General features: G+C 73.5%; 51 protein-coding genes, 2 tRNA genes and 2 pseudogenes (2 of these 55 running past the window's edge). 39 read left to right on the forward strand and 16 right to left on the reverse strand.

From position 1 onward, the window contains the following. On the forward strand, positions 1-418 hold the 3' portion of the coding sequence (gene tesB, locus M1O15_RS03855) for an acyl-CoA thioesterase II (protein WP_248631745.1). Its footprint begins 473 nt before the window's first position; only the last 418 of its 891 coding nucleotides appear in the window; the start codon falls outside the window, past its left edge; the stop codon is at positions 416-418. Between the two features lie 136 nt (positions 419-554). After that, on the forward strand, positions 555-1,247 hold the full coding sequence (locus tag M1O15_RS03860; protein ID WP_248631746.1) for a hypothetical protein: 693 nt from the start codon (positions 555-557) through the stop codon (positions 1,245-1,247). A gap of 3 nt (positions 1,248-1,250) precedes the next feature. On the opposite strand, the gene M1O15_RS03865 is transcribed toward M1O15_RS03860, so the two are convergent. After that, positions 1,251-2,021 (reverse strand): phosphatase, encoded by a 771-nt coding sequence (locus M1O15_RS03865; protein WP_248631747.1) that lies wholly within the window; start codon positions 2,019-2,021, stop codon positions 1,251-1,253. Positions 2,022-2,150: 129 nt separating this feature from the next. Beyond that, positions 2,151-2,729 carry an SACE_7040 family transcriptional regulator gene (locus M1O15_RS03870; protein WP_248631748.1) on the reverse strand — a complete coding sequence of 193 codons (579 nt, stop codon included), beginning with the start codon at positions 2,727-2,729 and terminating at the stop codon, positions 2,151-2,153. Positions 2,730-2,849: 120 nt separating this feature from the next. Between M1O15_RS03870 and M1O15_RS03875 the strand changes: the two genes are divergently transcribed. The 12 genes from M1O15_RS03875 (at position 2,850) to glmS (ending at position 18,493) form a co-directional block, all read left to right on the forward strand. After that, positions 2,850-4,502 (forward strand): carboxyl transferase domain-containing protein, encoded by a 1,653-nt coding sequence (locus tag M1O15_RS03875; protein ID WP_248631749.1) that lies wholly within the window; start codon positions 2,850-2,852, stop codon positions 4,500-4,502. Between the two features lie 54 nt (positions 4,503-4,556). Next, positions 4,557-6,605 carry an acetyl-CoA carboxylase biotin carboxylase subunit gene (locus M1O15_RS03880; protein WP_248631985.1) on the forward strand — a complete coding sequence of 683 codons (2,049 nt, stop codon included), beginning with the start codon at positions 4,557-4,559 and terminating at the stop codon, positions 6,603-6,605. Beyond that, positions 6,602-7,570, forward strand: coding sequence for a hydroxymethylglutaryl-CoA lyase (locus M1O15_RS03885; protein WP_248631750.1), 969 nt, complete (start codon positions 6,602-6,604; stop codon positions 7,568-7,570). Before M1O15_RS03880 ends, M1O15_RS03885 begins: the two co-directional genes overlap by 4 nt. A gap of 5 nt (positions 7,571-7,575) precedes the next feature. Next, positions 7,576-8,739 carry an acyl-CoA dehydrogenase family protein gene (locus M1O15_RS03890; RefSeq protein ID WP_248631751.1) on the forward strand — a complete coding sequence of 388 codons (1,164 nt, stop codon included), beginning with the start codon at positions 7,576-7,578 and terminating at the stop codon, positions 8,737-8,739. 184 nt (positions 8,740-8,923) lie between these two features. Further along, positions 8,924-9,964 (forward strand): ABC transporter substrate-binding protein, encoded by a 1,041-nt coding sequence (locus M1O15_RS03895; RefSeq protein WP_248631752.1) that lies wholly within the window; start codon positions 8,924-8,926, stop codon positions 9,962-9,964. A gap of 5 nt (positions 9,965-9,969) precedes the next feature. Continuing rightward, positions 9,970-10,827 (forward strand): siderophore-interacting protein, encoded by an 858-nt coding sequence (locus tag M1O15_RS03900; RefSeq protein ID WP_248631753.1) that lies wholly within the window; start codon positions 9,970-9,972, stop codon positions 10,825-10,827. A gap of 278 nt (positions 10,828-11,105) precedes the next feature. After that, positions 11,106-12,548, forward strand: coding sequence for a pyridoxal phosphate-dependent decarboxylase family protein (locus M1O15_RS03905; RefSeq protein ID WP_248631754.1), 1,443 nt, complete (start codon positions 11,106-11,108; stop codon positions 12,546-12,548). Then, a complete protein-coding gene (locus M1O15_RS03910; protein ID WP_248631755.1) occupies positions 12,538-13,812 on the forward strand; it encodes a lysine N(6)-hydroxylase/L-ornithine N(5)-oxygenase family protein in 1,275 nt (424 codons plus the stop codon). The genes M1O15_RS03905 and M1O15_RS03910 overlap by 11 nt, the downstream gene beginning before the upstream one ends. Continuing rightward, positions 13,809-14,390, forward strand: a complete 582-nt coding sequence (locus tag M1O15_RS03915; RefSeq protein WP_248631756.1) for a GNAT family N-acetyltransferase — start codon at positions 13,809-13,811, stop codon at positions 14,388-14,390. Before M1O15_RS03910 ends, M1O15_RS03915 begins: the two co-directional genes overlap by 4 nt. Then, on the forward strand, positions 14,387-16,213 hold the full coding sequence (locus tag M1O15_RS03920; protein ID WP_248631757.1) for an IucA/IucC family protein: 1,827 nt from the start codon (positions 14,387-14,389) through the stop codon (positions 16,211-16,213). The genes M1O15_RS03915 and M1O15_RS03920 overlap by 4 nt, the downstream gene beginning before the upstream one ends. A 110-nt stretch (positions 16,214-16,323) precedes the next feature. Beyond that, on the forward strand, positions 16,324-16,599 hold the full coding sequence (locus M1O15_RS03925) for a hypothetical protein (RefSeq protein WP_248631758.1): 276 nt from the start codon (positions 16,324-16,326) through the stop codon (positions 16,597-16,599). A gap of 76 nt (positions 16,600-16,675) precedes the next feature. Beyond that, positions 16,676-18,493: a glutamine--fructose-6-phosphate transaminase (isomerizing) gene (gene glmS, locus M1O15_RS03930; protein ID WP_248631759.1), complete on the forward strand. Its 1,818-nt coding sequence runs from the start codon at positions 16,676-16,678 to the stop codon at positions 18,491-18,493. A gap of 88 nt (positions 18,494-18,581) precedes the next feature. Here the strand turns inward: glmS and M1O15_RS03935 are convergent, their stop codons facing one another. Continuing rightward, the gene (locus M1O15_RS03935) at positions 18,582-19,103 is read right to left on the reverse strand and encodes a universal stress protein (RefSeq protein WP_248631760.1); all 522 of its coding nucleotides are present in this window, start codon (positions 19,101-19,103) and stop codon (positions 18,582-18,584) included. Between the two features lie 577 nt (positions 19,104-19,680). Here M1O15_RS03935 and M1O15_RS03940 point away from each other — a divergent pair. From M1O15_RS03940 to M1O15_RS03980, 10 genes are all read left to right on the forward strand, one after another. Beyond that, positions 19,681-19,935: a hypothetical protein gene (locus tag M1O15_RS03940; protein WP_248631761.1), complete on the forward strand. Its 255-nt coding sequence runs from the start codon at positions 19,681-19,683 to the stop codon at positions 19,933-19,935. A 433-nt stretch (positions 19,936-20,368) separates the two neighbouring features. Then, positions 20,369-21,568, forward strand: a complete 1,200-nt coding sequence (locus tag M1O15_RS03945) for a helix-turn-helix domain-containing protein (RefSeq protein ID WP_248631762.1) — start codon at positions 20,369-20,371, stop codon at positions 21,566-21,568. 104 nt (positions 21,569-21,672) lie between these two features. Then, positions 21,673-22,275, forward strand: a complete 603-nt coding sequence (gene orn, locus M1O15_RS03950; protein ID WP_248631763.1) for an oligoribonuclease — start codon at positions 21,673-21,675, stop codon at positions 22,273-22,275. Between the two features lie 200 nt (positions 22,276-22,475). Further along, positions 22,476-22,548 (forward strand) — tRNA-His (locus M1O15_RS03955). Between the two features lie 199 nt (positions 22,549-22,747). After that, a complete protein-coding gene (locus M1O15_RS03960; RefSeq protein WP_248631764.1) occupies positions 22,748-22,957 on the forward strand; it encodes a hypothetical protein in 210 nt (69 codons plus the stop codon). After that, positions 22,954-23,475, forward strand: a complete 522-nt coding sequence (locus M1O15_RS03965) for a DUF6879 family protein (protein ID WP_248631765.1) — start codon at positions 22,954-22,956, stop codon at positions 23,473-23,475. Before M1O15_RS03960 ends, M1O15_RS03965 begins: the two co-directional genes overlap by 4 nt. Before the next feature lie 9 nt (positions 23,476-23,484). Further along, positions 23,485-24,327: a helix-turn-helix domain-containing protein gene (locus M1O15_RS03970; protein ID WP_248631766.1), complete on the forward strand. Its 843-nt coding sequence runs from the start codon at positions 23,485-23,487 to the stop codon at positions 24,325-24,327. Between the two features lie 133 nt (positions 24,328-24,460). Then, on the forward strand, positions 24,461-24,643 hold the full coding sequence (locus M1O15_RS03975) for a hypothetical protein (protein WP_248631767.1): 183 nt from the start codon (positions 24,461-24,463) through the stop codon (positions 24,641-24,643). Beyond that, positions 24,640-24,771, forward strand: coding sequence for a hypothetical protein (locus M1O15_RS31325; protein WP_282576264.1), 132 nt, complete (start codon positions 24,640-24,642; stop codon positions 24,769-24,771). Before M1O15_RS03975 ends, M1O15_RS31325 begins: the two co-directional genes overlap by 4 nt. A gap of 94 nt (positions 24,772-24,865) precedes the next feature. Then, the gene (locus M1O15_RS03980) at positions 24,866-25,192 is read left to right on the forward strand and encodes a hypothetical protein (protein ID WP_248631986.1); all 327 of its coding nucleotides are present in this window, start codon (positions 24,866-24,868) and stop codon (positions 25,190-25,192) included. A gap of 658 nt (positions 25,193-25,850) precedes the next feature. On the opposite strand, the pseudogene M1O15_RS31785 reads toward M1O15_RS03980, so the two are convergent. Further along, positions 25,851-27,124, reverse strand: a pseudogene (locus tag M1O15_RS31785) (sensor histidine kinase); the annotation flags it as partial. Between M1O15_RS31785 and M1O15_RS03990 the strand changes: the two are divergent. Both M1O15_RS03990 and leuE read left to right on the forward strand, forming a co-directional pair. Continuing rightward, a pseudogene (locus M1O15_RS03990) lies at positions 27,124-27,315 on the forward strand (hypothetical protein); the annotation flags it as partial. The pseudogenes M1O15_RS31785 and M1O15_RS03990 overlap by 1 nt on opposite strands. A 74-nt stretch (positions 27,316-27,389) precedes the next feature. Next, positions 27,390-28,043: a leucine efflux protein LeuE gene (gene leuE, locus M1O15_RS03995; protein ID WP_248631768.1), complete on the forward strand. Its 654-nt coding sequence runs from the start codon at positions 27,390-27,392 to the stop codon at positions 28,041-28,043. A gap of 41 nt (positions 28,044-28,084) precedes the next feature. Here leuE and M1O15_RS04000 read toward each other — a convergent pair whose 3' ends face one another. The 4 genes from M1O15_RS04000 to M1O15_RS04015 all read right to left on the reverse strand — a co-directional run bounded on the left by M1O15_RS04000 (position 28,085) and on the right by M1O15_RS04015 (position 33,122). Beyond that, complete coding sequence (locus tag M1O15_RS04000; protein WP_248631769.1) at positions 28,085-29,113, reverse strand: LacI family DNA-binding transcriptional regulator; 1,029 nt, start codon at positions 29,111-29,113, stop codon at positions 28,085-28,087. Positions 29,114-29,274: 161 nt separating this feature from the next. Beyond that, a complete protein-coding gene (locus M1O15_RS04005) occupies positions 29,275-30,726 on the reverse strand; it encodes a glycoside hydrolase family 18 protein (protein ID WP_248631770.1) in 1,452 nt (483 codons plus the stop codon). A 291-nt stretch (positions 30,727-31,017) separates the two neighbouring features. Next, complete coding sequence (locus M1O15_RS04010; RefSeq protein WP_248631771.1) at positions 31,018-32,436, reverse strand: sensor histidine kinase; 1,419 nt, start codon at positions 32,434-32,436, stop codon at positions 31,018-31,020. After that, on the reverse strand, positions 32,433-33,122 hold the full coding sequence (locus tag M1O15_RS04015) for a response regulator transcription factor (protein WP_248631772.1): 690 nt from the start codon (positions 33,120-33,122) through the stop codon (positions 32,433-32,435). Before M1O15_RS04015 ends, M1O15_RS04010 begins: the two co-directional genes overlap by 4 nt. A gap of 77 nt (positions 33,123-33,199) precedes the next feature. Here M1O15_RS04015 and M1O15_RS04020 point away from each other — a divergent pair, with 77 nt between their 5' ends. Next, positions 33,200-33,787, forward strand: coding sequence for a hypothetical protein (locus tag M1O15_RS04020; RefSeq protein ID WP_248631773.1), 588 nt, complete (start codon positions 33,200-33,202; stop codon positions 33,785-33,787). Between the two features lie 13 nt (positions 33,788-33,800). Here M1O15_RS04020 and M1O15_RS04025 read toward each other — a convergent pair whose 3' ends face one another. The 3 genes from M1O15_RS04025 to M1O15_RS04035 form a co-directional block, all read right to left on the reverse strand. Further along, a complete protein-coding gene (locus M1O15_RS04025) occupies positions 33,801-34,676 on the reverse strand; it encodes a spermidine synthase (RefSeq protein WP_248631774.1) in 876 nt (291 codons plus the stop codon). Positions 34,677-34,736: 60 nt separating this feature from the next. Next, a complete protein-coding gene (locus M1O15_RS04030; RefSeq protein ID WP_248631775.1) occupies positions 34,737-35,693 on the reverse strand; it encodes an NAD-dependent epimerase/dehydratase family protein in 957 nt (318 codons plus the stop codon). 198 nt (positions 35,694-35,891) lie between these two features. Then, positions 35,892-36,407 (reverse strand): hypothetical protein, encoded by a 516-nt coding sequence (locus M1O15_RS04035; RefSeq protein ID WP_248631776.1) that lies wholly within the window; start codon positions 36,405-36,407, stop codon positions 35,892-35,894. A gap of 320 nt (positions 36,408-36,727) precedes the next feature. On the opposite strand from M1O15_RS04035, the gene M1O15_RS04040 reads away from it, so the two are divergent. Next, the gene (locus M1O15_RS04040; RefSeq protein WP_248631777.1) at positions 36,728-38,110 is read left to right on the forward strand and encodes an NsdA family TPR-like regulatory protein; all 1,383 of its coding nucleotides are present in this window, start codon (positions 36,728-36,730) and stop codon (positions 38,108-38,110) included. Between the two features lie 23 nt (positions 38,111-38,133). On the opposite strand, the gene M1O15_RS04045 is transcribed toward M1O15_RS04040, so the two are convergent. Then, positions 38,134-38,730, reverse strand: a complete 597-nt coding sequence (locus M1O15_RS04045) for a histidine phosphatase family protein (RefSeq protein WP_248631778.1) — start codon at positions 38,728-38,730, stop codon at positions 38,134-38,136. Positions 38,731-38,988: 258 nt separating this feature from the next. On the opposite strand from M1O15_RS04045, the gene M1O15_RS04050 reads away from it, so the two are divergent. The 6 genes from M1O15_RS04050 to M1O15_RS04075 all read left to right on the forward strand — a co-directional run bounded on the left by M1O15_RS04050 (position 38,989) and on the right by M1O15_RS04075 (position 45,227). Next, a complete protein-coding gene (locus M1O15_RS04050) occupies positions 38,989-40,197 on the forward strand; it encodes a hypothetical protein (protein WP_372499347.1) in 1,209 nt (402 codons plus the stop codon). Further along, positions 40,188-41,780, forward strand: coding sequence for a hypothetical protein (locus M1O15_RS04055; RefSeq protein ID WP_248631780.1), 1,593 nt, complete (start codon positions 40,188-40,190; stop codon positions 41,778-41,780). Before M1O15_RS04050 ends, M1O15_RS04055 begins: the two co-directional genes overlap by 10 nt. Further along, entirely contained in the window at positions 41,777-43,132 is a 1,356-nt protein-coding gene (locus M1O15_RS04060; protein WP_248631781.1) for an AAA domain-containing protein, read from the forward strand. Before M1O15_RS04055 ends, M1O15_RS04060 begins: the two co-directional genes overlap by 4 nt. Before the next feature lie 82 nt (positions 43,133-43,214). After that, positions 43,215-43,565 carry a DUF8844 domain-containing protein gene (locus M1O15_RS04065; RefSeq protein ID WP_248631782.1) on the forward strand — a complete coding sequence of 117 codons (351 nt, stop codon included), beginning with the start codon at positions 43,215-43,217 and terminating at the stop codon, positions 43,563-43,565. An 830-nt stretch (positions 43,566-44,395) separates the two neighbouring features. Further along, a complete protein-coding gene (locus M1O15_RS04070; RefSeq protein ID WP_248631783.1) occupies positions 44,396-45,163 on the forward strand; it encodes a bifunctional DNA primase/polymerase in 768 nt (255 codons plus the stop codon). Beyond that, positions 45,154-45,227 (forward strand) — tRNA-Lys (locus tag M1O15_RS04075). Before M1O15_RS04070 ends, M1O15_RS04075 begins: the two co-directional genes overlap by 10 nt. A 60-nt stretch (positions 45,228-45,287) precedes the next feature. Here M1O15_RS04075 and M1O15_RS04080 read toward each other — a convergent pair. Further along, positions 45,288-46,526: a M6 family metalloprotease domain-containing protein gene (locus tag M1O15_RS04080; protein ID WP_372499348.1), complete on the reverse strand. Its 1,239-nt coding sequence runs from the start codon at positions 46,524-46,526 to the stop codon at positions 45,288-45,290. Positions 46,527-47,548: 1,022 nt separating this feature from the next. Between M1O15_RS04080 and M1O15_RS04085 the strand changes: the two genes are divergently transcribed. Continuing rightward, a complete protein-coding gene (locus M1O15_RS04085) occupies positions 47,549-49,222 on the forward strand; it encodes a putative bifunctional diguanylate cyclase/phosphodiesterase (RefSeq protein ID WP_248631988.1) in 1,674 nt (557 codons plus the stop codon). A gap of 124 nt (positions 49,223-49,346) precedes the next feature. On the opposite strand, the gene M1O15_RS04090 is transcribed toward M1O15_RS04085, so the two are convergent. The 3 genes from M1O15_RS04090 to M1O15_RS04100 all read right to left on the reverse strand — a co-directional run bounded on the left by M1O15_RS04090 (position 49,347) and on the right by M1O15_RS04100 (position 53,574). After that, positions 49,347-51,059 (reverse strand): glycosyl hydrolase family 18 protein, encoded by a 1,713-nt coding sequence (locus M1O15_RS04090; RefSeq protein ID WP_248631784.1) that lies wholly within the window; start codon positions 51,057-51,059, stop codon positions 49,347-49,349. Positions 51,060-51,335: 276 nt separating this feature from the next. Further along, complete coding sequence (locus M1O15_RS04095) at positions 51,336-52,457, reverse strand: LLM class flavin-dependent oxidoreductase (RefSeq protein ID WP_372499342.1); 1,122 nt, start codon at positions 52,455-52,457, stop codon at positions 51,336-51,338. A 382-nt stretch (positions 52,458-52,839) separates the two neighbouring features. After that, positions 52,840-53,574, reverse strand: coding sequence for a maleate cis-trans isomerase family protein (locus M1O15_RS04100; RefSeq protein WP_248631785.1), 735 nt, complete (start codon positions 53,572-53,574; stop codon positions 52,840-52,842). A gap of 273 nt (positions 53,575-53,847) precedes the next feature. Here M1O15_RS04100 and ehuB point away from each other — a divergent pair, with 273 nt between their 5' ends. The 4 genes in view from ehuB to ehuA are tightly spaced (at most 7 nt apart) and all read left to right on the forward strand, a layout consistent with a single transcriptional unit that may run on beyond the window. Beyond that, entirely contained in the window at positions 53,848-54,735 is an 888-nt protein-coding gene (ehuB, locus tag M1O15_RS04105; RefSeq protein WP_248631786.1) for an ectoine/hydroxyectoine ABC transporter substrate-binding protein EhuB, read from the forward strand. Next, positions 54,732-55,391 (forward strand): ectoine/hydroxyectoine ABC transporter permease subunit EhuC, encoded by a 660-nt coding sequence (ehuC, locus tag M1O15_RS04110; RefSeq protein WP_248631787.1) that lies wholly within the window; start codon positions 54,732-54,734, stop codon positions 55,389-55,391. The genes ehuB and ehuC overlap by 4 nt, the downstream gene beginning before the upstream one ends. Continuing rightward, positions 55,388-56,038: an ectoine/hydroxyectoine ABC transporter permease subunit EhuD gene (gene ehuD, locus M1O15_RS04115; RefSeq protein ID WP_248631788.1), complete on the forward strand. Its 651-nt coding sequence runs from the start codon at positions 55,388-55,390 to the stop codon at positions 56,036-56,038. Before ehuC ends, ehuD begins: the two co-directional genes overlap by 4 nt. Before the next feature lie 7 nt (positions 56,039-56,045). Continuing rightward, positions 56,046-56,361 carry the 5' portion of an ectoine/hydroxyectoine ABC transporter ATP-binding protein EhuA gene (ehuA, locus tag M1O15_RS04120; protein WP_248631990.1) on the forward strand. It continues 464 nt past the right edge of the window, so 316 of the gene's 780 nt are visible here — the first part of the coding sequence; its start codon is at positions 56,046-56,048; its stop codon lies beyond the right edge, outside the window.

The raw sequence follows: 56,361 nt of genomic DNA on the forward strand, positions 1-56,361 counted from the left end.
GCTGCTGGAGGCGCGGGCCGCGGTGGACCTGCGGTATGTGCACGAGCCGCCGTTCGCCACCGCGGGCACCCCGCGCGAGCCGCGCTCCCAGGTGTGGTTCAGGGCGGCGGGGAAGCTCACCGACGATCCGCTGCTGCATGTCTGCCTGGCCACGTACGTCTCCGACATGACGCTGCTGGACTCGGTGCTGCTGGCGCACGGGCGCGGCGGCTGGACCGTCGGCGACGTGGTGGGGGCGTCGCTGGACCACGCGATGTGGTTCCACCGCCCGTTCCGGGCCGACGAGTGGCTGCTGTACGACCAGGAGTCGCCGTCCTCCTCCGGCGGGCGCGGCCTCGGCCAGGCCCGGATCTGGACGCAGGACGGCCGCCTGGCGATCTCCGTCATCCAGGAGGGTGTCGTCCGCGTACCGAGGTGAGGCCTCGGTACGCCGTGTGCACTGACGCCCGCCGATGCCTTTTGCGCCGACGACCCGGCGACGCCGTTTGCGCCGGGGTGACGCGGACACTCGTGGCCGGGTGAGCCGAGACGCGAGCCCGGGAGGTAGCGGCGACATGGGTGACGACGGGTACGGGAGCGGGGGCGGGAACGCCGGAGTGCGGCGGGCCGCGCTGGTCGGGGCGGCGAGCGGGTTGCGCAGCCAGGCGGGACTGGCCGGGGTGGCGCTGACCGCCCGTCCGGACGATCCGGCCGGATCGCTGCTCGCCCACCGGTGGGGCCGGATCGGCGCGGTGGTGGCCGCGGTCGGCGAGGCGGTGGGCGACAAGCTGCCGCGGACACCGAGCAGGCTGAGCCCCCAGGGGCTCCTCCCCCGGCTGCTGCTGGGCGGGGTGACCGGCTGGGCGCTGGCGGCGCGGGAGCAGACCCGGGCCGAGGACGGCGGGACGCACGAGGAGGCGTACCAGTACGCGGCCGACGGCGAGGAGCTCACCCGCTCGGCCCCGGACGCCGGCCCGGCGCTGATCGGCGCGGCGGTGGGCGTGGCGGCAGCGGCGGCGGCCTCGTTCGCCGGGGCGCGCTGGCGGCGGATCGCCGCCGGTCGGAACTGGCCGGACTGGCCGTTCGCGCTGGTGGAGGACGCGGTGACGGCGGCGGTGGTGTACGCGGCGGTGGGTCGGCCGGACGGCCGGCGGGAGGCCGGGGCGGGTGACCCCTGGCGCGAGGAGACGCTGTACGAGGGCTCGTACGCCGCCCGCGAGGTGGACGCGGACGTCCGCCCGGACGCGTACCACCAGCCGGGCGGCTGACCCTCAGCCCGTGAGTCCGGCCGCGTCCAGCAGGTAGGCGGCGAGCGGCTCGTAGTGGCGCGGGTCGGGGACGTTGTCGTCCAGCGGGATGGCGACCTGGAGCGTGCCCTCGGCCTCGCCCAGGAAGAGGGCGGGGTCGTTGCAGTCGGCGTAGCCGAGGGAGTCGACGCCCCGCTGGGCGGCGCGTCCGGCCCAGCCGTGGTCGGCGACCACCAGGTCCGGCGGGGTCTCCAGGTGGTCCAGGATGGCGTTCATCGGCTCGGGCGAGTGGGTGTGCCAGAGGCTGGCCCCGCGCCCGAAGACGGCCACATCGGCGAACTGCACCACGTACCCCTCGTCGGCGGTGAGCCCGCCGGGGATGCGGACGATGTCGCAGCCCGCGGCCCGCAGCGCGGCGGCGGTGGAGCTGTGCAGGTCCAGCAGGGCGCCGGGGTGCCCGGTGGCGAACAGCACCCGCTGCCGGTCCTCGGCGGCCTTGGCGAGCCGGGCGGCCATCCGGTCGAGCCCGGCCACGGTCAGCTCCGGGTCGATGGTGTCCTGGCCCACCCGGTGGGTCGGGTCGTCGTTCACCCCGCACCGCTCGGCCATCACCGCGAGCACGTCCTGCTCGTCGGTCCAGCGGTCGCCCAGTTCCAGCCCCAGCCAGTAGTGGCGGTCGCCGTTGGCCAGCTTGCGGTAGTGGGAGAGGTTGTTGTCGCGCGGCGTGGCGACGTTCCCGGCGATCCGGCTGCGGACGAGGTGGTCGAGGAGGGCGGCGCGGCTGGGTATGGACATGGCCCCATTGTGCCGCCCGCCACGCGCCGTGGCCGAACCGTTCCGCCCGGTGGACGGGCCGGTGCCCGCCGGATCCGGTCCGGTCCGCGCGCCACCCGACACCTGCCCCTGACCCGGAGCACTCCCGCCCTACTCCCCCAGCGCCCCCAGCGTCCCGTGCGCCAGGCGCCGCAGCAGGGCCTCCATCTCGCCGCGGCCGAGCGGGCCGATGTGCGGGGTGGAGTTGAGCAGGCCGAAGACGGCGTGCACGGCGGCCCGGATCTCCGGTTCGGGCGGGGCGGGGTAGAGCTCGCGGACCACGGCGACCCACACCTCCACGTACTGCCGCTGGAGCTGGCGGACCCTGCGCCGGTCGGCGTCCCGGAGGCGGTCCAGCTCGCGGTCGTGCAGGGTGATCAGGGGGCGGTCGTCGAGGGCGAAGTCGACATGGCCGTCGATGAGCGCGCCGAGCAGCGCCTCGGGGTCTCCGGCCGCCTCCGCGACCCGCTGCCGTCCGCCGTCGAGGAGGCGTTCGCTGATGCCGACCAGCAGCTCGGCGAGCATGGCGTCCTTGCCGGGGAAGTGCCGGTACAGCCCGGGGCCGCTGATGCCGACCGCCGCCCCTATCTCGTCCACGCCGACGCCGTGGAAGCCGCGCTCGGCGAAGAGGCGGGCGGCCTCGCGCAGGATCTGCTCGCGGCGGGTGGGGGCGTCGGTCCTGGTGGTCATGGGGAGATTCTAGACAGCGGCGTTAGCGCTCGTTAACCTGAGCGCGGAGTTAACGTTAACTAACACCGGTCGGTAACCGGCAGGGCCGGGGCAGGCGCACGGGCAAGGGGGCTCGACACGATGCGACAGGCAGCGGCGGCGACCGGACGGGCGCCGGGCACGGGCTCGTCCCAGGCGCCCGTCCTCGGCAGCGCGGCGGACCCGGGCTCGGCCGCCTGGGCGGCGAACGAGGCGGCCCACCGGGAGCTCGCGGACGAGCTGCGGGGCAGGCTGGCGGCGGCCCGGCTGGGCGGCGGCGAGCGGGCCCGGGCCCGGCACACCGCGCGCGGCAAACTGCTGCCGCGCGACCGGGTGGACACCCTGCTGGACCCCGGCTCGCCGTTCCTGGAGCTGGCGCCGCTGGCGGCCAACGGGCTGTACGACGACCAGGCCCCGGCCGCCGGGGTGATCGCGGGCATCGGCCGGGTCTCCGGCCGCGAGGTGGTGGTGGTCGCCAACGACGCCACCGTCAAGGGCGGCACCTACTACCCGATGACCGTCAAGAAGCATCTGCGCGCCCAGGAGGTGGCGCTGGAGAACCGCCTCCCGTGTGTGTACCTGGTCGACTCGGGCGGGGCGTTCCTGCCCAAGCAGGACGAGGTCTTCCCGGACCGGGAGCACTTCGGGCGGATCTTCTACAACCAGGCCCGGATGTCCGGCGCGGGCATCCCGCAGATCGCGGCCGTGCTCGGCTCCTGCACCGCCGGTGGGGCGTATGTCCCGGCGATGAGCGACGAGGCGGTCATCGTCCGGAACCAGGGCACCATCTTCCTGGGCGGCCCGCCGCTGGTGAAGGCGGCCACCGGTGAGGTGGTCACCGCCGAGCAGCTGGGCGGCGGCGAGGTGCACTCGCGGATCTCCGGGGTGACCGACCACCTCGCCGAGGACGACGCCCACGCGCTGCGGATCGTCCGGAACATCGTGGCCACCCTGCCGGGCCGCGGTCCGCTGCCCTGGGCGGTGGAGCCGGTGGAGCCGCCGGCGGTGGATCCGGCCGGGCTGTACGGGGCGGTGCCGGTGGACTCCCGCACCCCCTATGACGCCCGCGAGATCATCGCCCGGGTCGTGGACGGCTCGCGCTTCCAGGAGTTCAAGGCCGAGTTCGGGCAGACCCTGGTCACCGGCTTCGCCCGGATCCACGGCCACCCGGTCGGGATCATCGCCAACAACGGCATCCTCTTCGCCGAGTCCGCGCAGAAGGGCGCGCACTTCATCGAGCTGTGCGACCAGCGCGGCATCCCGCTCCTCTTCCTCCAGAACATCTCCGGCTTCATGGTCGGCAAGGACTACGAGCACGGCGGGATCGCCAAGCACGGCGCCAAGATGGTCACCGCCGTCGCCTGCGCCCGGGTGCCGAAGCTGACCGTGGTGGTCGGCGGCTCCTATGGCGCGGGCAACTACTCGATGTGCGGCCGGACATACTCCCCCCGCTTCCTGTGGATGTGGCCGAACGCCAAGATCTCCGTGATGGGCGGCGAGCAGGCCGCCTCCGTCCTCGCCACCGTCAAGCGCGACCAGCTCGGCGACGAGTGGAGCGCGGAGGACGAGGAGGGCTTCAAGGCTCCCATCCGCGCCCAGTACGAGGAGCAGGGCAGCGCCTACTACGCCACCGCCCGGCTCTGGGACGACGGGGTGATCGACCCGCTGGAGACCCGGCAGGTGCTGGGCCTGGCCCTGACCGCCTGCGCCAACGCCCCGCTCGGGGACGCCGGCTTCGGCGTCTTCCGGATGTGAGGCGGCCATGACCAATCACAAGAAGCCATGACCAATTCAACTGCGAGGACGGGCATGTTCGACACGGTCCTGGTCGCCAACCGCGGCGAGATCGCCGTCCGGGTGATCCGCACCCTGCGGGCGCTCGGCATCCGCTCGGTGGCGGTGTTCAGCGACGCCGACGCGGACGCCCGGCACGTACGGGAGGCCGACACCGCGGTACGGATCGGGCCGCCGCCCGCCGGGGAGAGCTATCTGCGGGCCGACCGGCTGCTGGCGGCCGCCGCCGCGACCGGTGCCCAGGCCGTCCACCCGGGGTACGGCTTCCTGGCCGAGAACGCCGCCTTCGCGCGGGCCTGCGAGGAGGCCGGGCTGGTCTTCATCGGGCCGCCCGCCGACGCCATCGCGCTGATGGGCGACAAGATCCGCGCCAAGGAGACCGTGGAGGCCGCCGGGGTCCCGGTGGTGCCCGGCTCCTCCGGCAGCGGGCTGAGCGACGCCGAACTGGCCGCCGCCGCCCGGGAGATCGGTATGCCCGTGCTGCTGAAGCCCTCGGCGGGCGGCGGCGGCAAGGGCATGCGGCTGGTACGCGAGGAGGCCGCGCTCGCGGACGAGATCGCCGCCGCCCGGCGCGAGGCCCGGGCCTCCTTCGGCGATGACACCCTGCTGGTGGAGCGGTGGATCGACCGCCCCCGGCACATCGAGATCCAGGTGCTGGCCGACGGCCACGGCAACGTCATCCACCTCGGTGAGCGCGAGTGCTCGCTCCAGCGCCGCCACCAGAAGATCATCGAGGAGGCGCCCTCGGTCCTGCTGGACGAGGAGACCCGGGCGGCGATGGGCGAGGCGGCCGTGCAGGCGGCCCGCTCCTGTGGCTACCGGGGCGCGGGCACAGTGGAGTTCATCGTCCCGGGCACCGACCCTTCCGCGTACTACTTCATGGAGATGAACACCCGGCTCCAGGTGGAGCACCCGGTGACCGAGCTGGTCACCGGCGTGGACCTGGTCGAGTGGCAGCTGCGGGTGGCCGCCGGGGAGAAGCTCGGCCTGGGCCAGCAGGACGTCCGGCTCACCGGCCACTCCATCGAGGCCCGGCTCTGCGCCGAGGACCCGTCCCGCGGCTTCCTACCCTCCGGCGGCACGGTCCTGGCCCTCGCCGAGCCCTCCGGCGACGGCGTCCGCACCGACTCCGGGCTGAGCGAGGGCACCGAGGTCTCCAGCCTCTACGACCCGATGCTCGCCAAGGTCATCGTGCACGCCGCCGACCGGCCCTCCGCGCTGCGCAGACTGCGGGCCGCGCTGGCGGACACGGTCACCCTCGGCGTACCGACCAACGCCGGTTTCCTGCGGCGGCTGCTGGCCCACCCGGACGTGGTCTCCGGCGACCTGGACACCGGTCTGGTGGAGCGGGAGGCCGACGGGCTGGTGCCGGACGGGGTGCCGGACGCGGTGTACGAGGCGGCCGCGGCGGTACGCGAGGAGGCACTGCGCCCCGAGCCGGACGCGGGCGGCTGGACGGACCCGTTCTCGGTCCCGAGCGGCTGGCGCCTCGGCGGCGAGGCCGCGCCGGTCACCCACTGGCTGCGGGTGCCCGGTCTCGACCCGGTGGCCCACCGCTCCCGCGCCCGCACCGCCCGGGTCACCCCGGACGCGGTGACGGTCGAGGTCGACGGGGTCACCCACACCTTCCACCGGGCGGGCGGCTGGCTCGGCCGGGACGGCGACAGCTGGCATGTCACGGACCACGACCCGGTGGCCGCCTCGCTGGGCGCGAGCGCGCACGCGGGCGCCGACTCGCTGACCGCGCCCATGCCGGGCACGGTCACCGTGGTGAAGGTCGCCGTGGGCGACGAGGTCACCGCCGGGCAGGGGCTGCTGGTGGTGGAGGCGATGAAGATGGAGCACGTCATCTCCGCCCCGCACGACGGCACGGTCGCCGAGCTGGACGTCACCCCGGGCACGGCGGTCGCCATGGACCAGGTGCTGGCGGTGGTGATGCCCCACACGGCGGCCGACGACGGCGCCGCCGGGACCGGCGAGGGAGCCGGGGGCGCCCAGGAGGCCGCCGGGGACCCCGTAGCCCCGAGGCCCGCCGTACCGACCGGCCAGGAGGCGACCCGATGAGCACTCCCCCGACGGCCGCCCTCCCCATGGTGGTCCGCGACCCCGCCCTCCCCGCCCGGGTGCGGATCCACGAGGTGGGCGCCCGGGACGGCCTCCAGAACGAGCAGGCCCAGGTCCCCACCGAGGTCAAGGCCGAGTTCGTCACCCGGCTGGCCGCCGCCGGGCTGACCACCATCGAGGCGACCAGCTTCGTCCACCCCAAGTGGGTGCCCCAACTGGCCGACGCCGAGGAGCTGTTCCCCCGGGTGCGGGACGCGCTGCCCGGGATACGGCTGCCGGTGCTGGTGCCCAACGAGCGCGGCCTGGACCGGGCGCTGGCGCTGGGCGCCCGGGAGGTGGCGGTGTTCGCCAGCGCCACCGAGTCCTTCGCCAAGGCCAACCTCAACCGCACCGTGGACGAGGCGCTCGCCATGTTCGCCCCGGTGGTCACCCGGGCCGTGGAGCACGGCCTGACCGTGCGCGGCTATCTCTCGATGTGCTTCGGCGACCCCTGGGAGGGCGCCGTCCCGGTCGAGCAGGTGGTGGCCGTCTGCCGGCGGCTGGCCGAGATGGGCTGCGACGAGCTGAGCCTCGGCGACACCATCGGCACGGCCACCCCGGGCCATGTCTCCGCCCTGCTCACCGCGCTGGACGAGGCGGGGATAGGCAGCCGCCGGCTCGCCGTGCACTTCCATGACACCTACGGGCAGGCGCTCGCCAACACGCTGACCGCGCTGCGGCACGGGGTGACCACGGTGGATGCCTCGGCCGGCGGGCTCGGCGGCTGCCCGTACGCGAAGTCCGCCACCGGCAACCTCGCCACCGAAGACCTCGTGTGGATGCTGAACGGCCTCGGCATCGAGACCGGGGTCGACCTCGGCCTGCTCACCGCCACCAGCGCGTGGATGGCCGGACACCTGGGGCGGCCCAGCCCCTCCCGCACCGTCCGCGCCCTCACCGGCGCGGCCTCCCACAAGGAGTCCTGATCACCATGTCCCTGGACCACCGGCTCTCCGCCGAGCACGAGGAACTGCGGCGCACCGTCGAGGAGTTCGCCCACGAGGTGGTGGCGCCCAAGATCGGCGACTTCTACGAGCGGCACGAGTTCCCGTACGAGATCGTCCGGGAGATGGGGCGGATGGGCCTGTTCGGGCTGCCCTTCCCGGAGGAGTACGGCGGCATGGGCGGTGACTACCTGGCGCTCGGCATCGCCCTGGAGGAGCTGGCCCGGGTGGACTCCTCGGTGGCCATCACCCTGGAGGCGGGGGTCTCGCTGGGTGCGATGCCGGTCTACCGGTTCGGCACCGAGGAGCAGAAGCGCGAGTGGCTGCCCCGGCTCTGCTCGGGCGAGCTGCTGGGCGCGTTCGGGCTGACCGAGCCGGAGTGCGGCTCGGACGCGGGCGGCACCCGCACCACCGCCGTACGGGACGGCGACGAGTGGGTGATCAACGGCTCCAAGTGCTTCATCACCAACTCGGGCACCGACATCACCGGCCTGGTCACGGTCACCGCCGTCACCGGCCGCAAGGAGGACGGCCGCCCGCTGATCTCCTCGATCATCGTGCCCTCCGGCACCCCCGGCTTCACGGTGGCCGCCCCGTACTCCAAGGTCGGCTGGAACGCCTCGGACACCCGGGAGCTGTCCTTCGCCGACGTCCGGGTGCCCGTGGCCAACCTGCTGGGCGAGGAGGGCCGGGGCTACGCCCAGTTCCTGCGCATCCTGGACGAGGGCCGGATCGCCATCTCGGCGCTGGCCACCGGCCTCGCCCAGGGCTGTGTGGACGAGTCGGTGAAGTACGCCCGGGAGCGCCGGGCCTTCGGCCGCCCGATCGGTGACAACCAGGCCATCCAGTTCAAGATCGCCGACATGGAGATGCGGGCGCACATGGCCCGGGTGGGCTGGCGGGACGCGGCCTCCCGGCTGGTCAGCGGGGAGCCGTTCAAGAAGGAGGCGGCGGTGGCCAAGCTGTACTCCTCCACGGTCGCGGTGGACAACGCCCGGGAGGCCACCCAGATCCACGGCGGCTACGGCTTCATGAACGAGTACCCGGTGGCCCGGATGTGGCGGGACTCCAAGATCTTGGAGATCGGCGAGGGCACCAGCGAGGTGCAGCGGATGCTGATCGCCCGCGAACTCGGCCTGAGCGCCGCCTGACCCGGCCCCTCCCGCGAGCCCGCCGCCCGATCCCGGGGCGGCGGGCTCACGGCGTGTACGGAGCCGGGAGCCCGGGTGGCGGCGGTCCCGGCCGCCCCGGCATGGAAGGTGTCGTGAGGTTAGGCTAACCTGACCGCCGACCTGCCCGCCGGCCGGATTCCGGCCGTACGAAAGCGACTCCACCATGACGACCGGCAACGACCGCGCCTCTCACCTCACCCGTCGCGGACTGCTCGCCGCGGGCGGCGCCCTCGGGCTCGGCGCCGCTCTGGTCGCGTGCGGCGGCGGCAAGGAGGACAAGGGCGCGAACGGCAAGGCCTCCGGCCCGTGGAAGTTCACCGACGACCGCGAGAAGACCGTGGAGACGAAGACGGTCCCGAAGAACATCGTCGCCTTCGTCGGCACCGCCGCCGCGCTGCACGACTACGGCGTCGAGGTGAAGGGCGTCTTCGGCCCGACCACCGTCAAGGACCCCAAGACCAAGCAGGTCAAGCCCGATGTGCAGGCCGGCGACCTGGACGTCGACAAGCTGACCGTCATCGGCAACGCCTACAACGAGTTCGACATCGAGAAGTACCTGAAGCTGGAGCCCGAGCTGCTGGTCTCCGCGATGTGGCTGCCCGGCAAGCTCTGGTACGTCCCGGACACCTCCCACGACAAGATCTCCAAGCTGGCGCCGACGGTGGCCCTGGAGGCTTCCAAGACCACCATGGCCAAGGCCGTCCGGCGCCACGCCGAGCTGGCCGGGTCGCTGGGCGCGGACCTGAAGAGCAAGAAGGTCACCGACGCCAAGGCCCGGTTCGAGAAGGCCTCCGCCCGGCTGCGCGCCGCGGCCAAGTCCCGCCCCGAGATCAGGGTGCTGGTCGGTTCCGCCAGCGCCGAGCTGTTCTATGTCTCGCTCGCCTCGACCTCCGCCGACACCGCCTACTACGAGGAGCTGGGCGTCAAGTTCGTCAAGCCCAAGGTGGACCAGGCGGGCTTCTTCGAGAGCCTCAGCTGGGAGAACGTCGACACCTACCAGGCCGACGTGATCATCATGGACAACCGCACCTCGGCCATCCAGCCCGCCGACCTGACGTCCAAGCCGACCTGGGCCCGGCTGCCCGCGGTCAAGGCCGGCCAGGTGTACCCGCGGGTCACCGAGCCGATCTTCTCCTACGACAAGTGCGCCACCATCCTGGACGACCTCGCGGCGGCGATCGAGAACGCGAAGAAGGTGGCCTGACCCCCATGGCGACCACGGCGGCCACCGCCCCGTTCACCTTCTTCTCCCTGCGGGTGGCCCGGACCCGGCGGCTCGGTCCGTCGCTGGTCCGCGTCACCTTCACCGGGGCCGCCGAGGACGGCCTGGGCGCCTTCGCCTCGGGCGGGTGCGACCAGAGCGTGTCGCTGTTCCTGCCCGCCTCGGGGCGGGACGAGCCGGGGCTGCCGGAGTTCACCACCGGCGAGGACCCTCCGGTCCTCGCCGGCTGGCGGGCCCTGCCTGACGACGAGCGCGCGGTGATGCGCTCGTACACCGTGCGCGAGCAGCGCAGGGGCCCGGACGAGCTGGACATCGACTTCGCCGTGCACGAGGACGGCGGCCCCGCCTGCCGCTGGGCCCTGGCCGCGGCCGAGGGCGACCGCGCGGTGGTGCTCGGCCCGGCGGTCGCGGACAACACCGCGGTGCGGTTCCGGCTCCCCGAGGACGCCGACGAGGTGCTGATCTGGGGCGACGAGACGGCACTGCCCGCCGCCTCGGCCATCCTGGGGGCGCTGCCCGCGGGGATACGGGCCCGGGTCTGGCTGGCGGTGCCGTGCGCGGCCGACCGGCTGGAGCCCGCCACCGCCGCGGACGCCGAGGTCGTCTGGCTGGTCCGCGAGGAGGGCGCCCCGTCCGCCGTCGAGGCGGTGCGGGCCGCCGAGTTGACGGGGGCGCGGCCGTACGCCTGGATCGCCGGCGAGTCCGGCTCCGTCAAGGCGCTCCGCCGCCATCTGGTGGGCGAGCGCGGCATCGACCGGCGCCGGGTCACCTTCGTCGGCTACTGGCGGCGGGGCCTGACCGAGGACGCCCTGCGCTCGGCCCCGGCGGAGCCGGACACCTACTAGAACGCGCGGGACACGGGCGGGATCGGCCACCGGGCCTCCCGCCCGTCCGCGCACCCGGGCCCGTCCCCGTACGCGCATCCGCTTCCCATGTCCCGTACGCCATCGCAACGCACCGCCCCGGCACAACCCTCCATCGCGCCTTTGCGAGCCCTACCAGGCCTTCACAACTCCCGCACCAGGCACCGTCATTGCTGAGTTGCTTACGTAAATTAGGTTAGGCTAACCTCACTTACGAAGCCGCCCTTCCCCATGCCCCCTGCCCCGGGAGGACCATTCCCATGCGCTCGCACCTGCTCAATGACGTGACGGCGGAGCAGTACCGGCGTTCCGTCACGGAAGGAGTCGAGCGAGTGGCGCACAGACTCGCCACCACCCGCAGGCCGTTCAGCGGCGCCACCCCCGACGCGCTCGCGCCGCGGATCTCGGCGGTCGACCTCGACCGGCCGCTCGGCGACTCCTCCGCCGCGTTGGACGAGCTGAGCGGGCTCTACCTGGACGACGCGGTCTACTTCCACCACCCGCGCTACCTCGCCCATCTCAACTGCCCGGTGGTCATCCCCGCCGTGGTCGGCGAGGCGGTGCTGTCCGCCGTCAACTCCTCGCTGGACACCTGGGACCAGAGCACCGGCGGCACCCTCATCGAGCGCCGGCTGATCGAGTGGACCGCCGACCGGGCCGGGCTGGGACCGGCCGCCGACGGGGTGTTCACCTCCGGCGGCTCGCAGTCCAACCTCCAGGCGCTGCTGCTCGCCCGGGAGGAGGCCAAGTATGACGACCCGGCCCAACTCCGCGTCTTCACCTCCGAGTCCAGCCACTTCAGCGTGGAGAAGTCCGCCAAACTGCTGGGCCTGCCCGCCCGTTCGGTGGTGTCCCTGCCCACCGACCGCGAGCGGCGGATGCAGACCGTCTGGCTCGCCGCCGAGCTGGAGCGCTGCGCCGCCGAGGGGCTGGTGCCGATGGCCGTGGTCGCCACCGCCGGCACCACCGACTTCGGCTCCATCGACCCGCTGCCGGAGATCGCCGAACTCGCCGCCCGCCACGGCGCCTGGATGCATGTGGACGCCGCCTACGGCTGCGGGCTGCTCGCCTCCCCCACCCGGCGCCACCTGCTCGACGGCATCGAGCGGGCCGACTCGGTGACCGTGGACTACCACAAGTCCTTCTTCCAGCCCGTCAGTTCCTCCGCGCTGCTGGTCCGCGACACCGCCACCCTGCGGCACGCCACCCACCACGCCGAATACCTCAACCCCCGTCGGGCGGTGGCCGAGCGGATACCCAACCAGGTCGACAAGTCGCTCCAGACCACCCGCCGCTTCGACGCCCTCAAGCTGTGGATGACCCTGCGGGTGATGGGCGCCGACGGGGTCGGGCAGCTCTTCGACGAGGTCTGCGAGCTGGCCTCGGCCGGCTTCGCACTGCTCGCCGCCGACCCGCGCTACGACGTGGTGGTCAGCCCCGCCCTCTCCACCCTGGTCTTCCGCTACATCCCGGCCGACGCCACCGGTCCCCACGCGATCGACCGGGCCAATCTGCACGCCCGCAAGGCGCTGTTCGCCTCCGGGGACGCGGTGGTAGCCGGCACCTCGGTGGACGGCCGCCAGTACCTGAAGTTCACCCTCCTCAATCCCGAGACCACCGCCGAGGACATCGCCGCCGTTCTCGACCTGATCGCCGACCACGCCGAGCAGTACCTGGGAGAGAACCTTGTCCATGCCTCCTGAGCCCCGCGAACCGCTGGACTTCATCGGAATCGGACTGGGCCCGTTCAACCTCGGGCTGGCCTGCCTCACCGAGCCCATCGAGGAGCTGGACGGCGTCTTCCTGGAGTCCAAGCCGGACTTCGAGTGGCACTCCGGGATGTTCCTGGACGGCGCCCACCTCCAGACCCCGTTCCTGTCGGACCTGGTCACCCTGGCCGACCCGACCTCCCCGTACTCCTTCCTCCAGTACCTCAAGGAGAAGGGCCGGCTCTACTCGTTCTACATCCGCGAGAACTTCTATCCGCTGCGCACCGAGTACAACGACTACTGCCGCTGGGCGGCGGCCCGGCTCTCCTCCCTCCGCTTCAACACCACCGTTGTATCGGTGGAGTTCGAGGAGGCGGAGGAGGTGTACGCGGTGCGGACGGCCGACGGCCGGACGCTGCGGGCCCGCCGGCTGGTGCTGGGCACCGGCACCCCGCCGTACGTCCCGGAGGCCTGCGAAGGGCTGGACGGCGACCTGATCCACAACTCGCGCTATCTGCACAGCCGCGAGGAGCTGCTGAAGAAGGAGACCATCACCCTGGTCGGCAGCGGCCAGAGCGCCGCCGAGATCTACCAGGACCTGCTGTCCGAGATCGATGTGCACGGCTACCGGCTCAACTGGGTCACCCGCTCCCCCCGCTTCTTCCCCCTCGAATACACCAAGCTGACGCTGGAGATGACCTCCCCGGAGTACGTGGACTACTTCCACGCTCTGCCCGAGGAGACCCGCTACCGGCTGGAGGCCCAGCAGAAGGGGCTGTTCAAGGGGATCGACGGCGAGCTGGTCGACGCCATCTTCGACCTGCTCTACCAGAAGAACGTGGCCGGCCCGGTCCCCACCCGGCTGCTCACCAACACCGCGCTGACCGGCGCCTCCTACAAGGACGGCAGCTACACCCTTGCCCTGCGCCAGGAGGAGCAGGGCAAGGACTTCACCATCGAGACCGACGGGCTGATCCTGGCCACCGGCTACCGGTACGCGGTGCCCCGCTTCCTGGCCCCGGTCCGCGACCGCATCCGCTGGGACGGCCAGGGGCGCTACGACGTGGCCCGCAACTACTCCATCGACACCACCGGACGCGGGATCTTCCTCCAGAACGCCGGGGTGCACACCCACTCCGTCACCAGCCCCGACCTGGGCATGGGCGCCTACCGCAACGCCTACATCATCCGGGAGCTGCTCGGCCGCGAGCACTACCCGGTGGAGAAGTCCATCGCCTTCCAGGAGTTCGGCATATGAGCACCCCCGACATCCCCGAGAGCAGCCGCTCCCCCGCCCCGGCCCCCGAGGCGTTCGCCTTCCGCCCGGTCGACCCGGCCGCCGACGGCGAGCTGCTGCACCGCTGGGTCAGCCACCCCAAGGCGGCCTACTGGATGATGCGGGACCTGAGGCGGGAGGACGTGGAGCGCGAGTACGCCGCCATCGCCGCGCACCCGCACCATGACGCCTTCGTCGGGGAGCTGGCCGGGCGGCCCGCGTTCCTGATGGAGCGGTACGACCCGAGGTACGTGGAGCTGGTCGGGCTGTACGAGCCCGAGCCGGGCGACGTCGGGATGCACTTCCTGGTCCCGCCCGCCGAGACCCCGGTGCACGGCTACACCCGGGCGGTGATCACCGCCGTGATGCGGGAGCTGTTCGCCGACCCGGACACCGTACGGGTGGTGGTGGAGCCGGACGTACGGAACGCGGCCGTCCACGCCCTCAACGCGGCGGTCGGCTTCGAGACCGTGCGGGAGATCGCCAAACCCGAGAAGGACGCTCTGTTGAGCGTATGCACCAGAAAGCAGTTCGAGGACGCCGTGGGAGCCGCCCGATGACGATCACCGAGACGACCCTGACCAGCACCCATCAAGGCGTGCCCGCCCCCGAGGACGCGGTCGCCCATCTCACCCCCGAGCGCTGGGCGCGCGCCAACCGGCTGCTGGTCCGCAAGGCGCTGGCCGAGTTCAGCCATGAGCGGCTGCTCACCCCCGAGCCGCTGGGGGACGGCCGCTACCGGGTGACCAGCGACGACGGGACGGTGGAGTACCGCTTCGCCGCCGACCGCTACGCCCTGGACCACTGGCAGGTGCGCGCCGAGTCGATCACCCGGCACCGAGGCGGGGAGGAACTGGAGGTGGACGCCCTCCAGTTCACCACCGAGCTGCGCGGCTCTCTGGGGTTGAGCGAGCAGATCCTGCCGGTCTATCTGGAGGAGATCTCCTCCACCCTCTCCGGTACGGCGTACAAGTCCACCAAGCCGCGGATCAGCGCCGCCGAGCTGGCCAAGGCGGACTTCCAGTCGATCGAGACCGGGATGACCGAGGGCCACCCCTGCTTCGTCGCCAACAACGGGCGCCTGGGCTTCGGCATCGGCGAATACCACGCCTACGCCCCGGAGGCGGCCCGTCCGCTGCGGCTGCTCTGGCTGGCCGCCCGCCGCGACCGCACCGCCTTCACCGGCGGCGAGGGCGTCGACTACGAGACCTTCATCCGGGCCGAGCTGGGCGACGCGACCGTGGACGGCTTCGCCGCGACCCTCGCCGCCCAGGGCCTGGACCTCGCCGACTACCTGCTGATCCCGGTGCACCCCTGGCAGTGGTGGAACAAGCTCGCGGTCACCTTCGCCGCCGAGGTCGCCCGGCGGCGGCTGGTGCCGCTCGGCGAGGGGCGGGACCGCTATCTGGCGCAGCAGTCCATCCGTACCTTCTTCAACGCCACCGACCCCGCCAAGCACTACGTCAAGACCGCCCTGTCCGTCATCAACATGGGCTTCATGCGCGGTCTGTCCGCCGCGTACATGGCGGCCACCCCGCTGATCAACGACTGGCTGGCGGACCTCATCGAGCGGGACGACGTCCTCACCGCCGCCCGCTTCTCGATCATCCGGGAGCGCGCCGCCGTCGGCTACCGGCATCTGGAGTACGAGGCCGCCACCGACCGCTATTCGCCCTACCGCAAGATGCTGGCCGCGCTCTGGCGGGAGAGCCCGGTGCCGACCCTGGCCGAGGGCCAGCGCCTCGCCACCATGGCCTCCCTCCTCCACACCGACGAGGACGGCGCCTCCCTGGCCGCCGCGCTCGTCATCGAGTCGGGGCTGAGCCCCACCGCGTGGCTGCGCCGCTATCTGGACGCCTATCTGCTGCCGATCCTGCACACCTTCTACGCCTACGACCTGGTGTGGATGCCCCATGGCGAGAACGTCATCCTGGTCGTGGAGGACGGCGCGGTGGTGCGGGCGGTCTTCAAGGACATCGCCGAGGAGATCGCGGTGATGGACCCGGACGCCGACCTTCCCCCCGAGGTCCGGCGCATCCGCGTCGAAGTCCCCGAGGACACCAGACTCCTCTCCATCTTCACCGACGTCTTCGACTGCTTCTTCCGCTTCCTCTCCGCCACCCTGGCCGACGAGGGCCTGCTCTCGGAGGAGGACTTCTGGCGCACGGTGGCCGAGACGGTCCGCGACTACCAGGCCTCCCGGCCGGAGCTGGCGGAGAAGTTCGGGCGCTATGACCTGTTCGCGCCCGAGTTCCGGCTGTCCTGCCTCAACCGGCTCCAACTGCGGAACAACGAGCAGATGGTGGACCTGGCCGACCCGGCCGGCGCCCTCCAGTTCGTCGGCACCCTGAAGAACCCCCTGGCCCCCCACCGCCCGAAATAGGGGCATTCATTCCCCGGGTCCAGACCAATAAGCCCCTCCCAACGCCCATCCCTGCCCGAATCCGGGCAGGGATGTTGCGCGAAGCGACTCACGGCCCTCAGTATCTACGGGTGCTCGAACGCCGCCCGTCGCATGACGACCTCGTCGACCACCTGGTGCGCAGCACCGCGCTGCGGCGCGGTGAGGCCTCCCGGGTGGTGCTCGACGTGCTGGCGTACTTCGACGAGACGACCGAGGAGTTCGTCCGCCGCCGCCACCGCGAACTGCAGGCGGGCGGCGCGGTGAACGCCACGATCTTCGAGCGCATCGCGGCCGAGCTGCCGCACCGCGCCGTGGCGCCGCCGGGGCTCTCGCTCCGCCAGCTGCGCCGCATCGTCTACGGCTGACCCGGCCGCCCCGCCCCGTCGAACAGGCGGGGGCGGCCCCGGGCACACACGAACCACTCGGAGGGGTTTTCACCATATGTGCGGAATCGTCGGTTACATCGGCAAGCGCGACGTGGCTCCGCTGCTGCTGGAAGGCCTGCAGCGGCTGGAGTACCGGGGCTATGACTCGGCGGGCGTGGTCATCACCAGCCCCAAGGCGGCCGGCCTGAAGATGGTCAAGGCCAAGGGCCGGGTCCGCGAGCTGGAGGCCCGCGTCCCCAAGCGCTTCACCGGCACCACCGGCATCGCGCACACCCGCTGGGCCACCCACGGCGCCCCGAGCGACGAGAACGCCCACCCGCACATGTCCGGCGACGAGAAGGTCGCCGTGGTGCACAACGGCATCATCGACAACGCCACCGAGCTGCGCGCCAAGCTGGAGGCGGACGGCACCGTCTTCCTCTCCGAGACCGACACCGAGGTGCTGGTCCACCTGATCGCCCGCTCCGAGGCGGACACCCTGGAGGAGCGGGTCCGCCAGGCGCTGAAGCACGTCGAGGGCACCTACGGCATCGCCGTGCTGCACGCCGACTTCAACGACCGCATCGTGGTGGCCCGCAACGGCTCCCCGGTCGTCCTCGGCATCGGCGAGAAGGAGATGTTCGTCGCCTCCGACGTCGCCGCCCTGGTCGCCCACACCCGCCAGGTGGTCACCCTGGACGACGGCGAGATGGCCACCATCAAGGCCGACGACTTCCGCACGTACACCACCGAGGGCTCGACCACCACGGCGACGCCGACCACCGTGGAGTGGGAGGCCGAGTCGTACGACATGGGCGGCCACGACACGTACATGCACAAGGAGATCTCCGAGCAGCCCGAGGCGGTCGACCGGGTGCTGCGCGGCCGGATCGACGACCGGTTCTCCACCGTGCACCTGGGCGGCCTCAACCTGGACGCCCGCGAGGCCCGCGGCATCCGCCGGGTCAAGATCCTGGGCTGCGGCACCTCGTACCACGCCGGCCAGATCGGCGCCCAGATGATCGAGGAGCTGGCCCGGATCCCCGCCGACGCCGAGCCGGCCTCCGAGTTCCGCTACCGCGACCCGGTGGTCGACCCCGACACCCTCTACGTCGCCGTCTCCCAGTCCGGTGAGACCTACGACGTGCTGGCCGCCGTCCAGGAGCTGAAGCGCAAGGGCGCCCGGGTCCTCGGTGTGGTCAACGTGGTCGGCTCCGCCATCGCCCGGGAGACCGACGGTGGCGTCTACGTGCACGCCGGCCCCGAGGTCTGCGTGGTCTCCACCAAGTGCTTCACCAACACGGTGGTCGCCTTCGGCCTGCTCGCCCTGCACCTGGGCCGGATCCGGGACCTCTCGGTCGCCGACGGCAAGCGGATCATCGAGGGCCTGCGCAAGCTGCCCGCCCAGATCACCGAGATCCTCAAGACCGAGGACGAGATCAAGGCGCTGGCCGAGCAGTACACGGACGCCAAGTCCATGCTGTTCATCGGCCGGGTCCGGGGCTACCCGGTGGCCCGCGAGGCCTCGCTGAAGCTCAAGGAGGTCTCCTACATCCACGCCGAGGCCTACCCGGCCTCCGAGCTGAAGCACGGCCCGCTGGCGCTGATCGAGCCCGCGATGCCGACGGTCGCCATCGTCCCGGACGACGACCTGCTGGAGAAGAACCGCGCCGCCCTGGAGGAGATCAAGGCCCGCAGCGGCAAGATCCTCGCGGTGGCCCACCAAATCCAGGAGAAGGCCGACCACACCATCGTGGTGCCGAAGAACGAGGACGAGCTGGACCCCATCCTGATGGGCATCCCGCTCCAGCTCTTCGCCTACCACACGGCCCTGGCCCTCGGCCGGGACATCGACAAGCCGCGCAACCTGGCGAAGTCCGTCACCGTGGAGTGACCACCCGCCGCACGGCGAAAGGGGCGGCCCCCGGCGCGTATCGCATCTCCGTACGCACCGGGGGCCGCCCCCGTTCCTCTTGATCGCCCTACGGGATGACGACCACCGGGCGCTGGGCGCGGCGGGCCAGCCGCCCGGCGACCGAGCCGAAGATCCGGCCGACGATCCCCTGGGTGGAGCCCACCACGATGGCGTCGGCCGCGTACTCCCGGCCGACCTCCTCCAGCTCGTGGCAGATGTCGCCGCCGCGCTCCACCAGGATCCAGGGCACCTCGCTGAGGTAGTCCGCGCAGGCCAGCTCCAGTCCGAGCACCTCGGTACGGTGGTCGGGAAGGTCCACGAAGACGGGCGGCTCGCAGCCGGCCCACACCGTGGTGGGCAGCCGGTTGGCCACATGGACGATGATCAGTCCGGAGCCGCTGCGCCGGGCCATGCCGATGGCGTAGGCGAGTGCGCGCTCACTGGACATCGAGCCGTCGAAGCCGACCACCACCCCGTACATGAAGGCGGGGTCGCAGGAATGACGTGGCTCGTTCGCCGCCAGGGGGTCGACCGTGGGATCGGCGACCTGCCTGCGGTCCGCGGGTTCGGGGATTTCGTGACCGGCCATCGGTGTCTCGACGAATCAGGTCCTTGTAGGAAGGAACAGGGAACGGGGATCGCTCCGCCGGGTGGCGGCCTCGTGCCGTGGTCCGGGAGTCAGTCCGGGAATCACCCTTCCGTCCGGGATTCACCCGTCCGGTCCGGGAATCGATCTCCCGGTCCGGGGTTCACCCTTCCCGTCCCATACCCCCTAGAGTACGGCGGCACTCCGCCACTGCCCAGTGGCCGCCCCGCGCCCGCCGCCCTGCCGCGGCGGTCACACGGCGTTCCAGGGAGCATGCACGAGCCCGACCCGTATGGCAATGCCGGTTGTGTCGTACAGCGTTCCCGTACGGGAGGGGTGGCCGGCGGTACGCGGGTGGCCCGGCCCCCGGGTGCGTCACGGGCGGCGGTACGCGCCGGCGGCCCGGCCCCGGATGCGTCACGGGCGGCGGTACGCGGGGACGGCCGACCCCGGGGGCGCGTCACGGGCGGCGGTACGCGGGGTGACCGGCCGCGGGGCCGGTCGTTGGCCACGGGGTGCGGGGAGCGGCCCCGTACCGGCGACCGCCCGCCGCCCCTCTCCTCCGCCCCGGGAGCCGCCCGTGCCCGTCCACCCGCAGCGCCCGCCCGCCTCCCCGTCCGCGCCCGGCGCCGAGCCGGGCCCCGTGCGCGCGGCGGGCGAGACGGTCCGCTGGGCGGCGTTCGGCTGCGCGCTGGTGGCGGTGGGTGCCGTGGTCGCGGGTACGTCCCCGGGGGGCGCGGTGGCGGCGGCGCTGTGCCTCGTCGCGGTGACCGGCGCCTGCCGACGGGTGCTGCTGCGCCGCGCGGAGCGGTCCGGCCCCGCCGACAAGGGCTGAGGCCCCGGTAAGCGGAGGCGGTCCCTCCCGCCCGGCCGGGAGTACCGTACGGCTGACGCTTTCGCACACCTGCACCCGTAGGTTTTCAGCCAACTTCCGGCTGACGGTGCCCCCCGGTCCGAACGTCCCGTCAGGGCCCTTCTCACCAGGCAAGACAGGGTCGCGGGGGTTGTTCGCACCCTACGCGGTTGGGCCATGCCCGGACAGCGCACTTCCCTGCGCGGCCCGCGGATGGAACCCTTCGTGATCGAATGCTTCGCGCCAAGTTGCCTTGTCGATATAGCGCCGGATGTGGAACTTGCCCCACCGGCGCTGCGGGAACCAGTAGATTCGATCATGACCAACGCCGACTGGGGACCCGTGCCAAACCGAGGGGAAACGTGCAGGTGCGACAGGACCTAGGAGACGCGAACACCGAGGGGGGCTTAGCGTCATGAGCCAGGACTCCGCCGTGTCGGAGACGGGGCGCAAACTGTCGGGACGGCGCCGTCGCGAGGTCGTCGCGGTGCTGCTGTTCAGTGGCGGCCCCATCTTCGAGAGCTCCATCCCGCTGTCGGTGTTCGGCATCGACCGGCAGGACGCCGGGGTGCCGCGCTACCGGCTGCTCGTCTGTGCCGGTGAGGACGGACCGCTGCGCACCACCGGCGGGCTGGAGCTGAGCGCCCCGTACGGCCTGGAGGCCATCGGGCGGGCCGGGACCGTCGTGGTGCCGGCCTGGCGCTCGATCACCTCGCCGCCGCCCGCCGAGGCGCTGGAGGCGCTGCGCCGGGCGCACGAGGAGGGGGCCAGGATCGTGGGGCTGTGCACCGGGGCGTTCGTCCTGGCCGCGGCCGGTTTACTGGACGGGCGCCCGGCCACCACGCACTGGATGTACGCCCCGACGCTCGCCAAGCGCTACCCGTCGGTCCATGTGGACCCGCGGGAGCTCTTCGTGGACGACGGGGATGTGCTGACCTCCGCGGGGACGGCGGCCGGAATCGATCTGTGCCTGCACATCGTGCGCACCGACCACGGTGCCGAGGCCGCCGGGGCGCTGGCCCGCCGGCTGGTGGTGCCGCCGCGCCGCACCGGTGGCCAGGAGCGCTATCTGGACCGCTCCCTGCCCGAGGAGATCGGCTCCGACCCACTGGCCGAGGTGGTCGCCTGGGCGCTGGAGCACCTCCACGAGCAGTTCGACGTGGAGACCCTGGCCGCCCGCGCGTACATGAGCCGCCGGACCTTCGACCGCCGGTTCCGCTCGCTGACCGGCAGCGCGCCGCTGCAGTGGCTGATCACCCAGCGGGTGCTCCAGGCGCAGCGGCTGCTGGAGACCTCCGACTACTCGGTGGACGAGGTGGCGGGGCGCTGCGGCTTCCGCTCGCCGGTCGCGCTGCGCGGGCACTTCCGCCGCCAGCTCGGCTCCTCGCCCGCCGCCTACCGGGCCGCCTACCGGGCCCGCCGCCCCCAGGGCGACCCGGCGCCCGTGCCGGGGCCGCTGATGGAGGCCGTACTGCCCACCCAGGGCGGCCCTGGGGCACGCCGCCCTGCCCCCGCCGGGGTGGGCTCACCGGCCGGACCCCCGTCCGGCCACGAACCGGACGCCTTCGCCCCGATCCGCGGTGCCGCACTGCCGGGCCCGCGAGGCGCCTCGTAGCACCACCCGTACCGCACCGGCCGCCGCGCACTCCGCGCGGCGGCCGGTTTCGGACAGGCGTCCCGTACGGTCCCCGAAGGGGGGACGCCTCTAAGGTGGGACCCATGAACGACCGCATGGTGTGGATCGACTGCGAGATGACCGGGCTCTCGCTGACGGACGACGCACTCATCGAGGTGGCCGCGCTGGTCACCGACTCGGAACTGAACGTGCTCGGCGAGGGCGTGGACATCGTGATCCGCCCGCCGGACGCGGCCCTGGAGACCATGCCGGACGTGGTGCGCCAGATGCACACCTCCTCCGGCCTCCTCGACGAGCTGGCCGCCGGCACCACGCTGGCCGACGCCGAGGAGCAGGTCCTCTCCTATGTGCGCCAGCATGTGAAGGAGCCCGGCAAGGCGCCGCTGTGCGGCAACTCGGTCTCCACCGACCGCGGCTTCCTGCTGCGGGACATGCCGACCCTGGAGGCCCACCTCCACTACCGGATCGTCGATGTCTCCTCGGTCAAGGAGCTGGCCCGCCGCTGGTACCCGAGGGCGTACTTCAACAGTCCGGAGAAGGCCGGCAACCACCGGGCGCTCGCCGACATCCGCGAGTCCATCGCGGAGCTGCGCTACTACCGCGAGGCCGTCTTCGTGCCGCAGCCCGGCCCGGACTCCGACACCGCCAAGCAGATCGCCGCCCGCCACACCCTCCGCGACGCCTGACCCCCTCCCCACCCCCTACCCCGCACGGCCCCGGCCCCCGCCCCAGGCGTCCCGACCGGGGCCGCGCCCGTTCCCCCGCCCCTTCCCGCCCCCTCCCCGACCCCCGTCTCCGGCTCCCTCCCGGCCCGCTGAAACGTGTGCGCGAGCACCCTCCCGGACCCTGTACACTTTTTCTCGGCCGGTCGGAAAGACCGGTCGTGGTGGGTATAGCTCAGCTGGTAGAGCACCTGGTTGTGGTCCAGGATGTCGCGGGTTCGAGTCCCGTTACTCACCCTAGATGATCAGGCCCTGACCTGCGGAAACGCGGTCAGGGCCTGATCTTTGTCGCGTGGTGGGCAAACCGAGGGCGAACGCGGCCCCGGGTTCGGGCCTGCGGACAGCCGGCATCGCTGCCGGCACCTTCCGTGTTTCTTGATCGTCAAGCTAGCGTGCTGCCGCGCCGGCGCCTCGCCGGCCTTCGGGAGGGAGACCCATGTCCCGCACCATTCGCATGCTCGGCACGAACTCCAAGACCGGCGAGTGCCCCACGCTCTACGAGGACGTGGACACCGGGGAGATCCTGGTGCAGGGCCACACCGTCACCGACCCTGATGTCCTGGCCCAGATGGTCAACCCCCTCAAGGGCGAGTCCCTAGTCGTCGTGGACCGGGACCTCCTCATCAACTTCGCTCCCCGCACGTGACCGTGGTCGACGCCGTCCCGGCGAGTGGCATGCTCGAGTTCTTCGAAAGCGGCTTCCGGCACAGCGCCTGGCGGCTGGAAACCCGCCGTTCGTACACAGCTGACGAGGCGACCGAGGAGTACCAGCAGTTTCTCCGTGGGATCGATCCGCCCAGGGACGTCGACGGACCGTGGTTCGTCAACGCGCGGGAGCGGACGGCGCAGGGTGTGCGGATCGAGCGGGTGCGCCTGGTGGACGAGCCGCCGAGTGACGGACAGCGGTACCTGCTCGCCACCACACCGGACAACCTCGCCGCGGGCGAGGACATCCGGTTCCTGACCCGCACGCGAGCCCAAGGCCTGGAGCTGCCCGACTTCGACTTCTGGCTGTTCGACTCCAGTATCTTGGCCCGCTTCAACTGGACGAACGCCGAACGCCGTCTGGAGATGGACACGGACCCAGCCGCCATCGCTGCGGCCTGCCGGGCGCGCGACCTGGCCTGGCAGCATGCCGTCCCCTATGCGGAGTTCACCGGGTAGCGTCCCGGTGTGACCACCGACTACCAGCAGGCCCGGGTCGCCCTCGGCGTGCGGCTGCGCGAGCTTCGCGCCGAGGCCGGCCTGACCGTCCGGGCCCTGGCCGAGCAGTGCGGGTGGGCGCCATCGAAGGTATCCAAGCTGGAGAACGGCAAGCAGACCGCGACCACCGCAGACCTGGACGCCTGGGCCGCCGGAGTCGGCAACCCGGCCGCCGCCGGGGAGCTGCGCGGGCGGCTGGCCGGCCTGACATCCACTTACCGTTCCTGGCGTCGACAGCTCGCCGGCGGACACCGCGCAGTGCAGGACGCCCTCGGCGCCCAGCACGAGAGGACCAGCGTGTTCCGCGCCTTCGCCGGCAGCGTGGTGCCCGGCGTGTTCCAGACCCCGGAGTACGCGCGCGCGGTGCTGTCCCGCTACGCCGACTTGCACGGGGTGACCCGCGACATAGAGGCCGGTGTCCTGTCCCGGATGCGCCGCCAGGACGGGCTGTACCAGCCGGGCCGCCGCTACCGGGTGCTGATGTGGGAGTCCGCCCTGCATACCCGGATCTGCTCGGCGTCGGTGCTCGCCGACCAACTGGACCGGCTCATGTCCCTGAACGGCCTGTCCTCCGTGGAGCTCGGGGTGATCCCGCTCGCCGCCAGCGTACGGATCGCGGCCGGTGATGATTTCACCATCCACGACGACCGCCTCGTCATCGCCGAGACCTGGCACGCCGAGATGTGGCTCGACTCCACCGAGGACATCACGCTGTACGCCACCGTGTGGGACGCGCTGGCCGCCGACGCTGTTCACGGCCGGGACGCTCACCGGCTCATCGCTCGCGCCCGGACCGCTGCCCTGCCCTCCTGAGCAACACGGCGAAACGAGCATGAGTCCGTGAGAAACAGTCAGAAACACGGCTGAATCCGAGAAACAGACGGCCGTACGGTCGTGGCCCCTGACCACCGCTCACACCACCAGCGGTCCACGAGAGGGAGTGGCCATGTACTCCTGCGCACACTGCCCCGACCCCGGCGCCGACGTCTGCATCCGAATCTCGGCAGCCGTGTCCGGCCCGGACTACGCGGTGTACGCGCACCGCGTCTGCGCCGATGAGCGCGGCGAACCGGTCCTGTACGCGGTCATCGACCCGGCCCCGGCCGGCAACCCGGTGGCGTCCCGGTGAGCGACCCGCTCGGGTCCGACCGGCGCCGCGCCACCTGCCGGACATCGGACCGCACCGCGATCGTGGCCGCGGCCACGGCCGACGACGGCGCCGTGAGCGCCGTGCTCGCGGCGCGGAGGAAGGCCTGAGTTCCCGCCCGGTCCGACTCCTCGGCAGGACCGCGGCCCGGGCGGGATTCCGCACCACCCATCACGAGAGCGAGGTGAGCAGTACGTGACCCTGATGATGACCGATGTTCCGGTCACCAGGCAGCTACCGGTCTGCCAGAGCTGCTGGAGGGAGCCGGCTACGGCCAGGCGGGACAGCAGCGACCTGTGCGGCGAGTGCGCGGCGGGCGGGTGCCCGGCGCGGGTGGACCTCTTCCCGCCGCTGGGAATCTACGGGCTCCCGGCCCGCAAGGTCCCGCCGCTGGGGCCGGTCCGGTGGGGGCCGCTGATGGACGACGGGAAGCACGGCAAGCCCGGCCCGCCGCAGCTGCCGCCGGACCCCGGCCCCCATCCACCGCCGAAGCCCCGGCCGCAGTCCCCGCCCGGCACTCCGCCGGTGTAGGGACGCCCTGACCGCCTTGGGCCCGGCCGCGCCCCCGTCGCCGCCGGGCCCAAGGCACTCGTGGGGTCGGCCGCGACTCGCCGCCCGAGAGCTCAGCGAGCCGCTCTTGCCATCGACCACGGCCACCCGTCGTCGATCCGCGAGACCAGGGCCCCTCAACCGTCCGGGCATCCCTCGTCCGTGAGCGCCGCCGCCCAGTCGCCGGCCCGGACGCGGAGCTGCGGTCGGGTGTCGGGGGCGGGAGTCGGGGGGACGGTGGGGGCGGGCTCGGCGGTGGGGGCGGTGGGGCTGGGGTCAAGGGGGCCGGTGAGGGCGGCGGTGCGGGTGTGGGTGACGGTGCAGACCAGTTGGCGGGCGGCCTCGGGGGTGAGGCGGGGGCGCCGGCGGGGAGGTGGACGGTGTAGCCGTCGCCGCCGAGGGTGGTGCGCGGGGCGGCGGTCAGCCGGGGGAGGCGGGTCACGGCCTCGGACTCGTACGGGGCCGGTCCGTCGAACAGCAGCCGTACGGCGGCCGGTACCGCGTCCACTCCCCAGGGCACCCCGCGCGGGAAGGGGCGCAGCTCGCCGTCGGCGAGGAAGTAGACGGTGGTGTTGGAGGAGGCTCCGGTGGCGGGCTCGCCGACCTCGATGACGCCGGAGGTGGGGACTCCGCAGCCGGCCAGGGGGAGGTGGAGGGTGAAGACGCAGCCGCCGGGGCGGTTGGCCGCGTGGTGCGGCCGCCGTGCAGGGCGGCGTTCTCCAGGGCGATGGCGAGGCCGAGGCCGCTGCTCTCGCTGCGGGTGCGCACGGTGTCGGCCTTGTAGAAGCGCTCGAAGACGAGGGGGAGGTCCTGCTCGGGGATGCCGGGGCCGGAGTCGGCGACCTCGATGACGGCGTGGGGGGATCGGACGGGGTGCAGGCGGGGGGTGCCGGCGGGGCGCCGTGGCGTAGGGCGTTGCCGACCAGGTTGGCGATGACCACGTCCAGGCGGCGCGGGTCCACCCAGGCGCGGATGGTGCCGGGCGGGGGCAGCTCGGTGGTGACCCGGTCGGTCCAGCCCCGGGCGGCGAGGGTGCGGTGCAGGCTCTCGGCGAGGTCGATCTCGTCGGTGACCAGCTCGGCGGCCCCGGCGTCGAAGCGGGAGATCTCCATCAGGTCGTCCACCAGCCGGGCCAGCCGGGCGGTCTCGGAGCTGACGAGGCGCAGCGCGTCCCCGGTCTGGCGCTCCAGCTCGGCCGCGTCGGCGTCGAGTACGTCGGTCACCGCGGACATGGCGGCCAGCGGGGTGCGCATCTCGTGCGAGACGTCCGCCGCGAACCGGTGGGCCCGGGCCTCCATGCCGCGCAGTTCGGCGACGGAGCGTTCGAGGGCGGCGGCCGTCTCGTTGAACGCCTGGGAGAGCCCGGCCAGTTCGTCGGAGCCCTGGACGGCGAGGCGGGTGTCGAGTCGGCCCTCGGCCATCCGCCGGGTCGCCGTGTGCAGGGCGCGCACCGGCCGCAGCACCCCGCGGGCGACCAGCAGCGCCAGCAGCACGGCCAGCCCGAGCGCGGGCAGGGTGGCCCGCTCGATGGCGGTGACCAGGGCCTCCACGTAGAGCTGTTCGCTGCTCTGCGGGACGACCAGGAAGAAGGCCAGCCCGGAGGGCACCCGGCCGGGTGACTCGGCGGTGTAGCTGACGGGGCAGCCCGACGACCAGGGCCGCCTGGCCGTCCTGGCGCACCCGCTGGAAGACGGCGGCCGGTTTGCGGGCCACCGCCCTGGCCACCTCGGCCGGTGGTGCGCGGAAGGCGTCCTGGGGGCCGTGGGAGGCGGTGCGGTCGCGGTAGGTGGCGAGGACGTGCCAGCGCTGGGAGGCGTGCGACCGGGCCAGCCGGGTGACCAGGGCGTCCAGCTCCTCCTGGGCGGGGGCCGGTGAGATGTCCGCGACCAGGTCGTTGACGCTGTCGCGGAACTGAGGTCGGGCACCGCATCGGCCGCGGCCATGAGACCTGCCCCGGCCCGGGCCGTCCCGCTCCCGCTCCCGCTCCCGCTCCCGCTCCCGCTCCCGCGATGATGCAGCAGATCGACGGGCTGAAGGGCTGTGCGGCCAACGCCTGGCCGTATGATGCCGACGGCACCTGCCTGGCCGGCCCGAGCGTCCCCTGAGCCCGCCGCCCCGCCCCCGTCCACCCTTCGAAACAGGGTCGAACCACCCCGAACACCCGTGCCAGAATGCCCGCATGCTGGGTGTCACCGATCTGCCGACCTATCTCGCCGGACTCGTCCTCATCGTCCTCCTCCCGGGCCCGAACTCGCTCTATGTGATCTCGGTGGCCGCCCGCCGGGGCGTGCGCACCGGCTACCGCGCCGCCGCCGGGGTGTGGTGCGGGGACACCGTGCTGATGGTGCTGTCGGCGGCGGGCGTGGCCTCCCTGCTCCAGGCGAACGAGGTGCTGTTCGCCGTCGTCAAGTACGCCGGGGCGGGCTATCTGAGCTGGCTGGCGATCGGGATGCTGCGGGCCGCCTGGTCGATGTGGCGCTCCCGCCGCGAGCAGTCGGCCGAGGAGCTGGTGGCCGCCGGGGAGGGATCCGGCCCGGTGGAGCGCCCCTTCCGCCGCGCCCTGGTGATCAGCCTGCTGAACCCCAAGGCGATCCTCTTCTTCATCGCCTTCTTCGTGCAGTTCGTCGACCCGGCGTACGCGTACCCCGCGCTCTCCTTCACCCTGCTGGGCATCCTCGCCCAGGTGGCGAGCGTGCTGTATCTGACGCTGCTGATCTTCACCGGTACGCATCTGGCCGCCGCCTTCCGCCGCCGCAAGCGCCTCGCGGCGGGCGCCACCACCGGCGCGGGCGTGCTGTTCCTGGGCTTCGCCGCCAAGCTCTCCCTGGCCTGAGGGCCCGGTTTCCGGGGCCTGCGGAGCCGGTGGCCGTCCGCTCAGCCGGAGTCGCGTACCACCAGCTCCGTCGGCAGCACGACATGACGGGAATCGGCACCCCCGCCGGCGATCTGCCGGAGGAGGATACGGGCCATCCGGCGGCCCATCTCCTCGATGGGCTGGCGCACGCTCGTCAGCGCCGGGTCCATCAGCCGGGCCACCGCCGAGTCGTCCACCCCGACCAGGGCCACGTCCTCCGGCACCCGGCGCCCGGCCTCCCGTAGCACCGCCCGCGCCCCGGCCGCCAACAGGTCGGAGGCCGCGAACACCCCGTCCAGGCCGGGGCGGCGCCCCAGCAGCTCCCGCATGGCCCGGCGGCCGCCCTCCTCGGTGAAGTCCGCCTCGGCGACCAGCCGTTCGTCGGCGGGCAGCCCCGCGGCGGCGAGCCCGTCGCGGTAGCCGTCCAGCCGGCACCTGGCCGCGTACATGTCGAGCGGGCCGGTGATCGCGGCGATCCGGCGGCGGCCCCGCCCGGCGAGATGGGCGACGGCCGACCGTCCGGCGCCGGTGTTGTCGCAGTCGACGTACGGCACCCGCTCCTCCGCCGAGCGGCGGCCGTTCAGCACGGCGGGCAGCCCCAGCCGTGCCACCAGCTCCGGCAGCGGGTCGTCGCGGTGGACGGAGACCAGCAGCACTCCGTCCACCCGCTGGGCCGCCAGATACTGCTCGAACCGCTGCCGCTCCCTGCCGGAACGGATCAGGGTGAGCAGCAACTGCATGTCGGCGTCGCCCAGTTCGGCGCTGACCCCGCGGATGATGTCGAGGAAGTACGGCTCCGCGAACAGCCGGGACTCGGTCTCGGGGACCACCAGCGCGACGGCGCCGGTCCTGGCCCCCGCCAGGGCGCGGGCGGCCCGGTCGGGGACATAGCCGAGCTCGGCGATGGCCCGCCCGACCGCCTCCCTGGCCCGGTCGCTGACCCGGGGCGAGCCGTTGACCACCCGCGAGACGGTGCCGCGCCCCACCCCCGCCCGGGCCGCGACCTCCTCCAGCGTGGGTCTGCCGGTCCGCCGCCCGCTCGCCGCCATGACTGCCCCTTGAGGATCGCGCCCGCTCCACCCGTCGCCCCGCCCTGCGAGCGTACGTCCTCCTCCCGCACACTTCTTCGGCAACGGGGGCAGCGGGGCGCCCCGGCTCGGGTGGGGGGGGAAGACCCGGGCCGGGGCGCGTGTGGGGGGATGCGGATGGCTCAGCGGTAGGCGGCGAAGGCCCTGGTGAAGGCGAACGGCTGCTGGAAGATGGAGGAGCAGGTGGCGTCGGCCCGGTTCACCGCGCCGTCCGGGCACTGCTTGTCCCGGGTGCCGGACCACATCGACAGCCAGGCCAGCCCCTTCTCCTTGGCGAAGGCGACCAGCTCGGTGGCGTCCTCGGTGCGGAACACCTCGGATACGACATCGTTCACGCCGATCATCGGGGTCACCGCGACCGTCTTCCAGGCCTGCGCCTCGGAGAGCCCGAGCACCCCCTTGAGCTGTGCCTGGGTGGCGGTCGCGGCCTGGATCGCGTACTGCCCCATGTCCGCGCTGTACGCCGGGCCGTAGTCCATCGCCATGATGTTGACGGCGCCGATGCGCACCCCGTTCTTCTTCGCGTCGGCGAGCAGGTCGACACCGGGCTGGGTGAGGCCCTCCGGCATGACCGGCAGGGTGAAGGAGACGTCCAGACCGGGGTAGGACTGCTGGAGCCTGGCGATGGCCTGGGCGCGGCGGGTGTTGGCCGCCCGGTCGGGCAGGGCCGCGCCCTCGACGTCGAAGTCGACCTTGGTCAGCTTGTACTGGTCGACGACCTTGCCGTAGGCGGCGGCCAGCTGGTCGGCGGTGGCGCAGTTGAGGGCGAGCTCATGGCCGGCCGCGCCGCCGAAGGAGACCCGGACGTCCCCGCCCTTGGCGCGCAGGGCGCCGATCTGGGCGGCCACCCGGTCGTCGGCGAGCCCGGTGACCCCGCCCCAGAGCGGGGCGCAGGAGCCGCCGGAGGTGATGAAGGCCAGGGTGAAGTCCTGCACGCCGGTCTTGGCGGCGGTGTCCAGCAGGTCGTACGCGGGGTACAGCGAGGTGTCCACATACGGGGCGAACCGGCCCCCTCCCGTACCGCCGCCCGGCACGGGGGTGGACGCACTCGGTGTCGGAGTGGGCGTCGGCGTCGAGGGGGTGGGGGTGGGGACGGTGGTGGGGCGGCCGCTCGGTACGGGGGTGGGGGGCGCGTCGGCGGAGCAGGCGGCCCCGTCGATCCGGCAGCCGGTGGGGTCGCCTGCCTTGCCCTCGGCGGTGGTGGTGAAGCCGACGGTGACGGTGGCGCCCGGCTTCAGCCGCTTGTTCCAGCTCTCGGGCCGTACGGTGATGTGCTGCCCGTCCACCGTGTGCTCGCCGTTCCACAGCGAGCCGATCCGGGTGCCGGCCGGCAGGTCGAACTCCAGCTTCCAGCCGTCCCGGTCCGCTCCGGTCTCGTTGCTGACCGTGTACTGGCCGGTGTAACCACCGCTCCAGCCGCTGGACTTGGTGTACGCGGCGCCGACGCCGGCGGCCTGCGCGGTGGACCCGAAGGCGACCGCCGCGCCTCCGGCCACGGCCACCGCCACCAGGGCGCCGACCGCCTTGTTCCTGCCGCTCATCCTGCGCCGGTGCGAGACCGTGCTGCTGCCCATGGGGTGACCTGCCTTGTGTGGTGCGCTTCCGTTGACGGCCCGGGGTGGGGGGGCGTCCCGGGCCGTGGCAGCAAGCTAGCGCGCCCGAATCGGACAATCGACGTCATCCGGGCGGCGGTTGGGGATCTTAGGGCGGGCTTAAGGAAGCCATCGGGACCGGTTAAGCCGGCCGGCGGAAGCGAGACCGGGAGCGGGTCAGCCGACTCAGCAGGAGCGCGGCCGGAGGCGAGACCGGGAACAGGTCCAGCCGACTCAGTGGGGGCGAGGCCGGGAGCGGGTCAGCCGGCCGGCTCAGCGGAAGCGGGTCAGTCGGGAGATCACAGACGTACGGGCGGCGGACCGGCCCTTGCCGCGTCGGCGGCCCTCGTCGCGGGCGGCGGCCGAGGCGCGCCCGTCCAGGCCGATCCAGATGCGCACCTCGGTGCCACCGAGCACCGAGCGCCCGATCCGCACATCGCCCCCGGTGGACTCGGCGACCCGGCGCACGATGTCCAGGCCGAGCCCGGTGGAGCCGTCCCGCTCCCCGCTGTTGCCGCGCTCCAGGGCGGCGGCCGGGTCGGCGATGCCCGGCCCGGCGTCCGACACCAGCACGATCACCGCGTCCTCGCCGTTGTGCAGGTCCACCGAGAAGGCGGTGCCCTCGGGGGTGTGCCGGAAGACGTTGCCGAGCAACGCGTCGAGCGCGGCGGCCAGTTCGGGGCGGGCCACCGGGATGCGTACCGGCCGGTCGGTGCCGGCCAGCCGTACCGTACGGCCCTCGTCCTCGGCCAGCGCCGACCAGAACGCCATCCGCTCCCGTACCACCTCCGAGGCGTCGCAGCCGGCGCCCGGGCCGGCCGCCTGGGTCTGCGGCTTGGCCTCCCGGGCGGTGCGGATGATGGTGTCCACCTCCCGCTCCAGCTGGGCGACGGCGGCCCGGGTCTGCTCGGCCGCCGGGCCCTCGCCGAGCGAGGCCGTGTTGAGCCGGAGCACGGTCAGCGGGGTGCGCAGCCGGTGCGAGAGGTCGGCGGCCAGCTCGCGCTCGTTGGCGAGCAGCCGCACCACCTGGTCGGCCATGGAGTTGAACGCGATGGCGGCGGAGCGCAGTTCGGGCGGACCGTCCTCCGGTACCCGGGCGCCGAGCCGGCCCTCGCCGAGGTCGTGGGCGGCCCGGGCCAGCCGCTGGGCGGGGCGGACCATGCGGACGCCGAGCCGGTCGGCGACCGCGACCGAGCCGACGACCAGGGCGGCGCCGACCCCGGCCAGCACCAGCCAGGCGGTGGCCACCCCGTTGGTGACCTCGGCCTCGGGCACGTACAGCTCGACCACGGCGACCTGTCCGGTGCCCAGCGCGGTGGGCTGGAGCAGCACCGAGCCCCCGGGCACGGCGGCGATGGCGGCCCGCCCATAGGCCCGGGTGGTGCGCAGATCCTTCTCGGCGGCCCGGCGCGTCCCGATCTCGATCGGCCGGCCACCGGTCTGGTCCGAGGCCGGGATGTGCACGGCGAGCCGCCCGGCCGCCCCGTCCTCGGTGGAGGCCACGGCCCGGTCCAGCTCCCGGCGGTCGCTGGTGATGGCGAGCGCGGGGCCGAGGGCGGCGGCCCGCCGTTCGGCGTTGGAGAACGCCCGGTCGCGGGCCATCTCCTTGACCACCAGTCCCAGCGGTACGGCGAAGGCGGCGACGACCATCACGGTGACCGCGAGCGCCACCCGGACCAGGGCCCATCTCACCGCGGCGGCTCCAGCTTCACGCCGACCCCGCGCAGGGTGTGCAGATAGCGCGGGCGGGCCGCGGTCTCGCCCAGCTTGCGGCGCAGCCAGGACAGATGGACGTCGATGGTCTGGTCGTCGCCGTAGGACTGCTGCCAGACCTCGGCGAGCAGTTCCCGGCGCGGGACGACCACCCCGGGGCGGTCGGCGAGGAAGGCCAGCAGGTCGAACTCGCGGCGGGTCAGGTCGAGTCGTACGCCGTCCAGTTCGGCCTGGCGGCGCAGCGGGTCCACGGTGAGCCCGCCGACGGTGACCACCCGGCTCGGCGGAGGCGCGGCGGCCCCGGCGCGGGCGCGGCGCAGCACGGCGGCCATCCGGGCGGAGAGGTGCTCCACCGAGAACGGCTTGGTGAGGTAGTCGTCGGCGCCGTCGTTGAGGAGGCGCACGATCTCGGTCTCGTCGTCCCGGGCGGTGGCGATGATCACAGGGACGTCGGTGATGGAGCGGAGCATCTTCAGCGCCTCGGCGCCGTCCAGATCGGGCAGTCCCAGATCGAGGATGACCACGTCGAAGCGGTGGTGGGCGACCTCGCGCAGCGCCTCCAGGGCCGTGCCGACGCTCCGCACGGTGTGCGAGGCGTCGGTCAGGTGCCGGATGAGGGCGGAGCGCACGAACTGGTCGTCCTCGACCACGAGCACACTTGCCATGGGCGGCACCGTACGCCATCCGGGGGAACCCGATGGACCGGAGCTGACGGTGCGGCGGCCGGTCCGGGTGGTGCACTATGGCCCGGATGCGCAGAGGACTGGTACACGCCGCGGCCTGGTCGCTCGCCACCGGCGCGGCGGTCACGCTGTCGTGGTGGGGGGTGCACACGGTGCTGGCCGGCACGGTGTACGACCCGCCGCGGGCCGTGCCGATCACCGCCGAGCGCCCGGTGGCGGCGGCTTCCTCCGGCCGCGAGCCGCACACCTCCTCCACCCACCGCCCCCGCCCGTCCGCCTCCCCCTCCCCGACCCCGTCCCGACCCTCCCGCACCCCCTCACCGTCCTCGGCGTCCGATTCCTCCGACCGCTCCGAGGACCCTCCCTCCACCCCGCCCCCCTCGGCCGCCCCGTCGTCCCCCGCACCCTCCCCGTCCGCGAACACCGGCTCGGTGCGCGGCTATCCGGTGGAGGGCGGCCGGGTGGTGTTCGACATCGGCGCCTCCTCGGCCGAGTTGGTGTCGGCGACCCCGGCGGCCGGCTGGCAGATGCAGGTGTGGAAACAGCCGACCTACATCCGGGTGACCTTCAGCGCCGACGGCCGGGAGACGGACGTCTTCTGCACCTGGCACGACCAGGCTCCCCGAGTCCAGATCGAACAGCGCTGACCGTCCCCGAGCCTCACTTCACATCGTCGAAGGCGTCCGGCGGCGGAGCCGGTGAGTCCACGGCCTGAGCATCGGCAACGGGCTTCGCCCCGCCGGCGAAGTCGATCAGCTCCCGCCCGGCGAGCACCCGCCCCGGGTGCGGGTCGCTCGCCACCCGCCGGGTCAGCTCGGCCACCGGCAGTGCGGTGGCGGACGCGACCAGGATCGCGTTGCCGAACCGCCGCCCGCGCAGCACGGCCGGGTCGGCGGCCAGCGCCAGTTGCGGGAAGAGCGCCGCCGCGGTGCCGATCTGGCCGCGCAGAAAGGCCAGCGGCGGCCCGTCGGTGAGGTTCGCCGCATAGATCCCGTCCACCCCGAGCGCCCGGCGCGCCTCGCCCAGGAACTCCGTACTGGTCAGATGCGCCGGGGTGCGCGCCCCGCTGAAGACATCGGCGATCACCAGGTCCGCCCACCCGTCGGGCACCTTGGCCAGCCCTTCCCGCGCGTCCACGGCCCGGACCCGGATCCGGGCGCCCGGGTCGAGCGGCAGTTCCCGGCGGACGAACGCCACCAGGGCGGCGTCCACTTCCACCACCTGCTGGGTGGAGCGGGGCCGGCCCCCGGCCACGTAACGGGCCAGCGTGAACGCCCCGCCGCCGAGGTGCACCACCTTCAGCGGCCGCCCCGGCGGTCCGGCCAGGTCGGCGACATGGCCGAGCCTGCGCTGGTACGGGAAGCCCAGCCAGGCCGGGTCGTCCAGGTCCACCTGCGACTGGGGCGCCCCGCCCACCAGCAGCGTCCAGCCGCGCGGCCGGTCCGGGTCGGGCAGCAACTCCGCGAGGCCCCCGCCCACGACCTCCGAAGCGGCCTCCGCCGCCGCACCCCGCTCCCGCCGTCTGCTTCTCGCCATCCGGCCATTATCGGACGCGCGGATGCCCGGTACGGAATGTGGGGAACGGGCCGGCCGGCCTCAGCCGCGCGAGGCGAGGAAGGCGCGGTACCAGTCGAGGGTGGCGTCCAGGGTGTCCTCCAGGGCGAAGGGCTTGACGCCGAAGGCGTCCTGGAACGCGGTGGAGTCCATCACCTGGGCCTCGGTGTGCTGGTAGAACAGCTCGGCGTAGGCGTCCATGAACACCTGGTCGAAGGGCCCGAAGGGGCGGGGCTCGGTCTTGACCGAGATGTCCAGCGGCCGTCCGACCCGCTCCTCGATCAGCCGGAACACCTCCCGGGTGGTACGGGCCGGGGCGGTCGGCAGATGCCAGACCCGGCCGTCGCCCTCGGGGTGCTCGCCCAGGGTGGCCAGACCGGCGGCGACCGCCCGGATGTCGGTGTAGCTGTGGGGCAGGTCGATGTCGCCGAGCCCGATCACCTCGGTGCCGGTCAGTGCGCCGGGGAAGACCGCGCCACCCAGGGTGGAGTTGAGGACGCCGGGCCCGACGAAGTCCGCCGAGCGGCCGAGCGCGACCCGGACGCGCCCCTCGCGGTGGGCGGCCAGGTACTTCTCGTCCAGCGCGGCCCGCATCCGGCCCTTGGCGCCGGTCGCCCGCCAGGGGGTGTCCTCGGTCATGACCTCCCCGCCGGTCGGTCCGTACGGGTAGACGGTGTCGAGCACCACCAGCCGCGCCCCCTCCGCCTCCGCCGCCGCGAGGACGGCGTCCTGGATGCCGGGCATCGCCTCGACCTGGAGGTGGTAGGCGACGTTGACGCAGTGGTAGACCACGGCGGCGCCCGCTATGGCGGCACGCGCGCCCTCGGCGGAGCCGACGTCACCCGGGTGGAAGACCACGCCCTCGGGGGTCCCCGCCACCGGCGCCGAGCGGGCCACCAGCCGGACCGCGTGACCCCGGCGGGCCAGCTCCCCGGCGAGGGTCGAACCGGCCGGTCCCGCTCCGAGGACGACATGGGTTTCACGTGCGGTGCCGGCCATCATCAGGCTCCTTGAGTCGGCGGGTCACCAGGACCCGGTTATCGCTGCTCTGTTTCGTTAGATACTATAACTCTCGCAAGAGGCACCCGCAAGAGTGACTTGCCCTCGGCCGCGCGACCGGCAACACGACGAGCCCCCTGGCACCGTCGAACGATCGACGTCTCCAGGGGGCTCGGAAGGAGGACGAAAGCCCGGCGGCTAACGGCAGTTGTCGGCGGCCTCGATCAGCCGGGCCGCCTCACCGAGGGCCTGGCGGAGCATCACCGGGTCGGTCACCGGGCCGGTGTCACCGGGCGGCAGCAGCCAGTCGGAGCCGGGCAGCACCTCGGGGGCGGCGACCATCTCGGCGCCCGACCCGACGGGGCAGCCCCCGGCCAGGCCGGGGATGCGCAGCCCGCGCCCCGAGGTGTCGGTACACGCACTCCCCGGGACATCCCAGCGGGCGGCGGTGCCGGGCGGCACCAGGAAGCCGAGGGTGGCGCAGGCGTCGTCGTGGAGGACCGGGCCGACGGCGGGGGTGCCGCCGCGCCGCAGGATGTCCACGGCCTCCAGGCCCTGGCGGGCCGGCACGGTCACCAGGTCGCAGGGGACCTCCTCCGGCAGGCCGCTCCGCCCCGGCCGCTCGGGGCCGGGCGGCGGCACGGTGACACTCCGCCAGGGGCTGCCGTCCGGGATGGCGCCGTACGGATCCATGGGGTGCGGGCCTGCCTGCATGCCGACCTCCGACAAGGGAATCCCCTCCAGCTTCGAGTCCCCGTGCGAAGACACAGTGCGTCTCTCCACCGGTTCAACGCCGCACCGCGTCAACGGCTACGGCGCCAGGCCGCCGCAAAGGATGGCAGAACATGGCGGATCGTGGGTGAGATATCCGGTTTGTAGCCAAACTGTGGGTGCGCACCCCGTCATAGAGGGTACGTTCGGCGCGGCCGGCCGGGAACAGCCGCCCCCGCACCCGCGAGGGCGCCCGCTCCCGGCAGTCGCAGGACCCGCAGTAGACGCAGGACCCGGCAGTCACCGCACGAGAGGGCTCGACCATGGCGTCCTCGGCACCAGTCCCCCCACCCGTCCCGACAGTCCCCAACCTCGCCTTCCGGCAGCTGCGCGGAGCCCGCTCCCCCGGCGAGTTCGCCGCCGCGGTGCGCCGTGCCGGCCGGGAGATCGGCGAGCAGGTCGCGTGCGACGCCCGCTATGTCGGGCGGGTGGAGTCGGGCGAGATCCGCTGCCCGAACTACGCCTACGAGCGGGTCTTCTTGCATATGTTCCCCGGCCTCACCCTGCGGGATCTGGGCTTCACCGCGCGGGAGCAGGTACGCGGCCGGGGCGCGCGCGGTGCGCCCGCGGGCCCCCGGACCGCCCCGCCGGAGCCCCAGGCACCCGTCCGGAACGATGAGGAGAGCGACGTGCTGCGTCGCGCATTCATGGGTGGCACCGCCGCGGTCGCCGCCACGCTCGGTCTCGGCGCGCCCTCCCCCGCGCTCGCCGCCACCATCCCCGCGCCGCGTGCCGGCGGCAGGTTCGGTGAGACCGAGGTCAGAGCCGTCGAGGAGGCGGTCCGCCGGATCCGGCTGCTGGACGACCGGCACGGGGCGGACCGGCTCTACCGGGAGGCCGCCGAACCGCTGCGCACCGCCTACGCGCTGCTCGACTCCGGCACCGCCGCCCGCCAGTCCACCAGCGACCGGATGCACTCCGGCGCGGGCGAGCTGGCCCTGTCGGTGGGCTGGCTGGCCCATGACTCGGGCCGCCAGGAGGACGCCCGCTCGCACTACGCGGAGGCACTGGCCACCGCACGGGTCGCCGGGGACGCGGGACTGGAGGCGCACGCCTTCTCCAACACCTCCTTCCTCGCCCGGGACGCCGGCCGGCACCGCGAGGCGGTCCGGGCCGCCCAGGCCGGGCAGCGGGCCGCCCGCCAACTGGCCTCACCCCGGCTGTCGGCCCTGCTGACCCTGCGCGAGGCCGGCGGCTGGGCCGGGCTCGGCGACCGCACGGCCTGCGAGCAGGCCCTCGGCCGGGCGCACACCCTGTTCGGCCGCGGCCCGTGCGACGCCGACCCGGAGTGGATGTCCTTCTTCGGCGAGCCGGAGCTGGAGTCCCTGGAGGCCCGCTGCTGGTCGGCCCTGGGCGACTGGCCCCGCGCCAGCCGCCACGCCCGGCGCGCCACTGCTCTCCAAAGCCCGCACTTCACCCGGAACCTGGCCCTCTACCGCGCCCAGCTCGCCGTGGACCTCGCCCACGGCGGAGCCCCCGACGAGGCCGCGGCCGCCGCCGAGCACGCCATGGACCTGCTGGCCGAGGTCCGCTCCAGCCGCATCGACGCCCTGCTGGACCACACCGCCCGCCTGCTGTCCGCCCGAGCCCCCGCCACCCCGTCCGTCCGCTCCTTCCTGGAACGGCGCGCGTCCCTCGCCGTCTGAGCGCCGCTCTTACAAGGCGGCTGTCAGGCCTCCAGGTGGCCGGTGTCGTTCCAGCGCTCGATGGCGGGGGCGTCGTAGGCCCAGCCGAGGGCGGAGAGGCTGGTGGGGTCGAGGCGGATGCGGGCGGCGAAGGAGATGTGCTCGCCCAGCCAGCGGGCCGCGATGGAGCGCAGGATGTGGCCGTGGGCGAAGACCAGGGCGTCGCGGTCGGCGGAGCGGGCCCAGGCCACGACCTCGTCGGCCCGGTCGGAGAGCTGGGCCAGGGTCTCGCCCTCGGGGACGCCGTCGCGCCAGATGAACCAGTCGGGGTCGTCCGCCTTGATCTCGGCGGGGGTCTTGCCCTCGTAGGCGCCGTAGTCCCACTCCATCAGCGCGTCCCAGGCCTCGGCGCGGCCGCCGAACCCGGCCAGCTCGCAGGTCTCGGCGGCGCGGGCGAGCGGGCTGGTGCGGATCTCGTAGCCCTCCAGGCCGTCCCAGGGGGAGCGGTGCAGCCGCTCGCCGAGCAGCTTGGCCCCGCGGCGGCCCTCCTCCAGGAGCGGTATGTCCGTCCTGCCGGTGTGCCGGCCGGACAGCGACCATTCCGTCTGGCCGTGCCGGGCGAGCAGGATGCGCGGTGCCATGAGGGGCTCTCCTGAAGTTCGGTGGTGCGGCTCGTGTGCCGACTGGGGAAGGGGCCGTCTTTCCATCATCACGCACGGGGGTGGGAGGGGGCGCGCGGGGGCGGGGACTTGTCGTGGCCTGCGGGATCGCCGGTGCGGGTGCTCGGCGGGCGCCTGTTGTCAGTGGGGGATGCGAGACTTCGGCGGGTGAGCGATTTCCTGGGCGGCGGTCCCTTGCGGGAGCCGCCGCGGACTGTGCCGACACCGCCCGCCGAGCGCTTGGGGCGGTCGGCCGATCCTGGCGTGCCCGGGCCGCGGCGGGAGTTGCGGCAGCGGCTGGCCGAGTTGCGCGGGCCGGCTGTGCCGCATCCGCTGGACGCCCGGGCGCTCGCCGCGCTCGCGGCCAATCCGGGGTGCCGCAGACGGGCGCTGCTGGACGGGGCCGGGGTGGACAAGGGGGCCCTGGCGAGTGCGCTGGGCTCTCCTTCCTCGTATGGGCAGTCGCAGTTCGCGTTCGCCCGGGGCCATGCCTTCGAGGCGCGGGTGAAGGCCGACGGCGGTATGGAGCTGATGCGGCTGCTCGGGGTGGACGAGCCGGGCGGGGTGCGGGTGCCCGAGCTGGCCGCGGCCGGGCCGCAGGGGCGGGCGGCGCGCACCGCGCTGGCGTTGCGGGAGGCCACCGGCGCCGGGACCTGGACGCTGCTGGACCATCCGCTGCTGGCACTGGAGGTGGCCGGTTCGCCCGCCTATCTGGAGCCGGACGCGGTGGTGGTCCACCCGGACGGGCGGTGGACGGTGGTGGAGATCAAGTCCTTCCCGGTGCTGGACGGCTCGGCCGACCCGGCCAAGGTGGGCGCGGCGGCCCGGCAGGCGGCGGTCTACGTGCTGGCGCTGGAGCGGGTCGCGGCGCTGACCGAGGGCGCCGAGGTGGCGCACTCGGTGCTGCTGGTCTGCCCGAGGGACTTCACCAACCAGCCGGCCGGCTCGGTGGTGGACGTGCGCAAGCAGCTGTCGGTGACCCGTCGGCAGCTGGCCCGGCTGACCCGGATCGAGGACATCGCCGCCGCGCTGCCGGAGGGGCTGAGCTTCGATCTGGAGGGGTGCTCGGCGGAGCAGCTGACGGAAGCGGTGGAGGCGGTGCCGCATGCCTATGCGCCGGAGTGCCTGGCCGCCTGCGAGCTGGCCTTCCACTGCCGGGGCCGGTCGCGGGAGGCGGGGGCGGTGGAGACGCTGGGCCGCTCGGTCCGGGGTGAGCTGGGCGGGCTGACCACGGTGGGGGCGGTGCTGGCCGCGGCGCGGGGGGAGGCCGGGGACCCGGCCGATCCGGCGGTGGCGGCGCTGCGGAGGGCGCAGGCGCTGCGGAGGGAGGCGATCACCGGAGCGGTGGCGATCACGGGAGCGGTGGCCGGGGCCGGGGAGGTCGCCGGGGCCGGGGCCGGGGCCGGGGCCGGGGCCGTGGGTACGGAGGGGGCGGCGGTATGTCGCTGATCGGGACGCTGGCCCGGCTGGAGGCGGTGGAGTCGGGGCGGGCGCAGCCGCTGGCGACCGTACGCCACCGGCATCTGTCCGACCGGCCGCTGGTGCTGGTGCCGCTGACCACCGCGGGTGAGGCCGGGGCGCCGCTGGGGGCGCTGGTGGGCACCGATCCGGCCGAGCCGCGGCTGCTGGTGGTGGCGCAGCCGCGCGACCGGGATCTGCGGTTCGCGTTCCTGGCGGACCTGGCCGAGGCGGTGGTGCCGTATCTGGACGGGTACGCCGGGGAGGTCGAGGCGGCCGAGCGGTCGGAGACCGACCCGGAGACCGGCAAGAAGGTGAAGGTGGAGGTCGAGCTGTGCGCGGACGCGCCGCAGCTGATCGTGCCGAGCCGGGCGGGTGTGGAGTACGTACGGCTGCTGGGCCGCTCCACCCGGTTCCGGCGCACCGCCGAGGACGACCCGGACACCCCGTATCCGGCGCCCGCGCGGGTGCCGCTGCTGGGCCGCTGGCTGACGCACTACGGGGAGCGGGCCCGGGTGCCGGGCTCCTCGCTGCTGCTGGCCGCCACCGACCTGCTGAACCGGCACTGGGCGACCGGCCAGTCCTCGCTGGAGGACCAGCATCTGGGCGCCCTGCTGGCCTGGATCGAGGCGGGCGACGGGGAGTCGGGGGCGGAAGCGGCGCTCCGGGCCGAGCTGGGCCGGGACGCGGCCGGTCAGCTGCTCTGCCCGCCGGCCGGTCCGGCCACCGATCCCACGTTCGACAACCGGCTGCTGGCCCCCGCGATCGACCGCTACGACCGGGCCCGGCAGGCGCTGGGCGCGGCGGAGGAGGGCGAGCTGGCCGACGCCCGGCTGGGTGAGCTGCACCGGGCCGAGCGGGAGGTGCGCCGGCTGGTCGCCTCCCAGTTGAAGCCCACCTGGGACGCGGTGTGGCGGTGCCTTGAGCTGCTGCGGGGGCTGCCGGCCGGGTCCCGGGTGGCCGACCGCTGGACGCGGGACCGCTGGTCGTTCACCGGGCACCGGGACCGGGTGCGCTCGGGCGAGCCGCCGCAGCCCCGCCGGGACGACGCGGTGACCTCGGCGCAGAAGCTGGCCGCCCGGGAGACCGCGCAGGCCCAGCTGGAGGCGCAGGAGGCGCTGGACGATCCGCTGGTGCTGGCCGCCCGGCGGCTGGCCGGGGAGGCGTTCACCGCCGAGGTGCTGGACGTGGTGCCGGCGTGGACGGAGTCCAAGCGGCCCTCGCCGCGCCCGCTGCTGACCGTCCGTACCGGGGATGTGCCGCAGCTGGGCGAGGGGGTGAAGGTCTACCGGTCGCTGGACGGCCGTCCGCAGAGCGCCGCGTTCGTGGGGTACGAGCCGGAGGACGGCACCCTGGTGCTGCGGCTGCTGGACCGGATGGGCCGGGCCAAGAACCCGGCGGAGGGCACCGTTCCGGTGAAGGGCGACCGGATCGTCTGGACGCTGTTCGAGCACGACCAGCGGGGCGGGCCCAAGCTGCCCGACCCGGAGGACACCCCCTGGACCCACGGCGGGCCGCCCGGCGAGCCCGGCGCGGAGCGCCCCGACCCGGTCACCCCGGAGGACCTGCTGTGACGACGACCCCGGCCCCCGCGACGGGCGTCTTCGACCCCGGGGCCGCGGCCGCCGAGGCGACCGCCCGGATCCTGCGGGACACCCTGGACGGCACCGCCCGCGGGGTGGTGGTGGACTCCCCGCCCGGCGCGGGCAAGTCCACGCTGGTGGTGCGGGCCGCGCTGGAGCTGGCGGCGGCCGGGCGGCCGCTGATGGTGGTCGCCCAGACCAACGCCCAGGTGGACGACCTGGTGCTGCGGCTGGCCGAGAAGGAGCCGGAGCTGCCGGTGGGCCGGCTGCACAGCAGCGACTCCGACCCGTACGACCGCGCCCTGGATGGCTTGGAGAACGTGCGCAAGTCGGCGAAGGCGGCCGATCTGGCGGGGCTGGACGTGGTGGTGTCCACCGCGGCGAAGTGGGCCCATGTGAAGACGGACGAGCCCTGGCGGCACGCCATCGTGGACGAGGCGTACCAGATGCGCTCGGACGCGCTGCTGGCGGTGGCCGGGCTGTTCGAGCGGGCGCTGTTCGTGGGCGACCCGGGGCAGCTGGACCCGTTCTCGGTGGTGGGCGCCGAGCAGTGGGCGGGGCTCTCCTACGACCCGTCGGCGAGCGCGGTCTCCACCCTGCTGGCGCACAACCCGGAGCTGCCGCAGCACCGGCTGCCGGTCTCCTGGCGGCTGCCCGCCTCGGCGGCGCCGCTGGTGTCGGACGCCTTCTACCCGTACACCCCGTTCCGCAGCGGCACCGGTCCGGGCGACCGGCGGCTCTCCTTCGGCATCGCCTCGGACGGCTCCGGGCCGGACCGGGTGCTGGACGAGGCGGCGGCGTCCGGCTGGGGGCTGCTGGAGCTGCCGCCCCGGCACACCCCGCGTACCGACCCGGAGGCGGTGCACGCGGTGGCGCTGGTGGTGCGCCGGCTGCTCGACCGGGGCGCGGCGGCGGTCTCGGAGCGCTCGCCGGACCCGGTGCCGGTGACGGCGGACCGGATCGCGGTCGGCACCGCCCACCGCGACCAGGCCGCGGCGGTCCGGGCGGCCCTCGCGGCGCTGGGGGTGACCGGGGTGACGGTGGACACCGCCAACCGGCTCCAGGGCCGGGAGTACGACGTCACGGTGGTGCTGCACCCGCTCTCCGGCCGCCCGGACGCCACCGCGTTCCATCTGGAGACGGGCCGGCTGTGTGTGCTGGCCTCCCGCCACCGGCACGCCTGTGTGGTGGTCTGCCGCGCCGGGGTCGCCGAACTGCTGGACGAGCATCCGTCGACGGAGCCGGTCCAGCTCGGGGTCACCCTCAAGTTCCCGGACGGCTGGGAGGCCAACCACGCGGTCCTCTCCCACCTGGCGGAACACCGGGTGGAATGGGGCCCGTGACATCGCCACAGGGCGTACTTGCGCGGGGCGGGAGAATGGAGGGTGGCCCATAGAGGGGGCCCGGGCGAGAGGGAGACATCCGATGGCGGAGACCGAGCGGAGCGAGCGGCGGTTCAAACCCGCGCCACTGCTCTTCGAGCCCGCGGAGGCGGCCTCCGACCCGGAGCACTTCTTCGGTCTGGAGTCCATGGACGACCCGAGGGAGCTGCTGAGCCGTTCGACGGAGCTGGCGCTGGCGTTCCGGGCGGCCACCGACCGGGCGGTGGAGTTCCAGGCGGTCGCGGCGGCCCAGCTGGCCGATCCGCGGCGATTCGACCGGCTGACGGCCGCGGATGTGGCGGCGCGGGCCGGGTGGACCGAGGACTACGCCAAGAAGATGATCGAGTTCGGCCGCGACCTGATCCGCGGCGGGGGCGCCCCCGAGGACGAGTGAGGGGGCCCCTTGCGGGGCGAGGGAGCGGGGGCGGTCCATGTGCGTCCGGGGCGCCCCTGGGGGGGCGGAGGCCGCACGCCGTCCGTGTGCGCCCGGCAGGGCGCACCGGTGCCGTCGGCAGGGCGACCCTGGAGGCCAGGGGGCCGGATGCCGTCCGCGTCTGCCCGGGCGGGGCGCACCGGTGCCGTCGGCAGGGTGATCCTGGGGGCCAGGGGGCCGGATGCCGTCCGCGTCTGCCCGGGCGGGGCGCACCAGTGCCGTCGGCGGGGCGATCCTAGGGGGCCAGGGGGCCGGGTGCGGTCCGCGTCTGCCCGGGCGGGGCGCACCAGTGCCGTCGGCGGGGCGATCCTAGGGGGCCAGGGGGCCGGGTGCGGTCCGCGTCTGCCCGGGCGGGGCGCACCAGTGCCGTCGGCAGGGCGATCCTGGGGGCGGGGCCGTATGCAGTCCGCGTGCGTCTGGCGGGCGCACCCACGCGCGCGCCCGGCGAGTGCGCCTGTGCGGCCCGATCACCCACGCATGCCCGTGCACTCACCTGTACCCGAATACCGGCCGTTCGGCGGCCCCTGTGCCGCAAGGCGCCCGCAGCGGGCCTGTTGGCGCACCTGCCGTCTCGGCGCCGTGTTGGCGCATCCCCGCCCGTTGGGGGCGGCTTCCGCGCTGGTAGTGCCGCGTCCGGTCGCCGCGCCCGCCCCGGCGGCGGTCCGCATGTGACCGAAAACCACTGCTGGCGGCATATGACGGTGGCGAACAATACTCCGGTACGCCCGGTGCTGTCCGGGTTTCCGGGAACTCTCCGGAACCGGATGCGGACGGACGGTAGACGTGGACGCATGAGCGCATGGCTGCCAGATGAACTCGACGGTGCACGGATCCATGGCGACTGGCTCCCCGGGGCCGGGCTCGCTCGCGGCGTGGACGGTGACGGCGGCGGCCGGGGAGGTGGTGGCGGTCCGGCCGGCGGGCAGGCAGACCTCTTCGGGCTGCTCTGCGAGGACGAGCGCGCCCGCACCACGCAGGTGACGGCGGCCGGGGCGGCCTGGCTGACCTCGGCGGCCGCGTACGCGCGCTCCACGCTGGCGCTGTGGGAGTCCCGGCCGGCCGCCCCGGCCGTGCTCTCCTGCGGAACGGTCTTCGACGTGGTGAGCGTGGAGTCGGTGTTCGGGCGGCGGATGCTGGACCGGCTGTGGGCGGACGGCCCCGGGTCCGGCCCGGTCGCCGTGCACCGGGGGCGGCTGATGCTCTTCGCCGCGCCCGGCACCGCCCAGCGGCTGCCCTCGCTGCTGCGCTGGCTGGGCGATCCGCCCACCCGCCCGGACGGGGAGGCCGCGGCCGAGTGGCGGCGGGCGGTGCCGCCCATGCTCTGCCATGGCGCGGGCGACGCCGTCACGGTGCCGCCGCTGGTGCCCGGCGGGGAGGGGGACGCGCCCCGCTGGCTGGTCGCCCCGGACACCCGGCGCCCCTGGCTGCCGGGCCCGGACACCGTGCTGTGGGCGGCCACCCGGGCCGCCCGCGCGGCCGCCTCCCCGGGGGCGCCGGTATCGATTTCACACGCCGCCGACCAGGGTGCTAGTGTCTACGACGTCAGCAGGCGCCGTTAGCTCAGTTGGTTAGAGCAGCTGACTCTTAATCAGCGGGTCCGGGGTTCGAGTCCCTGACGGCGCACAGACGAAGAAGAGGCTCCTCGCGCAAGCGGGGGGCCTCTTCTTGTATGCCGTACGGCGTTCAGAGCACGGTGACGCGGACGTTCCAGCCGCCGGTGGCGCTGCGGTCGGCCACCTCCACCCGGACGTTCTCGCCCGGCACCGTGAAGGTCTCCCCCACCCCCAGCGGCGCGTCCGCCAGCGGCGGGTACACCGAGCGGTGCGGGCAGGCCGAGGTCACCGGGTGGGTGTCCACCACCTCCACTGGGCCGTCGCCGGAGACCGCGTCGGTGCGCACCCGGTAGACCAGCACGCCCTCGGTGCAGGTGTCCCGGTCGTTGCCGGTGGCCTCCCGGGCCTCGATGGCCAGGGCGCTGCGCGGGCCGGTGCGCACCACGGCCAGCCGGGTACCGGGCGAGGTGCCCGGCTGCGGCTGCGCCGCCAGCGGCTCCAGGGTGAGGCGGTCGTCGCCGGTGCCGTCCACACAGCGCACCTGCCGCCGGTCCAGCCAGCCGAGCTTCCACTTGTGCCAGCCGAAGAGCTCGGGGGCGAGCGCGAACTGGCTGCCCATGACGTCCCAGTCACCCACATGGGTGTCCCAGTCGCCCTTGCCGTCCATCGGGCGGCGGTAGAGGTCCGGCAGGTCGAAGACGTGGCCGGTCTCATGGGCCAGGACGTTGCGGTCCGGCGGGTGCCGCTCGAAGACGGTGACCAGGCGGTTGATCCTGGTCCCGTCGGCGCGCAGCGGGCGGTCGAGGTTGACCACCTTGGTGGCGTCGGAGTCCACACCCGGGGCGTCCGGGTCGGCCACCAGGTAGACGATGTCGTACCGGGAGAAGTCCACCCGGGGGTCGGTCACGGCGAGGGCGTCGCGCAGATAGGCGGCCCGGCGGCCGGAGGACCAGTCGCGCCTTATCGCGTACGAGGTGGAGGGGCGCGGCATCCGGATCCACTCGCGCAGGGGGTCCGCGCGCAGGGTGAACCGCCCGTAGGAGGCGCGCCGGAAGAACTCGCCGGTGGCGGGGAAGTGGTCGGCGACCAGCTGGTCCGGGGTGGTCCTCGGCGGGGCGTCGGGGAAGGACAGGAAGAGCATCACCGCGTTCAGGTCCCGGTCCGGCTTCGGGTAGGCGGCGTTCCAGGTGTCCAGGCCGAGGGAGTGGTGGACGTCGGTGCGCGGCAGGGCGCACGGCCCTTCGGCGGAGGCCGCCGCCGAGGGGCCGGCGACCAGTCCGGTCGCGGCGAACGAGAGCAGTGCGAAGACCCCGGCGGCCGTGGAGCGCAACCGGCCGCGGTCCACTCCCCCGGCCGCCGTCCCGGCCACCCCCTCGGCCACTCCCTCGGGTGGCTGACGGCTCTCGCCGTGGACCTCCGGGTGACCCTCCACGTAGACCTCCGGGTACGGGATGCTGGACGTCCCACCACCCTGTGACGGTTTGTCCGCTTACGCCCTGTTCCGGTGCCCCACACGGGTGAGCGACCGTCCAGAGGGACCCACCCGGCACTTCTCACAGACAGTCACATTCGTTCACCGGTGAGCCCGCGCATGGCACACCCGTGCAGAAACGGTCGACCCGGCGTTCGAAGCGCGTCACCCGTATCGCCCACAGGGGTCGCGGGCGGTGGCGGCGCTGGAACCGCCACCGCGAAAACCTCTATGATCGGCACACTTTCCCGGCCGACCCATCCGGACCACATCCGTGCGTCACAACTGCCCTGCGGGAGCGAGCGGTGAACGGAACCCCCGAAGGACCGGCAGCCGCGGCGGGCCCACCGTCCGGTATCACCCATGGGCCTGTGACCGAGCGTGACGAAACCGCGGAGGGGGTGCGGTACGCGGCGGAGACCGCCCGCTACCGCGACGCCCGCGACGCCTCAGCCGCCCGGGTGGCCGGTGCGACCGCCTCCGTCACCGGCATCGCCACCGGTACGTACACCGGCGCCGGACCGACGCCGCCGGTCGCGGGATCCGGCGCACACGGGGCGCCCGACGGCCGCGCGGCCCCCGGCGCGTACGACCTGATGGACCTCGACCCCTGCGAGCTGCTGGACCTCGACCCGGGGGACCCCCGGGAGCCCGGCCCGTACGCCCCCAGGGACACCGGCCCGTACGACTCCCGGGGCCTCGATCCGTACGACTGCCTGGACCTCGATCCGGCGTACCCGGCACGGCATCCCGGCACCTGCGACCCCTCGGCGCCCGGCGCCCATGACCCCTCCCGGCCCGGCGGCCATGGTCCCTCGGTCTCCGGCGGCCATGACGCGCCGACCCCGGCCGCCGCCGGCGGGTACGAGCCGGAGGAACTCGCCGACTACCGGGCCGCCTTCGCCGCGGCGCACCTCGCGATGGCCCTGCTGGACCCGGAGGGGCTGGTGGTGAGCGCCAACGGGGCGCTGGCCGCGGTGCTGGGCAGCGATCCGGTGTCCCTGCGCGACCAGCCCGCGGCCGAGCTGCTGGACCTCGGCTCCGACGCCCGCACCCGGCGCGCCTACCGCGAGGTGCTGCGCGGCGAACGGTCCCGCTTCCGCTGCACCCGGCGGCTCAAGCACCCCGACGGACGCTCGCTCTGGGCGGAGATCACCGTCTCCCCGATGCCCCGCTCCCAGGGCGTACTGCTCTCCCTCACCGACGTCAGCGACCGCCGCCGGCTCCAGGCCCGGCTGCGCCACCTCCAGATGCACGACCCGGTGACCCGGCTGCCCAACCGGACGCTCTTCTTCGAGCGGCTGACCAGCGCGCTCGAACGGTCGGCGTACGAGGGCTACGACGACGGGGGCACCGGCCGGATCGGGCTGTGCTACCTCGACCTGGACGGCTTCAAGGCGATCAACGACACCCTGGGCCACCGGGTCGGCGACCGGCTGCTGGCGGCCGTCGCCTCCCGGCTCAACGAGTGCGCGGACAGCGACGGTTACGCGCGCGGTGGCAACGGCCATCTGGTGGCCCGGCTCGGCGGGGACGAGTTCGCCATCCTGGTGGAGGACTCCACCGGCACCGACCAGCTCGCCGAGCTGGCCGGTGCCGTACTGGCCGCCGTACAGCGGCCGTTCGACCTCGCCGGGCAGCGGCTGTCGGTCTCCGCGTCCATCGGGGTGGTCGAGCGGGCCGCCGCCGGCTCCACCGTGAACGGGCTGATGCAGGCCGCCGACACCACGCTGTACTGGGCCAAGGCCGACGGCAAGGCCCGCTGGACCCTGTTCGACCCCGAGCGCAACGCCCACCGGATGACCCGGCAGGCCCTCTCCTCCACCCTGCGGCCCGCGGTCGACCGGGGCGAGTTCGCGCTGGAGTACCAGCCGCTGGTCGGTCTGGCGGACGGAGCGGTGCACGGGGTGGAGGCGCTGGTGCGCTGGAACCACCCGCAGTTCGGCGCGCTACCGCCGAATCGGTTCATCGGTATCGCCGAGGAGGACGGCTCGATCGTGCAGCTCGGCCGCTGGATCCTGCGTACCGCCTGCCGCCAGGCGAGGGCGTGGCAGCGGGACCATCCGACCGACCGGCCGCTGTTCATGAGCGTCAATGTGGCGGTCCGCCAGGTGTGGGACTCCGACCTGGTCGCGGATGTCGCCGAGATCCTGGAGGAGACCGGGCTGCCGCCGCGGCTGCTGCAACTGGAGCTGACCGAGTCGGACGTGATGGGCTCGGCCGGCCGGCCGTTGCAGGCCCTCCAGGCGCTCAGCGACATGGGGGTGCGGATCGCCATCGACGACTTCGGCACCGGGTACTCCAACCTGGCCTACCTCAGCCGGCTGCCGGTCTCCGGGCTGAAGCTGGACGGCTCCTTCGTACGCGGCTTCCAGGACGAGGAGCACCCCAACCGGGCCGACGAGGTGATCGTGGAGACCCTGGTGGGGCTGGCGCACCGGCTCGGACTGACCGTCACCGCGGAGTGCGTGGAGACCGCGGGGCAGGCGGCGCGGCTGCGCCGGATCGGCTGCGACACCGGCCAGGGCTGGCTGTACTCGCGGGCGGTGGCCCCGGATCGGATCGCCGCGCTGATCGGCGCGGCGGCGAGCTGAGGCCCGTACGGCGTCCCCTGATGCGAGTCGCCCGCCCGGCCCGGGGGTGAGGAGCCGGGCGGGGCGGGCGGGTCAGCGGGCCGCCGGGGTGGCGGCCGGTGGGGTGGCGGTCGGTGGGGTCAGGTCAGCAGGCGCCGAGGTCCTGCCAGACCCCCCAGTCGCCGGTGGTGCCGGGCTCCTCACCCTTCGTCCACCACTTGGCCTTCCAGGTACGGCCCTTGTGGGAGACCTGGGTGCCGCCGGTGTACTCGGTGGCCGGCTTCCAGGCCGCCGCCGCGCAGCCGGTCGGCTGGGTGGAGGTGGGGGTCGGCGTGGGAGTCGGGGTGGGGGTGGGAGTCGGGGTGGGGGTAGGAGTGGGGGTCGGGGTCGGGTCGGGGGTGGTGCCGAGGGCGGCCACGATCTCGTTGAGCAGGGTGGTGCGGTCGTCCAGCCCGATCAGCGAGTACATCATCGCGCCGGCCAGACCGCGGCTGCGCCCGTACTCCGCGCGGGCCTGGATCGCCCGCTTGTCCAGGCCGGTGAAGAACTCCCCGTCCTTGTGGAAGTACGCGGCCTTCGCCTCGTCGTCCCAGAAGGTGGTGGCCGGGTTGTCGACGATGCCGCCGAGCTCCTTGTAGTGCGCGATACCGGCCTGCTGGCTCAGCGGGCGGGCGGCGGAGCCGCCGGTCGCGGGCTGGCCGAGGCCGTTCCTCGCCCCGGCCGGGACGCCCTTCCAGCCGCGGTAGTAGAACTCGTAGCCCAGGGTCAGCTTGTTGGCGGGGAAGCCGCCGGTGACACCGTAGGCGGGGTTGCCGTCGAGGTAGGCGTCGATGGCGTTGTCCACCGAGTACTTCTGGGTGCCGGGCTTGACGGGGTCGGTCGGGTCGGAGGCCGGCGAGTACAGCGGGGACTGGTGGTACGCGGGCCCGTCGCCGTCCCAGGCGCCGTGCATGTCGTACGTCATGATGTTCGCGTAGTCGAGGTACGCGCCGATCTTGTCGGTCTCGATGTGCTTGATCTTGTCCTGGCCGGCCGGCAGAGCGGCGGTGAGCAGGTACTTCTTGCCGCCGTTGGCCGCGCCGTAGGCGTCGAGCTGCTTGCGGAACTCGGCGAGCAGCAGGGTGAAGTTCTGCTTGTCCTCGGGGCCGTAGTGGTTGCCGAGGTGGCCGTCGGGCGAGCCCGGGTACTCCCAGTCGACGTCGATGCCGTCGAAGATGCCGGCGGCGGTGCCGGGGCCGCCGAAGCCGCCCTCCACCGGCAGGTCGCCCTGGATGTACTGCTTGACGCAGGAGGAGACCAGCTTCTTGCGGCCGGCGTCGGTCTTGGCCGCGTCGTGGAAGTACTTGGAGTAGGTCCAGCCGCCCAGTGAGATGTTGATCTTCAGCTTGGGGTACTTGGCCTTCAGTTCCTTGAACTGGTTGAAGACGCCGGTGATCGGCTGGTCCCACTTGTCGGCGACGCCGTCCACGCTGTCGGCCGCGCTGAAGGAGCGCTGGTAGTCGGCGTAGGAATCGCCCGCGCCGTCACCGGCGTTGGGGTTGGCGTCGTCGCCGGCGGCCTTGTTGGCCATGAAGCAGGTGAGGTCGGTGGGGTGGATGTTGCCGAACGAGTAGTTGATGACGTCCAGTTTGCCGGCGATGCCCCGGGTGTCGAGGTGCTTGGGGTAGAAGGCGTTGCCGTAGATGCTCCACTGGTCGTAGTAGGCGATCTTCACCCCGCCGGAGGCGGGCGCGGCGGCGGCCCCGGCCTGCTGGGCGGACTGCGCGGAGGCGGTACCGGCTCCGGCGAAACCGGCCAGCGCGCCGGCGGCGAGCGCGGCGCCGGTCAGCGCGGCGATGAGGGGTCTGCGGTGGTGCACGTACGGCCTCCGGGGGCGGGGGTGTTCAAGGCGGGGGGACCGGGGGGGACGGGAAGTGCGGTCCGGTGGAGGAAGATTGCCGCCGGGTGAACGGGCCGTCAATGGTCCGAACCAAATGAGGACTAGACCATTCGGGCAGGGAAACGCCTTGTCAGAAGCGTGGGGAGGTAAAGAAGAACCGCCTGCCACCATCGGTGACAAGCGGTTTAAGGTTCACTTAGGGATCTTGTGCATCCGTTCCCGAGCGGGAACCACATCCTCTCAAATCGCGGCTGCTCAGTCGGCGTCCGGCAGCCCGTAGGCGTCCGCGATCAGCGCGTAGCTGCGCAGCTTGGCCTCCGTCCCGTGCACGTTCGAGGTGATCATCAACTCGTCGGCGCCGGTGCGCTTCCGGAGGTCGTCCAGCCCGGCCCGTACCTCTCCGGGGGTCCCGTACACCACGTTGGCGAGCCAGCCGTCGACGAAGTCGCGCTCGACGTCGCTGAAGGGGTACGCCTCGGCGTCCTCGGGGGTGGGGACCAGACCGGGGCGGCCGGTGCGCAGCCGGATCATGGAGAGCGCCCCGGTCAGCACCTCCCGGCGGGCCTCCCGCTCGTCCTCCGAGGCGAAGGCGGAGACCCCGATCAGCGCGTACGGGGTGTCCAGCAGCGCGGACGGACGGAAGGACTCCCGGTACAGGTCCAGCGCGGGGATGGTGTTGCGGGCCGAGAAGTGGTGGGCGAAGGCGAACGGCAGCCCCAGCTCGCCGGCCAGTTGGGCGCTGAACCCGGAGGAGCCGAGCAGCCAGACCGGGGGCCGGCCGTTCGGTCCCTGCACCGGTCCGGGCACGGCGTGGATACGGGAGTAGGGGTGCCCGTCCGGGAAGTCGTCGTCCAGGAAGCGGACCAGCTCGGCGAGTTGCTGCGGAAAGTCCTCCGCACCCTCGCGCAGCCGGTCGGTGCGGCGCAGGGCGGCGGCGGTGGCGCCGTCGGTGCCGGGGGCGCGGCCGAGGCCCAGGTCGACGCGGCCGGGGGCCATCGCCTCCAGGGTGCCGAACTGCTCGGCGATGACCAGCGGGGCGTGGTTGGGCAGCATCACGCCGCCCGAGCCGAGCCGGATGCGCCGGGTGTGGGCGGCCAGATGGGCCAGGATCACCGCCGGGGAGGAGGAGGCGACCCCGGGCATGGAGTGGTGCTCGGCGACCCAGTGGCGGTGGAACCCCCGCCGCTCGGCCAGCCGGGCGAGCGCGACGCTGGTCTCCAGGGCCCGGGTGGCGGTGGACCCGCTGCCCACGGTGACCAGGTCGAGCACCGACAAGGGCACGGGCGCGGAGCCCCGTACGGCGCCCCGGATGCCGCCTGGGCCCCGCGCCTCTTCTCGCCGGTCTCGCCCTTCTCGCCTGGTGTCGTCGTCGGTCACCGGTGTGGCCCTCCTGCGCGGAAATCTCGTACCGGGGAGATAACAGGAGGGTGTCTCCGGTTATTCCCGGGTTACTCCCGGGGGCGGGTGGGTGCCGGGGGGCGGGTGCCGGGGGGCGGGTGCCGCGCCGGTGGGCGCCGGGGGGGTGCCGCGGCGGTGGGCGCCGGGGGCGGAGAGCCGGACGGGCCCCTCCATGGCGGAGGGGCCCGTCACCCCGTGCTTCGACCGCCAGTCGTGGCGGCCCGCGTCAGTCCTGGCAGGCTCCGTCGGTCGCGACGGCCCGCGCCAGTCGCGGCGGCCCGCGCCAGTCCTGGCAGGCTCCGCCAGCCGTGGCGGCCCACGTCAGTCGCGGCGGACTCCGCCAGTCCCGGCGCGGCACGCGTCAGTCGCGGCGGGCGAACAGTGCGCCGAGTTCGTCGGACCAGGCGCCGTGGCGTTCGGCGAGGCGGAGGCCCTCCCAGACGGTGACCTGGTTGGCGGTGAGCACGGGTTTGCCGACGGCGGACTCCAGGGCCGGCAGATGGCCGACGGTGCGCAGGGCGGTGCAGGGGACCAGGACGGCCCGGGCTTCCGGGTGGTCGGCGGCCCGGACCAGTTCGAGCAGGCGGTCGCCGTCCCAGCGGGCGGCCTCCGCGGCGGTGGCGACACCGGCCGCCCGGGTGGCGAGCACCTCCAGGCCGGCCTCTTGGAGGAAGGCGCCGAACCGGTCGGCGGCCTCCTGCGGGTAGATCGCGGCCACCGCCACCGACTTGGCGCCCACGGCGCGGGCGGCGTGGGCGAACCCGACGGCGGTGCTGGAGGCGGGCAGTCCGGCGGCCAGCGCGAGCGAGCGGACCTGCTCCTGGGCGCCCTCCCAGCCGGCGCCGAACGCGCCCCGGGTGCTCGCCCACACCACCGCCTCGGCACCGGAGAGCCGTAGCTCCTCCATCCCGTCCGCGAGCCGGCCGGTGGTGCCGGCCTCCACCGCCCCGGCCACGCCGCCGGCCGGCAGCCGGGCCGGGGTCTCCTCGGCGTCCGTGTGGACGACCGACACCCGGACGCCGGTGAGCAGCGTCTCCATCCGGGGGTAGTCGTCCTCGGCGGCATGCCCGGGATAGAGCAGTCCGACCGTCGTCATGTCACACCCTCCTGACCTTGGGGCCGCGCCCTGGGGGCGACCACCCCCATGGTGACCGGGCGGGGCGGGCCGCCGGGCGCCCGTCCGGTGACGGTTGCCCAGGGTTCCCCCGGATAGTCCTGTGCACGCGCCGGGCGACCGCCGGGCACCGGGGGCGGAGAAGGGCGGAAAGAGGGGCGAAGGGGGCGCGGTTCGGGGGGCGAGGACACGGTCCGGTATCGGTGGGCCGCCCGGTGGGCATGGCGCGGAGTGGCCTTGGGTAGCCGCGCGCCCATGGCTCGAACAGTTCGATCAGCCCTACGGGCGCCGTTGCGGCGGCGCGCTCTTCTGCTCTCCACCGCCGGTGCGTTGGGTGCCGTCGCGGCCACCGCCGGGTGCAGCCGGGTGGCGTCCGGGGACACCCTCGACCGGCTCAGATCCCAGGGCACCGTCCGCCTCGGCATCGCGGGCGAGGTGCCCTACGGATATGTGGACGAGCAGGGCGAGTTCACCGGCGAGGCGCCGGAACTGGCCAAGATCGTGTTCCGCCGGCTCGGTATCGCGGACGTACAGCCGGTCGCCACCGACTTCGCCTCCCTGATCCCCGGCCTCAACTCCCAGCAGTTCGACGTCGTCTCGGCCGGGATGTACATCACCAAGGAGCGGTGCGCGCAGGTCGTGTTCAGCGACCCCGAGTACCAGATGCTCGACGCGTTCGTGGTGCGCAAGGGCAATCCCAGGAGGCTGCGGTCCTACGAGGACGTGGTGCGCGCCGGGGCGAGGTTCGCCACCGGCACCGGCTACGCCCAGATCGGCTACGCCGTGGCGGCCGGGTACCCCGAGAAGGACATCGTCATTCTCCAGGACCAGGTGGCCGGGTTGAACGCGGTGGAGTCCGGCCGGGTCGACGTCTTCGCGGGCACCGCGCTGACCGCCCGCGAGGTGGTGCGCAAGAGCTCCCGGGCCGAGGCGACCGAGGCCTTCGCGGCGGTCGTGGACGGGGAGAAGCGGGTGGACGCGGGCGGCTTCGCCTTCCGGCCCACCGACTCCGCGCTGCGGGACGCCTTCAACACCGAGCTGCGGAAGATGCGGAAGAGCGGCGAACTCTTCCGTGTGATGAAGCGGTTCGGGTTCACCAGGGACGAGATGACGACGCTCACCGCCGAGGAGCTGTGCCGATGACCGCCGGACTCTGGGAGACCTGGGTGCTGCCCGGCATCTGGATCACCGTGCAACTGCTCGTCTACAGCGCGGCGCTGGCCGCCGTGGTGGCCTTCGGTGTCGGGCTGGCCCGCACCCACCGCTCCCGGCTGGTGCGCTTCCTGGCCACCGCGTACACCGAGGTCTTCCGCGGCACCTCCGCGCTGATCCTGATGTTCTGGCTGTTCTTCGTGGTGCCGCCGCTGCTGGGCTGGCAGCTGGTGCCGATGTGGGCGGCGGTGCTCGCGCTCGGACTGTCCTACGGGGCGTACGGGGCGGAGATCGTCCGCGGGGCGGTGGGCGCCGTGGCACCGGCCCAGCGCGAGGCGGGGGTCGCGCTGAGCTTCACACCCTGGCAGCGGACCCGGCTGATCGTGCTGCCGCAGGCGGTGCCGGAGATGATCCCGCCGTTCTGCAACCTGCTGGTCGAGCTGCTGAAGGGCACCGCGCTGGTGTCGCTGCTCGGGGTGGGCGATGTGTCGTTCGCGGCCTATCTGGTGCGGCTGGCGACCCAGGAGAGCGCCCAGATCTACACGATCATCCTGGTGGTCTACTTCCTGATCTCGCTGGTGATCACCCGTTCCATGAAGGCGCTGGAACGCCGGACCAAGGCCAATCTGGGGGTGGTGGCCAAGTGAACTGGGACTGGTCCGCGGTGGTGGACTTCCTGCCGCGCCTGTGGGACGGGCTGCTGGTCACCCTCCAGGTTCTGGTGCTCGGCTCGCTGATCTCCTTCACCCTGGGGCTGGTGTGGGCGGCCGGGTTCCGCGCGCCGAGCCGGCTGGTGCGCTGGCCGGTGCAGGCGGTCACCGAGTTCATCCGCACCACCCCGCTGCTGGTGCAGTTGTTCTTCCTGTTCTTCGTGCTGCCGGAGTGGGGTGTGCAGTTCTCCGCCTTCACCACTGGCACGATCGCCATCGGGCTGCACTACTCCACGTACACCGCGCAGGTGTACCGGGCCGGGATCGACGCCGTACCGGCCGGGCAGTGGGAGGCGGCGACCGCGCTGAGCCTGCCCGCGCACCGCACCTGGTTCGCGGTGATCCTGCCGCAGGCGCTGCGCCGGATCGTGCCCGCGCTGGGCAACTACGTGATCGCCATGCTCAAGGACACCCCGCTGCTCGCCGCGATCAGCGTGCTGGAGCTGCTCCAGCAGTCGCGGCTGGAGAGCGCGGCCACCTTCCAGTACACCGAGCCGCTGACGGTGGTCGGTGTCGCCTTCATCCTCATCGCCTATCCGGCATCCCTGCTGGTACGAACCCTGGAGCGCCGCCTTGCCCGCTGAGACGCCCATCGACACGCGCCCCTCCGGTCCCGCGCCGCGCGGGTCGGGCGCCGAGGAGATCATCCGCTTCGACCATGTCACCAAGAGTTTCGGTGACAACACCGTCCTGGACGACCTCTGCTTTTCGGTGGAATCCGGAAAGCACGTCACCCTGATCGGCCCGTCCGGTTCCGGGAAGACCACCATTCTGCGGTTGCTGATGACGCTGGAGAAACCGGATTCCGGACTCATCCGGGTCAACGGCGGACAGCTCTTCCCGGCCGACGAGAAGCAGCGGCGGGAGGTGCGCAAGAGAATCGGCATGGTGTTCCAGCAGTTCAACC

The sequence above is a fragment of the Streptomyces lichenis genome (assembly GCF_023218175.1).
Taxonomy (GTDB): Bacteria; Actinomycetota; Actinomycetes; order Streptomycetales; family Streptomycetaceae; genus Streptomyces; species Streptomyces lichenis.

Bases quoted from the DNA above. Each gene is read 5' to 3' on its own strand.
- M1O15_RS03860 (WP_248631746.1), top strand. From the start codon at position 555: ATGGGTGACGACGGGTACGGGAGCGGGGGCGGGAACGCCGGAGTGCGG.
- M1O15_RS03865 (WP_248631747.1), bottom strand. From the start codon at position 2,021: ATGTCCATACCCAGCCGCGCCGCCCTCCTCGACCACCTCGTCCGCAGC.
- M1O15_RS03870 (WP_248631748.1), bottom strand. From the start codon at position 2,729: ATGACCACCAGGACCGACGCCCCCACCCGCCGCGAGCAGATCCTGCGC.
- M1O15_RS03875 (WP_248631749.1), top strand. From the start codon at position 2,850: ATGCGACAGGCAGCGGCGGCGACCGGACGGGCGCCGGGCACGGGCTCG.
- M1O15_RS03880 (WP_248631985.1), top strand. From the start codon at position 4,557: ATGTTCGACACGGTCCTGGTCGCCAACCGCGGCGAGATCGCCGTCCGG.
- M1O15_RS03885 (WP_248631750.1), top strand. From the start codon at position 6,602: ATGAGCACTCCCCCGACGGCCGCCCTCCCCATGGTGGTCCGCGACCCC.
- M1O15_RS03890 (WP_248631751.1), top strand. From the start codon at position 7,576: ATGTCCCTGGACCACCGGCTCTCCGCCGAGCACGAGGAACTGCGGCGC.
- M1O15_RS03895 (WP_248631752.1), top strand. From the start codon at position 8,924: ATGACGACCGGCAACGACCGCGCCTCTCACCTCACCCGTCGCGGACTG.
- M1O15_RS03900 (WP_248631753.1), top strand. From the start codon at position 9,970: ATGGCGACCACGGCGGCCACCGCCCCGTTCACCTTCTTCTCCCTGCGG.
- M1O15_RS03905 (WP_248631754.1), top strand. From the start codon at position 11,106: ATGCGCTCGCACCTGCTCAATGACGTGACGGCGGAGCAGTACCGGCGT.
- M1O15_RS03910 (WP_248631755.1), top strand. From the start codon at position 12,538: ATGCCTCCTGAGCCCCGCGAACCGCTGGACTTCATCGGAATCGGACTG.
- M1O15_RS03915 (WP_248631756.1), top strand. From the start codon at position 13,809: ATGAGCACCCCCGACATCCCCGAGAGCAGCCGCTCCCCCGCCCCGGCC.
- M1O15_RS03920 (WP_248631757.1), top strand. From the start codon at position 14,387: ATGACGATCACCGAGACGACCCTGACCAGCACCCATCAAGGCGTGCCC.
- glmS (WP_248631759.1), top strand. From the start codon at position 16,676: ATGTGCGGAATCGTCGGTTACATCGGCAAGCGCGACGTGGCTCCGCTG.
- M1O15_RS03935 (WP_248631760.1), bottom strand. From the start codon at position 19,103: ATGGCCGGTCACGAAATCCCCGAACCCGCGGACCGCAGGCAGGTCGCC.
- M1O15_RS03945 (WP_248631762.1), top strand. From the start codon at position 20,369: ATGAGCCAGGACTCCGCCGTGTCGGAGACGGGGCGCAAACTGTCGGGA.
- orn (WP_248631763.1), top strand. From the start codon at position 21,673: ATGAACGACCGCATGGTGTGGATCGACTGCGAGATGACCGGGCTCTCG.
- M1O15_RS03960 (WP_248631764.1), top strand. From the start codon at position 22,748: ATGTCCCGCACCATTCGCATGCTCGGCACGAACTCCAAGACCGGCGAG.
- M1O15_RS03975 (WP_248631767.1), top strand. From the start codon at position 24,461: ATGTACTCCTGCGCACACTGCCCCGACCCCGGCGCCGACGTCTGCATC.
- M1O15_RS03980 (WP_248631986.1), top strand. From the start codon at position 24,866: ATGATGACCGATGTTCCGGTCACCAGGCAGCTACCGGTCTGCCAGAGC.
- leuE (WP_248631768.1), top strand. From the start codon at position 27,390: ATGCTGGGTGTCACCGATCTGCCGACCTATCTCGCCGGACTCGTCCTC.
- M1O15_RS04000 (WP_248631769.1), bottom strand. From the start codon at position 29,113: ATGGCGGCGAGCGGGCGGCGGACCGGCAGACCCACGCTGGAGGAGGTC.
- M1O15_RS04005 (WP_248631770.1), bottom strand. From the start codon at position 30,726: ATGGGCAGCAGCACGGTCTCGCACCGGCGCAGGATGAGCGGCAGGAAC.
- M1O15_RS04015 (WP_248631772.1), bottom strand. From the start codon at position 33,122: ATGGCAAGTGTGCTCGTGGTCGAGGACGACCAGTTCGTGCGCTCCGCC.
- M1O15_RS04020 (WP_248631773.1), top strand. From the start codon at position 33,200: ATGGCCCGGATGCGCAGAGGACTGGTACACGCCGCGGCCTGGTCGCTC.
- M1O15_RS04025 (WP_248631774.1), bottom strand. From the start codon at position 34,676: ATGGCGAGAAGCAGACGGCGGGAGCGGGGTGCGGCGGCGGAGGCCGCT.
- M1O15_RS04030 (WP_248631775.1), bottom strand. From the start codon at position 35,693: ATGGCCGGCACCGCACGTGAAACCCATGTCGTCCTCGGAGCGGGACCG.
- M1O15_RS04035 (WP_248631776.1), bottom strand. From the start codon at position 36,407: ATGCAGGCAGGCCCGCACCCCATGGATCCGTACGGCGCCATCCCGGAC.
- M1O15_RS04040 (WP_248631777.1), top strand. From the start codon at position 36,728: ATGGCGTCCTCGGCACCAGTCCCCCCACCCGTCCCGACAGTCCCCAAC.
- M1O15_RS04045 (WP_248631778.1), bottom strand. From the start codon at position 38,730: ATGGCACCGCGCATCCTGCTCGCCCGGCACGGCCAGACGGAATGGTCG.
- M1O15_RS04055 (WP_248631780.1), top strand. From the start codon at position 40,188: ATGTCGCTGATCGGGACGCTGGCCCGGCTGGAGGCGGTGGAGTCGGGG.
- M1O15_RS04065 (WP_248631782.1), top strand. From the start codon at position 43,215: ATGGCGGAGACCGAGCGGAGCGAGCGGCGGTTCAAACCCGCGCCACTG.
- M1O15_RS04070 (WP_248631783.1), top strand. From the start codon at position 44,396: ATGAGCGCATGGCTGCCAGATGAACTCGACGGTGCACGGATCCATGGC.
- M1O15_RS04085 (WP_248631988.1), top strand. From the start codon at position 47,549: ATGGCCCTGCTGGACCCGGAGGGGCTGGTGGTGAGCGCCAACGGGGCG.
- M1O15_RS04100 (WP_248631785.1), bottom strand. From the start codon at position 53,574: ATGACGACGGTCGGACTGCTCTATCCCGGGCATGCCGCCGAGGACGAC.
- ehuB (WP_248631786.1), top strand. From the start codon at position 53,848: ATGGCTCGAACAGTTCGATCAGCCCTACGGGCGCCGTTGCGGCGGCGC.
- ehuC (WP_248631787.1), top strand. From the start codon at position 54,732: ATGACCGCCGGACTCTGGGAGACCTGGGTGCTGCCCGGCATCTGGATC.